Genomic DNA, 56221 nt, shown 5'->3' on the forward strand with positions numbered 1-56221 from the left:
CCGCGGCCCGCCCAGCGCAGCATGCTGACGTCGTTGGGCATGTCGCCGAAGGCCACCACGTCGGCGGCGACCACCCCGAGCCCGGCGGCCACCACGGCCAGCCCGCTCGCCTTGTCCACCCCGGGCGGGCCGATCTCGACGTAGGGGCCCGACGCGCTGGCGGTGACGGTGACCTGGGCGCCGACCAGCTCCTGCACCGCCACCCGCAGCGCGTCCGGCCCACCACCGGCGGAGTGCACGACCACCTTGAGCACCCCGCCCCCGACGATCTCGGGCAACGGTCGCGGTGAGCCCGGCCACGGGCGGCTGGGTCGGTAGCCGGGCTCGTGCGCGAGGGTGCCGTCCGGCCGCTCCACGGCCGCGGTCAGCCCGGGCAGCCGCCGGCGCAGCCGCTCGACGACCTCGACGGCGGTGCCCGCGTCCAGCCGGTGCTGCGCGAGCACCCGTCCGGCGATCCGGTCCCAGGTGATCGCCCCGTTGGCGCACACCACGACCCGGCCGGCCGCGGTGCCCTCCAGCGGGCCCAGCGAGCGCGGTGCGCGCCCGGTGACGGCCACGAACGGCACCCCCGCCGCGGCCAGCGCGGCGAGCGCGGCCCGGCTGCGGGGCGAGACCTCGTGGTCCGGGCCCAGCAGGGTGCCGTCGAGGTCGCTGGCCACGAGCCGGGGGCGTCGTCGCGGCTGCTCGGGGCCGGTCATGGTGGTTCCCTCCGTGGCGGTGCGGCACGATCACGGGAGTCCGGACCGTCCCACCCGATACGAGGAGCGTGCCGTGGCCCTGCGTCTGTGGTTCAACCAGGCCTACCGCGGCACCTTCCAGCTCATCGGGATGCTGCGCGGTGGTCTGGCGACCGACGGCGTCGAGATGCACGTCACGGGCAGCCACACCGCCCGCTCCACCCCGTTCCTGCAGGCCTGCGACGACGTGTTCGCCGAGCCCGAGGACGTGGTCGGCCGCGAGTGGGTGGAGCTGGCCCTGCGGATCTGCGCGGAGCGGCGCATCGACGTCTTCGTGCCCGGGCGGGAGCGGGCCGCGATCGACGACGCGGCCGGGGAGTTCGCGGCGGCCGGGGTGGCGCTGATGGTCAACCCGGCCGACGCGGTGCGGACCCTGGGGGACAAGGCGGCCGCCCACGCCAGCGCGCTGAGCCTGGGGGTGCCCGTGGCGCAGACGCACGTGGTGACCGACGCCGACGGTTTCCGCGCGGCCGTGGCGGCCCTGCGGGCCGAGGGGCTGCGGGCGTGCGTGAAGCCTGCGGTCGACCACGGCGCCAAGGGCTTCCGCGTGCTCGACGAGACCGTCGGCAGCTACGCGGACCTGCTGGCCCTGCCGGACGCCCGGGTGCACCCCGACGAGGTGGCCCGGCGCATCGAGGCCGTCGGCGAGGTGGCACCGCTGCTGGTGTGCGAGCTGCTCGAGGGCGACGAGCTCAGCGTGGACGTGCTCTCCCAGGACGGCACCGTGCTCGCCGCGGTGCCGCGGTCCAAGGCCGGGCCGCAGTGGACCCGGCAGATCGTGGAGGACCTCGAGGCGCTCAGCATCACCGAGGCGATCACCAAGGGCCACGGGCTGCGATACCTGTCCAACGTCCAGGTCCGGTACGGCCAGGGCCGGGCGCGGCTGCTCGAGGTGAACACCCGCGCGGCCTCGGGGCTGTTCCACTCCGCGGCGAGCGGGCTGAACCTGCCGCACCTGGCCCTGCGGCTGCTGCTCGACGGCGAGGTCCACGTGCCGGCACCCCGCTTCGGTGCCACCGTGCTCACGTGGACCGAGGCGCGCGAGGTCACCCTGCCGTTCTGAGCCTCATCGCGGCCGGGGCAGCATCTCGTCGGAGATGATCTTGCGCTGGATCTCGGAGGTGCCCTCGAAGATCGTGGTCAGCCGCGCGTCGCGCCAGTGCCGCTCGACGGCGCGCTCGGTGGTGTAGCCGTTGCCGCCGTGCAGCTGCATGGCCTGCGTGGTCACCGCCGCGGCCATCTCGCTCGCCCGGAGCTTGGCCATGGCGGCCTGCCGGGTGCAGCCCACGCCGCAGTCGATGAGGTGGGCCACCTGCCGGTACAGCGCCCGGGCGGCCTCGACCTCGCTGGCCATGTCGGCCAGGGCGAAGCGCAGCGCCTGGAAGTCGCCGATGGGGTGGCCGAACTGCTCGCGCTCCTGCAGGTAGGTGGTGCAGTCCTCCACCGCGGCCTGGGCCAGCCCGACCGCGCGCGCAGCGGTGTGCACCCGGGCCACGTCCAGCCAGGCGCCCACCCCGGAGAAGCCGCTCTCGTCGCCGTGGCCGGTGGTGACCACGTTGCCCGCCGGGACGCGCACGCCGTCGAGCGCCAGGTCCCAGGTGAGGAACCCGTGGTAGCCGATCTTGTCGATGGGCGTGCCGGTGAGCCCGTCGGGGAAGCTGCCCCGCTCCTTCTCGACGAGCAGGGTCTCCAGGCCGGCCGAGCGGGGCTCGCCGGGCTCGGCGTCCCGGGTGCGCACGAGGACCTGGATGAAGTCGGCGGCCTCGGCGTTGCCGCACCAGCGCTTGTGCCCGGTGATCACCCACTCGTCGGTGCCGCCCGAGCGGTCGCGGACGGCCCTGGTGCGCACCCCGGCGAGGTCGGACCCGGCGTCGGGCTCGCTGAGCGCGATGGCCCCGATCCAGTCGCCCCGGGCGGAGCGCTCGAGCAGCTCGGTGCGCCGGGAGTCGTCGGCCAGGCCGGTGCCCAGGCCCTGGGCGCGGGCGATGATGCTGGCCACGCTCATCCAGGCCCGGGCGAGCTCCTCCGCGACCATGCAGTACTCGAAGGCCCCCAGGCCCATCCCGCCGTGCTCGGTGCCCGTGGTGATGCCGAAGTACCCCAGCTCGGCGAGCCGTCCCAGCAGCGCCGGCGGTATGAGGCCCTTCCGGGGATCGAGCTCGTTCGCGACGGGCAGCACCTCCTCGCGCGCGAAGGTGCGCGCCTGCAGCTGCAGCGACTCGCGCTCCGGGGTGTGCCACGGGGGCGGCAGGTCGGGCAGCGCGGGTGGGCGCAGGTGATCGGTCACGAGCAGCGACGCTAACCGGACCTCCCGCGAGCCGCACGAGCGGACGCGACCCCGGCCGCGACGACGACCGGTGCCGCCGGGTCCGTCGGGAGCGGGGCCCGGTGCTCAGATCTCGCGGGTGACCTTCTCGGTCTGCACGCGCCGGGTGGTCCGCGCGTCGTCGGGGTTGGCCACCTGCACCAGCGACGCCCCGGCCGCCAGCACCGCCAGCAGCCCGTCGACCAGGCCGACCGTGGTGTCCCAGCCGGCCGAGGAGAGCACCCGGTCCTGGGCGGTGAGCCCCTGGCGCGATGCGGAGGCCCGGGCCGCCCCGAGCACCTCGTCCACGCTGCGCTCCTCCAGCGCCGGGTCGTCACCGCCGACGGGGGTGGGAGCGAAGGCGTCGCCGTGCACCCGTACCGCCGTGGCGTAGTCGGTGATCCCGATCGCGAGCCCGTCGATCCCGCGGCCGAAGGCGTCCAGGCTGAGCACCGCCACCTCGGGGGCCGCCTCGGCCTCGGGCAGCCGCTCGAGGGTGCACAGGGCCACCTCTGCACCGTCCGGGTCGGCCACGACCACGCCCCCGCACCACCAGACCCCCAGGTGCACGGCCACGCTCTGCCAGTGCGCCGGCAGGAGCACGGCCACCGGGTCGCCGGGGTTCACGCCCAGCTCGTCCCGGAGCAGGTTCGCCGTCTTGGCCGCCCAGTTCGCCAGCGTGGTGCCGGAGACCTCCACCCGCTCCCCGGTGGCGTCGTCGTAGTAGGTGACCAGCGGACGTGCGGCGTCGACGGCCAGGATCGGGCGCAGCAGCGCGTCCGCGAGGGTGGGGGCGGCAGCGGGGTACATGGCCCCAGGGTGTCAGTCCCGTCCCGGTCGCCGCTCGGCCAGGTCTCCCGGCCGCGTAGTCGTACGCATGTGCGCGGACCGACGATCGAGCAGGCTCGTGCCATGAGCACACCGCAGCCGCAGACCTCCTCCACCGCCGCCTTCTACCTGCAGGCCGTGATCGCCTTCGGGATCAGCCTCGCGGGGTGCGTCGTGGGCATCGCCTACCTGCCCATCGACCCCTGGCAGCGCGCGTTCCTGGCCATGACGCTGCTGTTCGTCGTCACCAGCGCCTTCACCCTGGCGAAGGTGGTCCGCGACCGCCAGGAGATCTCGACCGTCCGTGTGCGGGTCGACGAGGCACGCCTGGAGAAGCTGCTCGTCGAGCACGACCCGTTCCGCGTCGCGGCGTGACCGGTGATCAGCTGACGCAGGTGGGTCCGCCCGTGGCGGCGACGGGTGCGGCGGGAGGCTCGACCGGAGCGGCCTGCACCGCCGGTGCGGCCGTGGCCGTGGAGCCGGCGGACCCCGGCCCGGAGTAGTCGCTGCCGAGCACGACCCGCGCCGTGCCCCGCTGCACGCCGTCGTCCTGCCGGACGGGGAGCCCGCCGAGCTGGGCGGCCACGGCGGCGGCGCCGGCGTCGTCCGGGCTCGGGGCCAGCACCGATGACGTGCTCGACGAGCTCGCGTTGCCGACGCTCCCGGACCCGAAGCCGGCGGCGGACAGGGTCTCGGCGACCCGGGCGGCCAGGCCCGAGGTGCCGCTGGCGTTGGACACGTCCACGGTGGTGGTCGAGGGGTCGGTTCCGGCCGGCGCCGCTGCAGGGTTGCCCCCGGGGCCAGCCAGGAGCCCGGAGGTGAAGGCGCGCACCGCGTCCGGGTCCACCTCGACGATGCTGGACCCGTCGGGGCTGGTCGCGTCCGGGTTCGCCACGGGGATGGTCTGGAAGGTCACCGCACCGCCGGCCAGGCCGGCGAGCTGCGTCGCGAACCCCACCACGTCCCAGCCGGAGTCGATCACGACCGACCGCTGCACCGCCGCGCTGAGCTGGCCGAGGGCGCCGGGGCTGGTGAGGGTGCCCGCGGAGAGCACCTTCTTCGCCAGCGAGGCCATGAAGACCTGCTGACGGGTGATCCGGTCGAGGTCACCGCGGGGGAGGTTCTTGCGCTGGCGCACGAAGCTCAGCGCGTCGGCGCCGCTCAGCGTCTGCACCCCCGCGGGGAAGTCGGCCCCGGAGAAGGGGTCCGACGTCGCGGCGGCCAGGCACACCGGCACACCGTCGACCGCGTCGGTGAGCAGGACGAACCCCAGCAGGCCGATCTCCGCGTAGTGGTCGACGGTGACGCCGGTGAGCTCCTGGACGGTGGCGACGAGAGCCGTCCGGCCCGCCTCGGTGGACGGCGCCTCGGCGTCCACCTGGTTCGTGCCCTGCCGGACCAGCTCGTCGGCGCGCTGGGCCTTCGCGGTGCCGTAGGCGCCGTTGATCTTCTTCCTGCCCTGACCGGGCACGTCGACGAAGGAGTCGCGCGGGATGGACACCGCGGTGGCCGAGCTCCCGTCGTTGGGCACCCGCACCAGGATGATCGTGTCGGTGTTGGTGGTGGCCACGTCGCCGGCCCGCAGCAGGGCGAGCTCGTCGGGCGAGAGCGGGTTGCCCTGGGCGTCGGCGCGGCTGTCGGTCCCCACCAGGAGGATGTCTGTCGCGCCGTCGGCGGGGGCTCCGCCGTCCCCGGACATGGAGGGTCCCAGGTCCAGCGCGCTCGTCGTGGCGAGCTGGGAGGTCAGGGTGTCGATGGTGCGCCAGGCCGTGCCGGTGACGGCCAGCACCAGGACCGAGGCGAGCGCGACGAGGCTGCGTCCGAGCACGCGGGCACGGGCCGCAGGGGCTGCCGGACCGGGGGGGCGCACGACGGGCCGGGCCGGAGCGGGGGGGTGGGAGGCCGGCGCGCGGCGTGGCGCCAGGGGCGGCAGGGGCGGCCGGTGTCCCGCACCGGACGCCCCGGCGAGCTCCCGGCGGTCGCGCCCGCGCAGACGACCGTCGGACGGCAGGGGTGGAAGCGGTGGAAGCGGTGGAAGGGGACGGGCGGGCGGCGGCGAGCCGGCCCGCAGCGGAGGCAGGGGCGACGGGTTGCGGGGCTGGCGGGGAGCTCCCGACGCGCCCGGTCCGTAGCGGCGGGGAGCGCTGCGGCGGGGCTCGTCCGCCTCGCCCCGTGTCGGGCCGTTCTGCAACTCTGTCTCCCACGCTCGGTGACCGCCAGGGGGTCGGGTCCGCGTCGGTCACCCAGGCTAGCGGTGTCGAGCGGTGCAGATCGTGACCCCGGCCCGGCGTGCCAGACTGCACTTCTCTGTCGTCTGGTGCTCCCGGAGGGGTCCTCGTGAGGTTGTTGGTCACCGGCGGTGCCGGATTCATCGGGGCGAACTTCGTCCACCAGACGGTGACGCACCGTCCCGACCACCAGGTCACGGTGCTCGACTCGTTGACCTACGCCGGCAACCGCGCGAGCCTGGAGCCGGTCGCGTCCTCGGTCGAGCTCGTGGAGGGCTCCATCGCCGACGGTCCGCTGGTGGACCGCCTCGTCGCCGAGCACGACATCGTGGTCAACTTCGCCGCCGAGAGCCACAACGACAACTCGCTGCGCGACCCCGAGCCGTTCCTGCAGACGAACATCATCGGTACCTACCGCCTGCTGGAAGCCGTTCGTGCGCACGGCAAGCGGCTGCACCACGTCTCCACCGACGAGGTGTTCGGCGACCTCGAGCTCGACGACCCCAAGCGGTTCACCGAGGACACCCCCTACCGCCCGTCGAGCCCGTACTCCTCGACCAAGGCCGGGGCGGACCTGCTGGTCCGCGCCTGGGTGCGCAGCTTCGGCATCGAGGCCACCATCTCCAACTGCAGCAACAACTACGGGCCCTACCAGCACGTCGAGAAGTTCATCCCGCGCCAGGTCACGAACATCCTCTCCGGCGTGAAGCCGAAGGTCTACGGGGCCGGGGCCAACGTGCGCGACTGGATCCACGTCGACGACCACAACCGGGCCCTGCACGCCATCCTCGACGGCGGCCGCCTGGGGGAGACCTACCTCATCGGGGCTGACGGCGAGGCCGACAACCTCACGGTGGTCCGCACCCTGCTCCGGGTGCTGGGCAAGGCCGAGGACTGGTTCGACTTCGTGGGCGACCGCCCGGGCCACGACCTGCGCTACGCGATCGACGCCGGCAAGCTCCGCACCGAGCTCGGCTGGACCCCGCAGTACGCCGACCTCGAGACCGGGCTGGCCGCGACCGTCGCCTGGTACCGCGACAACGAGGCGTGGTGGGCACCCGCCAAGGCCGCCACCGAGGCCGGCTACTCGGCCCTGGGACGATGAGCCCGGCGCCGACGAGGCTGCTGGTCCCGGGCGGGCACGGCCAGCTGGGCACCGACGTGGCCGAGCAGGCCCGGTCCGCCGGTCACGAGGTCACCGCACCCGGCTCGCGGGAGCTCGACATCACCGACGCCGCTGCCGTCGACGCCGCCGTGGCCGGGGTGGACGTGGTGGTCAACTGTGCGGCGCACACCGCCGTGGACGCCGCCGAGTCCGAGCCCGACGCTGCCGCCGCCGTGAACGAGACCGGCCCGGGCCTGCTGGCGCGGGCGTGCGCCCGGCACGGGGTGCGCCTGGTGCACGTCTCCACCGACTACGTCTTCCCGGGCGACGCCGAGACCCCCTACGAGCCGGGCGACCCCACCGGACCCCGCTCGGTGTACGGCCGCACGAAGCTGGCGGGCGAGCAGGCCGTGCTGGCCGCACTGCCCGGCGCGCACGTGGTGCGCACCGCGTGGGTGTACGGAGCGGCGGGCGCGAACTTCGTGCGGACCATGGCGCGGCTCGAGGGGGAGCGGGAGACGCTCACCGTGGTCGACGACCAGCACGGCTCACCCACCTGGACGGGTGACCTGGCCGCGGGGCTGCTCGAGCTCGCGGCTCGGACCGACCTGCCCGGAGGCGTGCTGCACGCCACCAACGGGGGGTCGACCACGTGGTGCGGGTTCGCCCGTGCGGTGTTCGCCGAGATCGACGCCGACCCGGCGCGGGTGCAGCCCTGCACCACCGCCGACTTCCCCCGTCCCGCGCCGCGACCGGCGTACTCGGTGCTCAGCGGCACGGCGTGGGCCGCGGCCGGCCTGACCCCGCTGCGTCCGTGGCGCGACGCGCTGCACCGGGCGGTCTCGCTCGGCGGCCTGCTCCCCACCCCGTCGTGAGCATCACCACCTCCGAGCAGCTCGCCGTGGTGACGGTGACCTTCTCCCCGGGGGCACACCTGGAGTCCTTCCTGACCGGGGTGCGTGCGGCCACGGTGCTGCAGCCCCGGGTGGTGCTGGCCGACAACGGTTCCACCGACGGCGCCCCCGAGGCCGCGGTCGCTGCGCACCCCGGTGTCGAGCTGCTGCGCACGGGGGAGAACCTCGGCTACGGGGCGGCGGTGAACCGGGCCGTGGCTGACCTGCCCGCGGCGGTGGAGTGGGTGCTGGTCGCCAACCCGGACGTGCGCCTGCACCCGGGCAGCCTCGACGAGCTGCTGGCCGTGGCTGCCCGCTGGCCCCGAGCCGCGGCCCTCGGGCCCCTGGTGCGCGAGCCGGAGGGCGACGTGTACCCCTCGGCCCGGGCGGTGCCGGACCTCGTCTCCGGGACCGGGCACGCGGTGCTGGGCCGGGCGTGGCCGGGCAACCCGTTCAGCGCGGCCTACCGCCGCACCGGCGAGGAGCCCGTGGAGCGCACCGCCGGGTGGCTGTCCGGGTCGTGCCTGCTGCTGCGGCGCAGCGCCTTCCGCTCGGTCGGCGGGTTCGACCCGCGCTACTTCATGTACTTCGAGGACGTGGACCTCGGTGACCGGTTGAGCCGCGCTGGGTGGTGGAACGTCTACGCCCCCAGTGCGGAGGTCGTCCACGAGCAGGGTCACGCCGCCCGCCGGGCGCCCGGGGCGATGCTGGCGGCGCACCACGCGAGCGCGTACCGCTTCCAGGCCGACCGGCACCCGGGCGTGGTGGGTGCGCCGGTGCGGCTGGCGCTGCGGGTGGGTCTCGCGGTGCGCAGCCGGCTCGCCGTGCGCGCGGCCTGAGGGTTCGGTCAGGCCGAACGGTTGCGGACCCGGATGACCTGCGTGGAGTCCGGGTCGGCCTGGTGGGGATCGGCCGCGGTGACCACGTGGCGGGGGATGACCACGGTGGCGCAGGAGTCGGCGGGGGAGCCCGCGACGTCGAGGGTCACCACGGAGGCGTTGCGCTGCCGTGCGCGGCGCAGGGTGTCGTCCGCGCGGGACATGACGTCGGCCGGCGCCCGCTGGCCGGGGTCGTCGTCGCGCACCGGTCGTCGTCGCATGGGGTGGTGCACCGGCTCCGCCTCCCTGGCTGTAATAGAGAAAACAGTACTGTCACTGCCGCCGTGCGTGGCAGTGACGCGCCGGGACCGCCGCCGCCGCGGTGGGAACCCCACTGAGAGGACGTGCATGAGCCCGAAGGACATCGACGCCGTGATCCTGGTGGGCGGCAAGGGGACCCGGCTGCGGCCGCTCACCATGTCGGCCCCCAAGCCGATGCTCCCCACCGCGGGCGTGCCGTTCCTGCACCACCTCCTCTCGCGCATCAAGGCCGCCGGGATGCAGCACGTGGTGCTCGGCACGTCCTTCCGGGCGGAGGTCTTCTCCGAGCACTTCGGTGACGGGTCCGCCCTGGGGCTGGACATCGAGTACGTCACCGAGGCGGAGCCCCTGGGCACCGGCGGGGGCATCCGCAACGTCGCGGACCGGCTGCGCGGGGAGCACGCGATGGTCTTCAACGGTGACGTCCTCGGCGGGACCGACCTGCGGGCCGTGCTGTACACGCACACCACCACCGACGCGGACGTCACCCTGCACCTGGTGCGGGTGGGCGACCCCAGGGCCTTCGGCTGCGTGCCCACCGACGCCGAGGGCCGGGTCACGGACTTCCTCGAGAAGACCGAGGACCCGCCGACCGACCAGATCAACGCCGGCTGTTACGTCTTCAAGCGCTCCGTGCTCGAGTCGATCCCCACGGGGCGGGCGGTCTCGGTGGAGCGCGAGGTGTTCCCCGCGCTGCTCACCGCCGGGGCCAGGCTCCAGGGCCACGTGGACGCGGCGTACTGGCGCGACATGGGGACTCCCGAGGACTTCGTCCGGGGCTCGGCGGACCTGGTGCGCGGCATCGCCCCCTCCAGCGCGCTGCCGGGCCGCCCGGGGGAGTCGCTCGTGCTGCCCGGTGCCACCGTGGACCCCACCGCACTGCTGCTCGGCGGGACCGTGGTGGGCGCCGGCGCGACGGTGGGCGCGGGTGCGCGACTGGACGGTGCGGTGCTGTTCGACGGTTCCGCGGTCGGGGCCGGGGCCGTGGTGGAGCGCTCCATCCTCGGCTTCGACGCCCGCATCGGCGTGCGGGCGCTGGTCCGCGACGCCGTGATCGGCGACCGGGCCGTGGTGGGCGCCCGGTGCGAGCTGCTGCGCGGGGCGCGGGTGTGGCCCGACGTGCAGCTGCCCGACGGCGGGATCCGCTTCTCCACCGACGTGTGAGCGCGCCCTGAGCACCGACGCGCAACGGTCCTGGCGGCCGGACTTCGTCGTCGACCTGCGTTCCGTGCTGGCGCCGCTGTCCCGCGGCCGTGGGGACCCGACCGCGAGCACGGAGGGCGGGGTGGTCTGGCGCGCGTCCAACACCCCGGACGGGCCGGTCACCCTCGCGCTGTCGCGGACGCCGGACGGGGTGGTGCACGCCCGCGCCTGGGGTCCGGGGGCCGGTCGGACGCTGGACGGCGTGCCGGCCCTGCTCGGGGCCGACGACGACCCGGCGTCGTTCACCAGCCACCACGACCGCATCGCCGCGGCCGTGCGCGCGGCGCCGCACCTGCGCCTGGGGGCCACCGGTGCGGTGTGGGACGTGCTGCTCGGGGCGGTGCTGGAGCAGAAGGTGACCGGGACCGAGGCGCGGCGCTCGTGGCGCGAGCTCGCCTGGCGGTTCGGGACGCCGGCCCCCGGTCCGGTCCCCGAGGGGTTGCGCCTGCCGCCCGGTCCGGCCGAGGTGCTGGCGATCCCGGACTGGGAGTGGCACCGGGCTGGGGTGGACCTCTCGCGGCGGCGGGCGCTGCTCGGGGCGGCGAGCGTGGCCAACCGGCTCGAGCGGGCCGCCGAGCTGCGGGGTGAGCTGGGGCGCTCGCTGCTGCGCAAGGTCCGCGGCATCGGGGTGTGGACGGCCGCGGAGGTCGCCCAGCGCGCGTGGGGGGACCCGGACGCGGTGAGCTTCGGGGACTTCCACGTCCCGACCGTGGTCGGCTGGGCCCTGGTGGGGCGCCCGCTCGACGACGAGGGCATGGCGCAGGTGCTCGCCCCGTACGCACCGCAGCGGCAGCGCGCGGTGCGGCTGCTGGAGGCCACGGGCGCGCCGCGTCCACGCTTCGGGCCCCGGCTGAGCCCGTCCGACCACCGCCACATCTGAGCGGTGATCGCCGTTCGGGAACGCTCAGGTGGTCAGGGGCCACGTCAGGGTGCCGGAACGGCGATCACCCGGGGGCGATCACCCCCGGGACGTGTCCGGCCGGCTCAGGCCGTGCGGGCCACGCGCTCCAGGCCCAGGCGCACCAGCTCGCCGATGGTGTCCCGGGCGGCCGTCCCGGGCAGTGCGTCCACCGGCCACCACCGCAGGTCCACCGACTCCTCGCTGCGCACGATCTGCGCCCCGGGTGCCGCCCGCACCAGGAACCGGACGTCGAGGTGGCGCGTGGGCACCCCGCCCGAGCAGGTGATCGGGTGGGTGTCCAGGTGCAGCACCTCGGGGTCGATCACCAGCTCGTCGAGGCCGGACTCCTCGCACGCCTCGCGCAGCCCGGCGTCGACCAGCGACTCGTCGGAGGGCTCGCAGTGCCCACCCAGCTGGATCCACCGGCCCACCCGCGGGTGCAGGGTGAGCAGGACGTGCGTGGCGTCGGCGTCGAGCACCAGCGCCGAGGCGGTGACGTGGCCCGGGGTGCACGCCCGCAGACAGGCGTCGGACCGGGCGGCCAGGAACGCGAGCACCGTGTGCCGCAGCGCGTCCTGGTCGGTGGACGGCGCGCGGAACCCGTCCAGCGCCGCGACCGTGGAGGCGTACAGCGACGCGGCGCTCACAGCTCCACCAGCCCGGTGCGCGGGTCCTTCGGCTCCCGGACGTCCAGGGGTTCCGCCGGGTGGCCGATCGCCACCGCGCCCATCGGCACCCAGTCCGAGCGCAGCCCGAGCTCGCGGGCCACCAGCTCCGGGGTGAAGATCGTGGAGCCGACCCAGCACGACCCCAGGTCCTCGGCGGCCAACGCCACGAGCAGGCCCTGCACCGCCGCCCCCACCGCCACGGTGAACATCGTCCGCTCGGCCGCCCGCCGGGCGTCGTCGGGGTAGCGGTGCGCGCCGTCGGGCACGCAGAACGGCACCACGAGCTCGGGGGCCGTGCGGAGCAGGTCCCCGCGGCCCACCCGCGCGTCGACCGCCTCGGGGGAGAGCCCGTCCGCGGCGAGGTCCGCCCGCCACCGCTGCGCCATCAGGTCGAGCAGGTGGCGCCGCACGGCCGGGGTGCGCACCCACGCGAAGCGAACGGGGGCGGTGTGGTGCGGGGCGGGCGCGGTGAGCGCGAGACCGACCGCGCGCCGCACCGCCCCGGGGTCCACGGGGGCGTCGGTGAAGGTCCGCACCGAGCGCCGCCGCAGCAGCGCCTCGCGCCGCCCCTGGACACGTCCCTCCACCCGCCCCTGGGCAAGCGCCTCGGTGGTGCCGAGCCAGAACAGGTCGTCGGGGCCCGGCCGCACCAGCTCCCGGGCGGTGGAACCGTCGTCGACCGGGGTGAGCCCGCGGACCACGGCCACCGCGACCCCGCCGAGCTTGCCCTTGACCAGGTCGGCCGCGGCGGCGAGCTCGTCGGCCACGGCCACCTCGGTGACCACGAGGTCGTTGCCGTGGACGTCGGTGCCCCCGGCGTAGCGGTGCAGCACCGCGAGCCCGGCCGAGCCGATGGCGGTGTCGGTCTGGCCCACCCGCCACGCGCGGCCCATGGTGTCGGTGAGCACGACCGCGACGGTGACGCCGAGCAGGTGGTGCAGACGTGCACGCAGAGATGCGGCCGAGCCGTCGGGGTCCAGCGGGAGCAGGGCGAGCTCGCCGACGTCGACGTTGGAGGCGTCCACCCCCGAGGCGGCCTGGACGATGCCCAGGCGGCTCTCGGTGATGAGCGTGCGGCCCTTGGTCGCGAGCACCCGGACGGACTCGGCCAGCACGAGCTCGCGGCGCAGCGCGTCCCGGGCCTCCGGGTCGGCCGGGGCGCTCACCAGCCGACCCTCGACCTTGGAGACCACCTTGCTGGTGACCACCACGACGTCGTCGTCGGTGACCCACGGTGCGGCGGCCGCGATCGCTGCGGCCAGGTCGTCCCCGGGCCGGAACTCGGGCAGCCCGGGCACCGGCAGCACCCGCAGCTCGCCCGGTGCGGCGTGGTCCAGCACCGTCACAGGGACAGCCCGGCGAGCTCGAGCGCGGTGCGGGCCATGGCGGCCGTCGTCCCACGGTCGGTCATGAGCAGCGGGACCCGGGCGACCTCGACGCCCGGCACGTCCGCGGTGTCCTCGCTGTGCACCATCCAGGCGTCGAGCAGGCCGTTGGCCGAGCGCGCCCCGTACATCCGGCCGACGGCCTCGGCGGTGGTCTCCACCCCGATGGTGTCCAGGCACACGTCGGCCATGCCGCGCAGCGGGGACCCGCCGACGATGGGGGACAGGCCGACGACCTTGCCGCGGGTGGTCCGCAGCGCCCCGCGGATCCCGGGCACCGCGAGGACCGCCCCCACGCTGACCACCGGGTTGGACGGTGCCAGGATCACCGCGTCGGCGTCCCCGATGGCCTCGAGCACCCCGGGTGCGGGCGCGGCCTGCTCGGCGCCGACCTGGACGAAGGAGTGCGTGGGCACCTGGGCGCGGTGACGGACCCACCACTCCTGGAAGTGGATCGCACGCTGCTCGCCGTCGGTCGGGTCGGTGACGACCACGTGGGTCTCGCACCGGTCGTCGGTGACGGGCAGCAGCCGCACCGACGGGCCCCAGCGGGTGCACAGCGCCTCGGTCACCGCGGAGAGCGGGTAGCCGGCTCGGAGCATCCGGGTGCGCACCAGGTGGGTGGCGATGTCCTTGTCGCCGAGGCCGAACCAGTCCGGGTCCGCCCCGTACTCGGCGAGGGAACCCTTGACCACCCAGGTCTCGCCCGACTGCCCCCAGCCCCGCTCGACGTCGATGCCGCCGCCCAGGGTGTACATGCAGGTGTCCAGGTCCGGGCAGATGCGCAGCCCGTGCATCCACACGTCGTCGCCGACGTTGACCACCGCCGTCACCTCGTGCGGGCAGTCCGGGTGCCCCAGCCCCAGGGCCGTCTCCAGCCCCTGCAGGAACCGCGCCCCGCCCACTCCACCGACCAGCACCGTCACCTTCACGGGAGTCGAGCCTAGGTGCCCGGCGGGAGACCGCTCACCGCCAGAACAGGAACAGTCCCTGACCCAGCCCGGCGAGGACGGTGGAGCCGCCGACCGCGGTGAACACCGCGTCCGCGACGTCGAACAGCACGCCGGAGACCCGGCTGGAGGAGATCAGCACCGCGAACAGCAGCAGCGGTGCGAACGGGCGCACCTGGGCGGCGGTGCGCCGGGTCGCGGCGGACAGGTGCGGGTCCAGCACGCCCCAGCCGTCGAGCCCGGGCACCGGCAGCAGGTTGAGCAGGAAGGCCAGCACCTGCACGAGCGCGAGCCAGGAGAGCACCCCGGCCAGCGGCAGCGGCATCGCCACCGTGCTCACCAGCAGGGCCAGGACGACGGCGAGCACCAGGTTCACCACGGGCCCCGCCACCGAGACCGCGGAGTCCACCCAGCGCGAGCGCAGCTGGTTGCGGTCGATCCACACAGCACCGCCCGGCAGCGGGACACCGCCGACCGCGAGCAGCAGCACGGGCAGGCCCAGGCTGAGCAGCGGGTCCGCGTACCTGCGCGGGTCCAGCGTGAGGTAGCCCTTCTCCCGGACCGAGGTGTCGCCGCCGCGCAGGGCGACCACCGCGTGGCTGAGCTCGTGCAGGCACAGCGAGACCGCCCAGCCCCCGAGCACCGTGAGCACGGCACCCGCGCGCAGCACGCTCAGCCCGCCACCGAGGGCGAGCAGGGTGGCGCCGGCGGCGGTGACCACCAGCAGCGCCAGGAAGACGGGGCTGGGCAGGTGGCTCGTGGGGGCGCGGGGGCCGCGTCGGGTGCGCACCGACCCGAGTGTGCCCGCTGGGTGGTGGCGGGTGGCCGAGCAGCGCGGACCACGTGTCCTCGGACCACGTGTCACTGTGGGGTTCTGTCGGTGCCCGGTGGTATGCGCGGATCCCGCCTCGCTTGACCGGCCGCCGTGCGCCCCTGTCTAATCACAGCCATGTCATTCCTGGGAGCCGGCGTGCACGCTGACACACCGCGACCCGGCCAGGACGTGACCAAGGACACATCTCTAGCGGGGTGGGGCGGGACCGAGGTGGAGGAGCGCGACGTGTCGGAGCCGATGGTGGAGCCGGACGGGGGTCGGTCGCACCTGTCCCTCGTCGGTGGAGCATCGCTGCTGGGGCTGCAGCCCGGCGACGAGCAGTGGCAGGAGCTGGCCCTGTGCGCCCAGACCGACCCCGAGTCGTTCTTCCCCGAGAAGGGCGGCTCCACCCGTGAGGCCAAGCGCATCTGCACCGGGTGCGAGGTCCGCGACGCCTGCCTCGAGTACGCGCTCGCCAACGACGAGCGCTTCGGCATCTGGGGCGGGCTCTCCGAGCGCGAGCGGCGGCGGCTCAAGCGCGAGTCCTGGGAGGCCGACGCCGTCTAGGGCCGCGCCGGTTCCCCGGTCGCGCGCCGTCTAGGGTCCGGGGTCCAGCGTCACGCTCGGGTGGTGCTCGGCCGCAGCGGGGAGGTCGTGTGCACGAGGGTGGGGTCGCTCCGGCACGCGCCGCCGCCGGGACCACGGGCGCCGAGGTCGCGGCGGTCCTGGTCTGCCACGACGGCGACCGCTGGCTGCCCGAGGTCCTCGACTCCCTCGGCGCGCAGACCGCGGCACCCACCGTGCTCGTCGCCGTCGACACCGGGTCCACCGACACGACGGCCGCACTGCTCGCCGCCGCGCTCGACGCGGGACGTCTGTCCGCCGTCGTCACCCTCGCCCGGGGGGCCGGCTTCGGGGCGGCGGTGCGCGCGGGTCTCGGCCGTGCGGGCACCGAGCTCGGGGGGCGGCCCCGCTGGCTCTGGGTGCTGCACGACGACTCCGCGCCCGAGCCGCACTGCCTGGAGTCGCTGCTCGCGGCCGTGGACGTGTCACCGTCCGTGGGCGTGGTGGGCCCGCTGTGCCTGGACTGGGACGACCCCCGGGTGGTGGTGGAGGCGGGCTTGTCGACGGACGCGTCCGGCCAGCTGCAGACGGGCATCGGCACCGACGAGCTCGACGACGGGCAGTTCTTCCAGACCAGCGAGGTGCTCGCCGTCTCCTCGGCCGGGGCTCTGGTCGACGTGGGGACCTTCGACGCGCTGGACGGCTACGACGCCGCGCTGCCCCTGTTCGGCGACGACCTCGACTTCGGGTGGCGGGCGCAGCGCTCCGGCAAGGTGGTGCTGTGCGTGCCCTCGGCCCGGGTGCGGCACGTGCGGGCGGCGCGCCGGGGCCTGCGGGGTCTCGAGGCGCTCGGGGACTCGCTGGGCCGGACGCTGCCACCCGGTCGCGCGGGAGCCCGCCTCGCCGAGCGCGCGCACGGGCTGCGGACCTTCCTCGTCAACACCTCCGGCCCCTCCTACCGGCTGGGACTGCTCCGGCTGACCGTCCTGGCCGTGCTGCGGTCGATCGGGTTCCTGCTGCTGCGCAACCCGCGGGCTGCCCGCATCGAGCGCCAGGCCCTGCGCTGGGCGCTCGGCCCGGTCGCCGCCGTCGGCACCGCCCGCGCCGTCCGGGCCGAGCTCTTCACCACTGGGGCGGGCACGGTGCGAGGGCTGCTGACCAGCCGCACCACGCGGGTGCGCAACCTCGTCCGTGGGGGCGTGGCCGGCCTCGCCCGCCGGCAGGTCCGGGCGGAGCTGGCGCTGGGTCGGCTGCCGGAGGGGGCCACCGCGCTGACCGCTGGCCCGACCCTCGTCCCGCTGGCGACCCCGACCCCGGTCCCGCCGGCGCTGCCCGTGGCGCCGACCCCGCCGGCGCTGCTCCCCGGTGACGACCCCGGCCCGGTGGTGGCGCCGGCCCGGCCGCGGCCCTCGCCCGGCCCCCGGGGCGGCGCGGCCCCGCCTCCGACGTCGACCGCGGCGGAGCCTGGTCCCGGACCGCAGGAGCCGCCCCCCGCCCTCGCTCCTGCCGTCGAACCGTCCCCCGTGGGTGGTGTCCCGGCCCGTCCGCGTCGGGCCGCGGTCGCGCCGCCGGCGGGTGCGGTGGCCCTCTCGCCCACCCGGAGGACCGCTGGGCTGCGCCGCCCGGTCCGTCAGGTCACCGTGGCGGCCGCGCCCGAGGTGGCGGCCCCCGCGCTCGAGGGTGCACGCACCGCGCCGGCGGCCCTGGTCACCCCGCCCGCCGCCCCGCTGACCGCTGCCCTGGCCGCCCCCGACGCCGCCGTGGGGTCGCCGGTCCGGGCGCTGCGCCCCTCGCCGGTCTCCCGCGACCCGCTGGTGGCCGCTGCGCAGGCCAGGGCGGCGGCCGCGAGGACCGCGGCCCTCGACGCGGACCCGGGGAGCGTGGGTGACCGTGCCCTGGTCGTGGTCCGGGTCGGCGCACCACGGGTGCTGCGCCAGCTCGTGCTCTCACCACTGGTCCTCCTCCTCGTCGGGCTGACCCTGCTCTCGCTGGTCGTGCACCACGCTCGGCTGGGCCTCTCGGTCTCCGGTGGCGGCCTGCTGCCCGCCCCGGGTGGGCTCACCCCCCTGCTGAGCAGCTACGTCGCCGAGTGGCACGCGGTCGCAGGGGGCACCGCCGCACCGGCACCCGTGCTGACGGGGGTGCTCGGGGTGCTCGGGGTGCTCGTGGGCGGGGCCGACCACGCCGTGGCCCTGCTCCTGCTGGCCGCGCTCCCGCTGGCGGGTGCCTCGGCGTACCTGGCCACGCGGTCGGTGGCCCTCCCGGCGGGGTGGCGGGCCGGGGTCGGTGCGGGGTGGGCGCTGCTGCCCGTCGGCGCGGCCGGTGTGGGCCAGGGGCGCCTGGACACCGTCCTCACCCAGGTCCTGCTGCCCCTGGTGCTCGCGGGAGTGTTCAGCGTCCTGCGCGGCGCTCCTGCCGGAGGGGCGGGCCGCGGCGGCTCGACGTGGCTGGCCACCGCGGCGTCGACGTCGCTCGCGCTGGCCGTGGTGGGCTCGGCCGCACCCGTGGTGCACCTGCTCGTGGTCGTCCTGGTGCTGGTGGGCTTCGTCGTGGTGCGACCAGCGCCGGGGCCGGGCACCGGGGTGCGGCGCGCCCTCGCCCTGTTCGCGGTGGTGCTGCTGCCGGTGGGCCTGCTCGTGCCGTGGCCCGCAGTGGTGCTCACCCACCCCTCGGTGCTGCTGCAGGGCGTCGGCTCTCCCGTGCCGGGTGCCGACGTGGGTCTGCTCGGCCTGGTGGGTCTCGGCGGCAGCGCGCCCGGGGTCGCGGGTGCGGCCGGGCTCCTCGTCGTGCTCGCGGCACTGCTGCTCGCTGTGCTGGCGCCGCAGCGCCGCATGGTCGGGGGCCTCGCGGTGGCGGTGCTCGGCGGCGCGACGGCCGTGGCCGTGGCCGGCCGCCGCAGCGTCCCGCTCGCGGGTGGTCCCGAGGTCCCGGGCTCGACCGGGCCGGCCCTGCTCCTCGCGGCGGCCGGCGTGCTGGTGGTGGTGGTGGTGGGCCTGCAGCAGCTGCACGTGCGGGGGCGGAGCGGGTCCGCACCCGCCCCCCTGCACCTCCCGCGGCGCGCGGGGGCCGCCCTCGCCGCCCTCGTGCTCGTGGTCCTGGCCGTGGGAACGGGGCTCACCGCGGCGGACGGTGTGGTCCGCGCGGGCCCGGCCGCGGCGCTGCCGGGCGGTCTGCGCGCGGAGCTGGAGGATGCGGGGGCGCTCGTGCTCAGCGTCGGTGGAGCGGAGGGGCCCGACCGGCTCGGCCCGGCGTCGCTGCCCGGCCTCGGCGACGACGATCTCGCCCCGGTGGCCGGGGTGCTGCGACGCACGGCGGGCTGGGCCGGCGACCTCACCGGCGGCGACACCGCTGCGGCATCGTCCGCGGTCGCCCAGGTAGCGGCGGCCGGGGTGGGCGCGGTCGTCCTGCCGCCCGGGGTGCCGGCGACCCAGCCCCTGCTGGACACGGGCCTGGTCAGCGACGCGGGCTCCACCACCGACGGCCGCGCCGTGCTGCGCGTGGAGCTCGCCACGGGCGGGGCGCAGCTGCTCGAGACCGCGCTCGCGACGGCCGCCCGCACCGGTGGCGACCCACCGACGGCCGCCGGCAGCGAGGGGATCACGGCGGTGCCCGGCGGCCCTCCCGACCTCGGTGTCCGGGTCTCCGGTGGTGCGGACGGGCGGCTGCTCGTGCTGGCCGCCGAGGACGAGCCCGGCTGGCAGGTGACGGTGGACGGGCAGGCGGTGGCCGTCGCGCGCGCCTACGGCCACCTGGTGGGAGTGGCGCTGCCCGGGCCGGCCAGCGAGGTGGTCGTCACCCGCTCGACGGTGCTGCGCAGCCTGCTGCTGCTGGGACAGGGCGCCGTGCTGCTGTTCACGCTGTTCGTCGCGGTCCCGCCCCGGCGCCGGGAGGACTGACGGCCCGGACCTCGGCCGGTCAGGAGCGCTCGGGGTCCTCGGGGGTCACCTCGGGCGGCCCGTCGTCGGGGTCCACCTCGTCCACGTCCACCCCCAGGAAGGTGGCCACCTGCTCCACCAGGACCTCGTGCAGCAGCACGCCCAGCTCCTCGGGCTCGCCGGCCCGCAGCTCCAGGGGCCTGCGGAACAGCACGATGCGGGCCCGGGTGGCGCCCCCCCTGGCGTCCACCCCGGCCGGGACCAGCCGGGACAGCTGCACCGCCCCCTCTGCGACCACCTCCGCCGGCCACACCACCGCGTCCGGATCGGCCAGGTCGCCCGCCCGCACCGGTGGCACGTCGTCGACGGCCACGTCGAGGGTGACCAGCCGGTCGTGCCAGCGCTGGTCGATGGGGGCCAGCGCGTCCAGCACCAGCCGGTCGAAGCGCTCGGCCCGGCTGCGCCAGGCCGGAACCGTGCGGGGGAGGACCTCGCCCCGCGGTCCCCGGCCGCGGAGCGCGGCCCGGCGGGCCGCTCGTCGGGCGGAGGGGCGGTCGGCGGCACGGTCGGGCACGGGATCCGACGGTACGGCGTGCGGGGCGGCACCCACCCGGCGGCGGTGCTGCGACGGCGCGTCGCGGTGGGTGGCCCGGCGTGTCGGGGCTAGTGTCTCGCCCGTGACGACCGAGTCGGGGGTGGTAGCGCGGTGGTGACGACCCAGCGACGCTGCTCGCGCGCGGCCTGCTCGAACCAGGCCGTCGCGACCCTGACCTACGTCTACTCGGACTCGACGGCCGTCGTCGGTCCGCTCGCCACCAGCGCCGAGCCGCACTCCTACGACCTGTGCGAGGTCCACGCCGTGCGCCTGACCGTGCCCCGGGGGTGGGAGGTCGTCCGCCACGAGGGCGGCTTCGGTCCCCTGGACACCAGCGACGACGACCTGACGGCCCTGGCCGAGGCGGTCCGCGAGGCCGGTCGGGGTGATCGCGCTCCGGAGCCGGAGCGTCCGGGGTCCACCGGTCGCCGGGGCCACCTGAGGGTGCTGCCGGACCCGCAGGACTGACCTGCCGCCCGGGTGCGCCGTGGTCCGGGCGTCGGCCCCGGCCCCGACTACGCTGCGCACGTGACTGCTGACGGAGCCCCCACGCCCACCCCGCGGGCCGAGCTCGTGCCCGCCGTCATCAAGGCCTACGACGTGCGCGGCCTGGTCGGGGTGCAGATCGACGAGGCCTTCGTGCGCGACGTCGGTGCGTCGTTCGCCCGGCTGGTCCGCCCGGACGCCACGCGCGTGGTGGTCGGCCACGACATGCGGGACTCCTCGCCGTCGCTGAGCGCGGCCTTCGCCGACGGCGTGGTCTCCCAGGGCGTGGACGTCGTGCTCGTCGGCCTCGCGTCCACCGACGAGCTGTACTTCGCCTCCGGCCGGCTGGACTGCCCCGGCGCCATGTTCACCGCCAGCCACAACCCGGCCTCCTACAACGGCATCAAGCTCTGCCGGGCCGGGGCCAAGCCCGTCGGGCAGGACTCCGGGCTGGCCACCATCAGCGCGGAGATGGTCGCCGGCATCCCCGACTTCATCGGCCCGGCCGGCACCGTGAGCGAGCTCGACGTGCTCGCCGACTACGCCTCGTTCCTCCGGGGCCTCGTCGACCTGTCCGGTCTGCGTCCGCTCACGGTGGCGGTCGACGCGGGCAACGGGATGGGCGGGCACACCGTGCCCGCGGTGCTCGGCCCGCTGCCGCTGACGGTGCGCCCGCTGTTCTTCGCCCTCGACGGCAGCTTCCCCAACCACGAGGCCAACCCGCTGGACCCCAAGAACCTGGTGGACCTGCAGGAGCTGATCCGCTCCGCGGACGGCGCCGTGGACATCGGGCTGGCCTTCGACGGGGACGCCGACCGCTGCTTCGTCGTCGACGAGCGGGGCGAGGCGGTCTCCCCGTCCGCCATCACGGCGCTGGTGGCCGCCCGGGAGCTGGGCAAGCACCCGGGTGCGCGGATCATCCACAACCTGATCACCTCCCACACCGTGCCCGAGCTCGTCACCGAGCTCGGCGGCACGCCGGTCCGCACCCGCGTCGGGCACTCCTTCATCAAGGCCGAGATGGCCACGACGGGGGCGGTGTTCGGGGGCGAGCACTCCGCGCACTACTACTTCCGGGACTTCTGGGGGGCCGACTCGGGAATGCTCGCGGCGCTGCACGTGCTGGCCGCGCTGGGCGAGCAGGACCGGCCGCTGTCCCAGCTGGTGGCGGAGTACTCCCGCTACGCCGCCTCGGGCGAGATCAACTCCACCGTGGCCGACGCGGCCGACCGCACCGCCGCCGTCCGCGCGGCCTTCGCGGAGCGGGCCACCTCGGTGGACACCATGGACGGGCTCACCGTGGAGCTGGGCGCAGGCGCGTGGTTCAACCTGCGCTCCTCCAACACCGAGCCCCTCCTGCGGCTGAACGTGGAGGCCGTCGACGCCGCCGCGGTCGCCGCCCTGGTCGACGAGGTCCTGGCCGTCGTCCGCGGCTGACCCCAGCCCGATCCCCGGCCGGGCCCGCCCGCCACCCCCACCACCACCACCCGGAAGGAACCACCGTGGCCGTCGTCCTCGACCCCCAGCTCCTGGAGATCCTCGCGTGCCCGTGCGACGAGCACGCCCCGCTGCGCCTCGGGACCCCGTCCGACCCCACGGCCGACGCGCTGACGTGCACCAGCTGCGGGCGCAGCTTCCCCGTGGTCGACGGCATCCCGGTGCTGCTGCTGGACGACGCCTTCCGCGAGCCCACCGCACCGGCACCCGAGGGCTCCGGGGCACCGTGAGCACACGCACCACCGGCACCATCAAGCTCGAGGACGGCGCGGCGCTGCTCGCCGCGGACGCCCACGGGCTGCTCCGTGGTGCCGCGCAGGCGGGTGCTCTCGTGCGGGCCGCCGCGTCCGAGCAGGCCGAGGGCGTGCTGTCCCCGCTGAGGGGGATGAGCCCGCGCAGCGTCGTCCTCGTCGCCGGCCACGGACCTGCGCGGCACGCGGCGGCGCTGCTCGCGCAGCTCGGCACGGCCGGGGCGGGCGTGCCGGTGGTGCGCGCCGGGCTGGTGCCGCGCTGGGTCGGTCCGCTCGACGTCGTGGTCGTGCTCGCCGACGACCCCGGGGACCTGGAGCTCGCCGCGACCGTGGCGCGGGCGGGTGGACGTGGCAGCGAGGTGGTCCTGGTCGCGCCCGCCGAGGGTCCGCTGGCCGTGGCCGGAGGGGGGCGCGCGCTGCGGATGCCGCCCCGGGTGCAGGGCCCGGACGCCACCGCGCTGCTGCGGTTCGTGGCCTCGGGGCTCGCCGTGCTCGACGAGCTGGACGTGCTGGGCGCGCCGGTGGACCTGGCGTCCCTGGCCGACGTGCTCGACGCCGAGGCGGCCCGCGACCACCCCGACCGGGAGCTGTTCGCCAGTCCCGCGAAGGCGCTAGCGGCCCGGTGGAGCGGGCGGGAGGTGGTGCTGGCGGGGGCCGGGCCGGCCACCACGCTGCTCGCCGAGCACGCCGGCGCCTGCCTGCTGCGGCACGCCGGGGTGTCGGCCGTGGCCGCCGAGCTGGCCGACGTGCTGGTCGCCGGGGGACGGCTGGACCGCTCCGCCGGCTCCGGCGTCGACCCCCTGTTCCACGACCCCGAGATCGACGGACCGCTGGAGCAGGACCCGGTCCGGGTGGTGGTGCTGGCCACCGAGGACGAGCGCGTGGCCGCCTCCCTGCGCCTGCGGGCGCTGCGCGAGACGGAGCTCCTGACGGCGGTGGAGCCGGGCACGCCGCCTCCGGGTGGCACCCTGGGCGAGCTGCTCGTGCTCGCCGCGCGGGTGGAGATCGCGGCGGTCTACCTGGGGCTGCGCCCGTGACAGGTGCCACCACCGCCAGGACGAGGGGAGCCTCGACGTGCAGCTGATGACGGGGGCGGTCCGCACCTACGCGTGGGGTTCGCGCACCGCGATCGCCGAGCTGTGCGGGCGACCGGTGCCCGCCCCGCACCCGGAGGCGGAGCTCTGGATGGGGGCGCACCCGGCCGATCCGGCGCTGGTGCACGGCCCGGACGGTGCTCGCTCGCTGCTGGAGGTGCTGCGGGCCGAGCCCGTGGCGGAGCTGGGTGAGCGCAGCCGGGCCGCGTTCGGCGACCGGCTGCCGTTCCTGCTCAAGGTGCTGGCCGCCGACGAGCCGCTCTCGCTGCAGGCCCACCCCTCGGCCCTGCAGGCGGAGCAGGGCTTCGCCGACGAGCAGCGCCGCGGGATCCCCCTGGACTCCCCGGTACGCAACTACCGCGACGCCAGCCACAAGCCGGAGCTCCTCTGCGCCCTCACCCGCTTCGACGCCCTGGCCGGGTTCCGCGAGGTGTCCCGCACCGTTGAGCTGCTCGCAGCCCTGGACGGCCCGGAGCTCGCGCCCTACACGGCGCTGCTCTCCGGCCAGCCCGACGCCGGGGGCCTGCGGGCGCTGTTCACCACGTGGATCACGCTGCCGCGCCCCTCGTTGGACGTGCTCCTGCCGGCCGTGCTCGATGCGTGCGTCGACCACGTGCGCGGGCTCGGACCCTTTGCGGCGGAGGCGCGGACCATCCTGGAGCTGGGGGAGTCCTACCCGGGGGACGCGGGCGTGCTGGCCGCGCTGCTGCTGAACCGGATGACGTTGCAGCCCGGCGAGGCGATCTACCTGCCCGCCGGGAACCTGCACACCTACCTCGACGGCGTGGGGGTGGAGATCATGGCGAACTCCGACAACGTGCTGCGGGGTGGGCTCACCCCCAAGCACGTGGACGTGGCCGAGCTGCTGCGGGTGCTCGACTTCGCCGCGGGGGACGTGCCCGTCTCGAGCGGCACCACCGACGGGGGCCCCGAGCACACCTACCCGGCGCCGGCGGCCGAGTTCCGCCTCTCGCGGGTCGACCTGGTGGCCGGCGCGGCGGCCGTGCTCTCCCACGACGGGCCGCAGGTGCTGCTGTGCACGGCCGGGGGGGCCGAGCTCGCCGCCGACGGGGCGGTGCTGGCGCTGCCCCGGGGCTCGGCGGTGTGGGTGCCGGCGGCGGACGGGCCGGTGACCGTGCGCGCCGGTCGCGACGGGGCCCAGGTCTTCCGCGCCCGGGACGGCCTGGAGCGCTGAGCCGCCCGCCCCCGGCGCCGCGGCGCCCGTTCAGGCCGCGTCGAGGCGGGCGAGCTGGGCGGCGCTGAGCTCCAGGTCGGCCGCCGCCGCGGAGGCGCGGGCGCTCTTCGGCCGGGAGGACCCCGGGATGGGCACCACCACCGGGGACGTCGCGAGCATCCACGCCAGGCACACCTGCTGCGGGCTCGCCTCGTGCTCCGCGGCCACCTCCGCGAACGCCGCGTGCGTGCCGCCGAGCTCCCTGGCGCTGCTGATCCCGCCCAGCGGGGACCACGGCAGGAACGCCACCCCGAGCTCGGTGCACAGGTCCAGCTCCGGGCGCGAGGAGCGGAAGGACGGCGAGTACTGGTTCTGCACGCTCGCCAGCCGCCCGCCGAGCACGTCCTGGGCCAGCCGGATCTGGTCCGGGTCCAGGTTGGACACCCCGGCCAGCCTGATCGTCCCGGCGTCGAGGAGCCCCGCGATCGCGCCGAGGGAGTCGGCCAGCGGCACCTCCGGGTCCGGCCGGTGCAGCTGGTAGAGCCCGATCGCCTCCACCCCGAGCCGTCGCGCGGAGGCCTGCGCGGCGGCCCGCAGGTGCTCCGGTCGCCCGTCCAGCGCCCAGCCGCCCTCGGGGGTGCGCACGTGACCGCCCTTGGTCGCCACCAGCACGCTGTCGGTGTCCCCGCCCCAGGCGCGCAGCGCCTCGGCGACGAGCTCCTCGTTGTGGCCCACGTCGGAGTCGTCCAGGGAGTACGCGTCGGCGGTGTCGACGAGGGTCACCCCCGCGTCGAGGGAGGCCGCCACGGTGCGCAGGCACCGGGCCCGGTCGGGCCGCCCGGCGATGGACATCGGCATGCCGCCCAGGCCGATCGCGCTGACGGTGCGGTCGCCGATCACTCGTGTCTGCATGGACCCAGCCTGGTGCACGGGGGCGGTGGTGGGCCAGACGGGTCACCCAGCGCGCCCCGGCGCCAGGACCGATAACCTCTACCTGCACCGATTCGCCGAGGAGAAGGCCACACATGACTTCCGCAGCACCCGAGATGACCGTCGAGACCCGCAACGGGATCGACTTCAAGGTCGCAGACCTGGCCCTGGCCGAGTACGGCCGCAAGGAGATCCGGCTCGCCGAGCACGAGATGCCGGGCCTCATCGCCCTGCGTCGCGAGTACTCCGAGGTGCAGCCGCTCAAGGGTGCGCGCATCTCCGGCTCGCTGCACATGACCGTGCAGACCGCCGTGCTCATCGAGACCCTGGTGGATCTCGGTGCCGAGGTCCGCTGGGCCTCCTGCAACATCTTCTCCACCCAGGACGAGGCCGCGGCGGCAGTCGTCGTCGGTCGGCACGGCACCCCGGAGGAGCCCAAGGGCGTCCCCGTCTTCGCCTGGAAGAACGAGTCGCTGACCGAGTACTGGTGGGCCGCCGAGCAGATGCTCACCTGGCCCGGCGAGAGCGCCAACATGATCCTCGACGACGGTGGCGACGCCACCATGCTCGTCCTGCGCGGCAAGGAGTACGAGACCGCCGGTGTCGTCCCGCCCGACGACGAGAGCGACTCCGACGAGGTCGGCGTGTTCAAGGCGCTGCTGCGGGCCTCGCTGGCCGCCTCCGGCACCAAGTGGACCGAGATCGCCGGCGCCATCAAGGGCGTCACCGAGGAGACCACCACGGGCGTGCTGCGGCTGTACCAGTTCGCCGCCGCCGGTGAGCTGCCCTTCCCAGCGATCAACGTCAACGACTCCGTCACCAAGAGCAAGTTCGACAACAAGTACGGCACCCGCCACTCGCTCATCGACGGCATCAACCGCGGCACCGACGTCCTCATCGGCGGCAAGGCGGCCCTGGTGGCCGGCTACGGCGACGTGGGCAAGGGCTGCGCGGAGGCCCTGCGCGGCCAGGGCGCCCGGGTCACCGTGACCGAGGCCGACCCGATCAACGCGCTGCAGGCCCTCATGGACGGATTCCCGGTGCAGACCGTGGAGCAGGCCATCGGCACCAGCGACATCGTGATCACGTCCACCGGCAACAAGGACATCATCACCTTCGCCCACATGCAGCAGATGAAGCACCAGGCGATCCTCGGCAACATCGGCCACTTCGACAACGAGATCGACATGGCCGGCCTGCAGCGCAACCCCGACGTCCGCCACGTCAACATCAAGCCGCAGGTGGACGAGTACGTCTTCCCCGACGGGCACTCCATCATCGTGCTGAGCGAGGGCCGGCTGCTGAACCTGGGCAACGCGACCGGACACCCCAGCTTCGTCATGAGCAACAGCTTCTCCAACCAGGTCATCGCGCAGATCGAGGTCTGGACCAAGCCCGACGAGTACGACAACGAGGTGTACCGCCTCCCGAAGCACCTGGACGAGAAGGTGGCGCGCATCCACGTCGAGGCGCTCGGCGGCACCATCACCAAGCTCACCAAGGAGCAGGCAGAGTACCTCGGCGTCGACGTCGAGGGCCCCTACAAGGCGGACCACTACCGCTACTGACCTCCGCACCACCCGCAGGCCCGGCCCCCGTCGCGAGGACCGGGCCTGCGGTCCGTCCGGGACCCGGTCCCCGCGTCTGGCACGCTGGGCTCCCGTGGGTGCACTCGTGGTGGTGGAGGGCCTCGACGGCTCCGGCAAGCGGACGCTGACCGCGGCCCTCACCGCGGCGCTGGAGGCCAGGGGGGCCACCGTGGCGAGCCTGGCGTTCCCCCGCTACGGCGCGTCGGTCGAGGCCGACCTGCTCACCGAGGCGCTGCACGGACGGGCCGGTGACCTGGGCGCGAGCGTGCACGGCATGGCGGCCCTGTTCGCGCTGGACCGCGGCGGGGCCCGGGCCTGGCTCGGCGGGGCCCTGGGTGGGCACGACGTCGTCCTGCTGGACCGCTACGCCGCCTCCAACGCCGCCTTCGGGGCGGCCCGGCTGCACCAGCACGCGGACGGCGCGTTCGTGGAGTGGGTGCGCGAGCTGGAGTTCGGCCGGCTGGGGCTGCCCGTGCCGGCCCTCCAGCTCCTGCTGCGGGTGCCGGTGGCGCTCGCCCAGCAGCGGGCCGCCGGGCGGGAGGCCGAGGACACCGCCCGCGCCCGCGACGCCTTCGAGCGCGACGGTGGCCTGCAGGAGAGGACCGGCGCGGTCTACGACGAACTGGCCGCGGCGGCGTGGGTGTCGCCCTGGCGCGTGCTGGAGGGCACCGTCGACGTCGACACGGTGGCCGGTGCACTGCTCGGCTGAGCGCGGTCCTGCGCCGGTCGGCAGCCCGGAGGTGCCACGATGGACGGCATGAAGCCGAGGATCCTGGTGGTCGACGACGACGCCGCGCTCGCGGAGATGCTGACGATCGTGCTGCGGGGGGAGGGTTTCGACGCCTCGGTCGTGGGTGACGGCTCCCGGGCCCTGACGGCGGTGCGCGAGTACAAGCCCGACCTGGTCCTGCTGGACCTCATGCTCCCGGGGATGAACGGGATCGACGTCTGCCGAGCCGTGCGCGCCGAGTCGGGGGTGCCCATCGTCATGCTCACCGCCAAGACCGACACCGTCGACGTGGTGCTGGGCCTGGAGTCCGGGGCCGACGACTACGTGGTCAAGCCGTTCAAGCCGAAGGAGCTGGTGGCCCGGGTGCGCGCCCGGCTGCGTCGCACCGACGACGAGCCCGCGGAGGTGCTCACCATCGGGGACGTGCGCATCGACGTGCCCGCCCACCAGGCCAGCCGCTCGGGCACCCAGGTCAACCTCACCCCGCTGGAGTTCGACCTGCTCGTGGCGCTGGCCCGCAAGCCCCGCCAGGTGTTCACCCGGGAGGTGCTGCTCGAGCAGGTGTGGGGGTACCGGCACGCGGCGGACACCCGGCTGGTCAACGTCCACGTCCAGCGCCTACGGGCCAAGATCGAGGTCGATCCCGAGCACCCGGAGGTGGTGCTCACCGTGCGTGGCGTCGGCTACAAGGCCGGGCCACCGTGACGGCGGAGCCGTCCCCGAGGCGCACCGTGACGGCGGAGCCGTCCCCGAGGCGCACCGTGACGGCGGAGCCGTCCCCGAGGCGCACCGTGACGGCGGAGCCGTCTCCCGGTGCGGTCGCCCGGGCGTGGGGCCGCACGGCCGGCGCGCGGCGGTTCGCGGCGGCGGCGGGGGCGCAGCTGGCCACCCGGTGGCGGCGCTCGCTGCAGCTGCGGGTGGTCGTGTCGACGCTCGTGCTGTCCACGGTCGTCGTCCTGGTGCTGGGCCTGGTGCTGCTCAGCCAGATCACCGACCGGCTGCTGGAGTCCAAGATCACTGCCGCCACCGACGAGATCGAGCGGGCCCGTTCGACCGTGCAGTCCGAGCTCGCCGGCGCCGACGAGAGCTTCAACCTGCTGAGCCGGCTGAACCTCGCCCGCGCCAGGCTGAGCAACCCGACGGTCAGCGCCTCGGACTCCACGGGCGGGTCCGCGGGGGCGTTCGACTCGGTGCTCATCGTCCCCGGCGACGGCCTGCGGGCGGACCTGCCGAGCGGGCCCGTCCAGGACGTCCCGGCCGACCTGCGCGAGTACGTGCAGCGCGGCCAGCTGACCTACCAGTACACGACGGTCTCCCGGGCGGGTGCGGGGACGGTCCCCGCCCTGGTGGTCGGCACGACGGCCGCCTCGGACGTGCGCAACCTCGAGCTCTACCTCGTGTTCCCCCTCGGTGGTGAGCAGCAGACGGTGGGGCTGCTCCGCGGCATCCTGGGCCTGGGCGGGGCCGTGCTGCTGCTGCTGCTCGCCGCCATCGCCGGCATCGTCTCCCGCGCGGTGGTGCTGCCGGTGCGCGCCGCGGTCGTCGTCGCCGAGCGGTTCGCGGACGGCCACCTCGACGACCGGATGGCCGTGCGGGGGGAGGACGACGTGGCCCGCCTGGGCGAGGCGTTCAACGACATGGCGGAGAGCCTGGCCGAGCAGATCGCCCAGCTCGAGGAGTTCGGCACCCTGCAGCGCCGCTTCACCTCCGACGTCAGCCACGAGCTCCGCACGCCGCTGACGACGGTGCGGATGGCGGCGGACCTGCTGTACGCCGGTCGCGAGGACATGGACGCAGCCCGGAGCCGCTCGGCCGAGCTCCTGGTGGCCGAGCTGGACCGGTTCGAGTCCCTGCTGGCCGACCTGCTGGAGATCAGCCGTCACGACGCGGGCATGGCGGAGCTCGCCGACGAGCCCATCGACGTGAGCAGCTGCGTGCGCTCGGCCCTGGCCACCGTCGGCCACCTCGCCGAGGCCACGTCCACGGAGGTCGTGCTGGACCTGCCGGAGCAGCCGGTGGTGGCCGAGATCGACGCGCGCCGGGTGGAGCGGGTGCTGCGCAACCTGCTGGCCAACGCCATGGACCACGGGGAGCACCACCCGGTGCTGCTCCGGGTGCGGGCCTCCGACGACGCGGTGGCCGTGCTCGTTGTGGACTCGGGGGTGGGGCTCAAGCCGGGCGAGGCCGAGCTCGTCTTCCACCGGTTCTGGCGGGCCGACCCCTCACGCGTGCGCCGGTCCGGCGGCACCGGGCTCGGCCTGTCCATCAGCCTGGAGGACGCCCACCTGCACGGCGGGTGGCTGCAGGCGTGGGGCGAGCCCGGCCGGGGTGCCCGCTTCCTGCTCACCCTGCCCCTGGTGCAGGGCGCGGCGCTCACCCACAGCCCGCTCGCCCTGGTGCCCACCGGACGCGGTCAGGGTGCGGGGGACCTGCCCGCCGGGGCCGACGTCGCCCGCTCCGTCCTGGTGGTGCCCTCGTGAGGCGGGTCGTCGTCGCGCTGGGCGTCCTGCTGCTGCTGGCCGGGTGCGCGACCGTGCCCAGCGACTCGGCCCCGGTGGTGGTCGGCACCGCGGCGCCCGACGCGCCGGGGGTGGTGGTCAAGGCTCCCCTGAGCGGCCGCGAGCCCGACCTGCTGGTCTGCGACTTCATCTCCGCGGGGGCCTCGCCGACCGACCGGCACGCGGCCGCCCGGCAGTACCTGACCCAGGACGCCTCGGCCCGCTGGGAGGACGCGACCAGCACCACCGTCCTCGACAACGTGGCGTGCCTGCCCGACGACGGCAACGGATCCGCCCCCGACCGGTCTCGGATCCTGCTCCGCGGCGACGCCGTGGGGACCCTGAGCGCCACGGGGCAGTACACGGTGGACCCGACGCCCGACCCGTACGCGGTGGTCCTGGACCTGGAGCAGGTGGACGGCCAGTGGCGCATCGCCAACCCCCCGACGGGCGTGGTGCTGCGCACGAGCGAGTTCAAGGCCGCCTACCGGCGGCTGCCGGTGTACTTCCTCGATCCTGGCCTGGACACGGTGGTGCCCGACCCGCGGTGGGTGGTCGACGACCCGGACTCGCTCGCGGCCAGGCTGGTCGACCTGCTCGTCGCCGGCCCCAGCGCCGACCTCGCCCCGGCCGTGGTCAGCGAGCTCCCCCGGCGGGTGAGCCTGCGCAGCAACGTCTCGGGGATGGACGCCGGGGGCGGGCCGTCGACCGTGCGCGGCAACGGGGTCCGCATCGACTTCTCGGGGCTGGTCGCCCTCGACGGCAGCCAGCGCCGGCTGCTGGCCGCCCAGGTGGTGTGGACCCTGGACGCGGCCAGCGTCGGCGGGCCGTACGTCCTGCTCTCCGACGGGGCTCCGCTCGACGAGGCCCATCCCGGGAGCTGGACCACCTCCGACGTGGTCGCGACCGATCCGGCGGCCTCTCCCGGGGCGTCGGTGGCCCTGCACGCCGTCCTGGGTGGGGCCCTGGTGGAGGTGGGGGAGAACGCGGTGATCCCGGTGAAGGGGGCACTGGGTGGCTACACCTCGGTGCAGGCGGCGGCCCTCTCGCGCGACGGCACCCGCGTCGCGGCGGTGGCGGCTCGTGCTGGTGGTGGCAGCCAGCTCCTCGTGGGGCCGTCCGGTGGCGGGGTGGTCTCGGCCGCGGCCGGCGACACGATGACGCGCCCCACCTGGTCCGCCGACGGTTCGGCCGTCTGGGTGGTGCAGGACGGGTCCACGGTGCTGCGGGTGTCGCAGGACCCCACGACCCAGGCCGCCTCGACCCAGCAGGTCGACACCAGCACCCTCGCCGCGACGCCCGGCAGCATCAGCGCGCTCCGGCTCTCCCGCGACGGCGTGCGGGCTGCGCTGGTGGTCGGCGGGCAGGTGGTGGTGGCCGTGGTGACCCGGACCGAGCCCGGGACGCTCACCCTCAGCACCCCCAGGGTGGTGGCCCCGTCGCTGGGTGCCACCGCCACCACGTTGGACTGGACCACGGCCGACACCCTGCTGGTCGTGAGCGCGGACCCCGACCGGCCGGTGGTCTCGGTGACCGTGGACGGCTCCGAGCTCAAGACGCTGCCCACGGGGAACCTCTCGGTGCCGGTGCGCGCGGTGGCGTCCTCACCCACCCGGCAGCTGGTGGCCGACAGCCGGGGCGTGCTGGAGCTGACCTCGGGCGAGACGACGGTCGAGCGCGTGTGGCGACCGGTGGCCGGCCTCGGTGGGGAGGCGGGCCCCAGCACGCTGCCTGTGCTGCCCGGCTGACGGACCTGTGGATGGCCGCGGAGCTGTCCACAGGAGGGGCTCCGGTGGCCGCCGCGCCCGGGGTGGCGGGGGAGCGTGGACCGGGTGCGCACCCTCATCGACCTCGTCCTGCCCACCGAGTGCGGGGGGTGCCGGGCCCCGGGGTTCTCGTGGTGCCCGGAGTGCGCGCTCGCCCTCACCACGGCGGAGCCGGTGCAGCTGCACCCCCGGGTGGTCGGGGTGCCGCCGGCCTGGGCGGCCGGTCGCTACGCGGGACCGTGGCGCGGTGCGGTGATCGCGGTCAAGGAGCGCGGGCGACGGGACCTCGTGGGGCCGCTGGGTGCTGCCCTGGCCCGTGCGGTGCTGCACCTGCGCGACTGGGGCGAGCTCGACCCGCCCGAGCTGGCCCCGCTCGCGCTGGTGGTCGCCCCGAGCCGGGGTGCGGCCGCTCGTCGCCGCGGAGGGGACCCGGTGGCCGGGGTGGCCCGGGCCGCGGCGCAGGAGCTGGGGCCCGGCCGGGTGAGCGTGCTGCCCTGCCTGCGCACCGCCCGTTCCGCGCGCGACTCGGTGGGGCTGTCGGCGTGGGAGCGGACCGAGAACCTGCGCGGACGGGTCCGGGTCCGCGGGACGGTGCCGGCTCCGGGATCCAGCGTGGTGCTCGTGGACGACGTGCTCACCACCGGGGCCACCGCTGCCGCGGGCACGGCCGCGCTGGCCGCCCGGGGTGTCCGGGTGCACGCCGTGGTGGTCCTCGCCGGGGTGCAGTGACCGGGCTGGTGCTGACCGCTGCGCCGTGAAACGTCGGCCGGCAGGACGATTCCCCCCGCCCGGCGCCGCCAGGGGCTACGTTCGCGGGTACCACCGAGCAGGGGAGGAGGTCCTTCGATCCCTGAGTGCCGGGCGGTTCCCCGCCCGGTGCAGCACCTGAGCGAGCCGGCGTGAGCACCCCGTCGGCACCACGTGGAGGTACGAGTGAGCACTAGCACGGACGCCCGATCCGCCCAGACCACCGCGGCCACCGAGTTCGTCGTCGACGACACCGCGCCGCAGCGAGATCCCGCCGACCTGGTCGTCACCGGTCGCAACGTCGAGGTGCCCGAGCACTTCCGGGCCTACGTCGCCGAGAAGCTCACCCGGCTCGAGCGCTACGACCCCACGCTGCACCGCTTCGACGTGGAGCTGAACCACGAGCGCAACCGCCGCCAGGCCAAGAGCTGCCAGCGGGTGGAGATCACCGGCACGGCCAAGGGGCCGGTCGTGCGAGCCGAGGCGTGCGCCGACAGCTTCTACGCCGCGCTCGAGGCTGCCGTGGCCAAGCTGGAGAGCCGGCTGCGCCGGGCCGGGGACCGCCGCAAGGTGCACCACGGGCGGCACACCCCGGTCTCCGTGGCCGCGGCCACCGCTGGCCTCGAGGTGCCCGTTCCGAGCGAGCCGCCGTCGGCCGAGGCGCACGTCGAGGAGGAGCACGAGGGACCCGGCCAGATCGTGCGGGTCAAGGAGCACCCCGCGGTGCCCATGTCCGTCGACGACGCGCTCTACGAGATGGAGCTCGTCGGGCACGACTTCTTCCTCTTCCACGACGCCGCCACCGGTACGCCGAGCGTGGTCTACCGGCGGCACGCCTTCGACTACGGCGTCCTGCACCTGGTGTAGGCGGGCTGCGGGCGCGGGCCGCACACGCGGTCCCGCGCGCCGCCTACCATGGGGTCCGGCCACGGGGTTTCCCGCCGTGGCCGGACCCTGTCGTCGAGGAGTGAGGGACACCCACCCCGTGCTGTCGATCTCGAAGCTGCTCCGTTCTGGTGAGGGCCGCATGGTCAAGCGGCTGCGGGCCATCGCCGACCACGTCGAGACGATGTCCGACGAGATGGAGGCGCTGAGCGACGAGGAGCTGCAGGCCAAGACCGACGAGTTCCGCACCCGTCACGGCGACGGCGAGAGCCTCGACGACCTGCTGCCCGAGGCCTTCGCCGTGGCCCGCGAGGCGGCCTGGCGCGTGCTGGACCAGAAGCCGTTCACCGTGCAGATGATGGGAGCGGCCGCCCTGCACCTGGGCAACATCGCGGAGATGAAGACCGGTGAGGGCAAGACTCTGACGTCGGTGCTGGCCGCATACCTCAACGCGATCCCCGGCACGGGCGTCCACGTCGTGACCACCAACGACTACCTCGCCAAGCGTGACTCCGAGTGGATGGGTCGGGTGCACCGCTTCCTCGGTCTCGAGGTCGGCGCCATCCTCTCCGGCATGACCCCGGAGCAGCGTCGGGTGTCCTACGCAGCGGACATCACCTACGGCACCAACAACGAGTTCGGCTTCGACTACCTGCGCGACAACATGGCGAACTCGCTGGCCGAGCTGGTGCAGCGCGGGCACACCTACGCGATCGTGGACGAGGTCGACTCCATCCTCATCGACGAGGCCCGCACCCCGCTGATCATCTCGGGTCCCGCCGACGCCTCCTCCCGCTGGTACGGGGAGTTCGCCCGCCTCGCCCCGCTGATGAAGCTCGACACCCACTACGAGGTGGACGTCAAGAAGCGCACCATCGGCGTGCACGAGCTCGGCGTCGAGCTCGTCGAGGACCAGCTCGGCATCGACAACCTCTACGAGGCCGCGAACTCGCCCCTGGTCAGCTACTTGAACAACTCCATCAAGGCCAAGGAGCTGTACGCCAAGGACAAGGACTACATCGTCCGCGACGGCGAGGTCGTCATCGTCGACGAGTTCACCGGTCGCGTGCTGAGCGGGCGCCGCTACAACGAGGGCATGCACCAGGCGATCGAGGCCAAGGAGGGGGTGGAGATCAAGGCGGAGAACCAGACCTTGGCCACCATCACCCTGCAGAACTACTTCCGCCTCTACGAGAAGCTCTCCGGGATGACCGGCACCGCCGAGACCGAGGCCGCCGAGCTGCACCAGATCTACAGCCTCGGCGTGATCGCCATCCCGACCAACCGCGACATGGTGCGGGTGGACAACGGCGACCTCATCTACAAGACGGAGGAGGCCAAGTTCAACGCCGTCGTGGAGGACGTGCTGGAGCGCCACGAGGCCGGGCAACCCGTGCTCATCGGCACCACGAGCGTGGAGCGCTCGGAGTACCTGTCCAAGCAGCTGGTCCGCAAGGGTGTGCCGCACAGCGTCCTCAACGCCAAGTTCCACGACAAGGAAGCGACAATCATCGCCCAGGCCGGGCGGCCCGGGGCCGTCACGGTCGCCACGAACATGGCCGGGCGCGGCACCGACGTGGTGCTCGGCGGGAACCCGGACATCATCGCCGACCTGCAGCTGCGCGAGCGGGGGCTTGATCCCGTGGGCACGCCGGAGGAGTACGAGCTGGAGTGGGACACCGTGCTGGCCGACGTCAAGGCCGAGGTGAAGGCCGAGGCGGCCAAGGTGCGCGACGCGGGCGGGCTCTACGTCCTGGGTACCGAGCGGCACGACTCCCGGCGCATCGACAACCAGCTGCGCGGCCGGTCGGGACGCCAGGGCGATCCCGGCGAGTCGCGCTTCTACCTGTCCCTGGGCGACGAGCTCATGCGGCGGTTCAACGGCCCGATGATCGAGACCATCATGAACCGGCTGAACCTTCCCGAGGACGTGCCGATCGAGGCCAAGATGGTCTCCAAGGCGATCCTCAGCGCGCAGACGCAGGTCGAGCAGCAGAACTTCGAGATCCGCAAGAACGTCCTCAAGTACGACGAGGTGATGAACCAGCAGCGCACCGTCGTCTACGACGAGCGTCGGCGCGTCCTCGCCGGCGAGGACGTCGAGGGCCAGGTCGAGCGGATGATCACCGACGTGACCAGCGCCTACGTCGACGGGGCCACCGCTCAGGGCTACGCCGAGGACTGGGACCTCGAGACGCTCTGGACGGCGCTGGGGACGCTGTACCCGGTGTCGCTGCGCTGGCAGGACCTCGCCGGCGCGACCGAGGTGGGCGACCAGGGCGACCTCACCCGTGAGGGACTCCTCGAGGCGGTGCTCGCGGACGTGCGGGAGGCCTACACCCGGCGCGAGGCGGAGATCGACGCGATCGCGGGCGAGGGCGGCATGCGGGACCTGGAGCGGCGGGTCCTGCTCAGCGTGCTGGACCGGAAGTGGCGCGAGCACCTCTACGAGATGGACTACCTCAAGGAGGGGATCGGCCTGCGGGCGATGGCCCAGCGCGACCCGCTCGTCGAGTACCAGCGCGAGGGCTTCGACATGTTCCGGGGCATGCTCGAGGGGCTCAAGGAGGAGTCCGTCGGCTTCCTGTTCAACGTCACCGTCGAGGCCGTCCCTGCCCCGGCACCCTCGGTCTCCGCGGCCAGCGAGGCCCAGATCGCGGCGGCCGCCCGCCAGCTGGCCGCGGCTGCGGCTGCGGCTCCCGCGACCGGACCCACCCCGCCCGTCCCGCTGGAGAAGGCGCCCCGGGCGCCGGGGGCCCTGCGGGCGAAGGGGCTCGACGAGCGTGCCGCCCCCGCGCTGACCTACTCCGGGCCGGACGAGGACGGTGGCACCGCGGTCTCCAGCGATCGGTCCGTGAACGGGGCGAGCGCCTCCGGGGAGGGTGCCGCCCCGCCGGCGGCGCGCCGTGACCGTCGCGCGGCGGCCCGCACCCAGACCAAGGGGCCCAAGGCGCCCAAGCAGAAGAAGTAGCCGCCGGGGCGGTGCCCGCTCAGCCCAGCCAGAGGGCGGTGCACCGCCACGTCCGGCCGACCAGCTCCATCCGTGCGGCCACCGCGTGGCTGTCTCGCTCCCGGAGCACGACCCCGTTGGCCTCGACGACGGTCGGGGTGACGGCCTGCACGTGCACCGGGCGAAGCCGGCCGGGCCGGTGGCCGCTGCCCACGGCCTGGCGGGCCCGGGTGGTGACCATCTGCACCAGGGGCGGGGTCAGCAGCGTGCGCAGCTGCTGCGGGCTGCGGCGGCCGTCGCGGACCTCGAGCGCCAGGGTCAGGATGCGGCTGACCAGGACGGTCGCGGCCGGGTCGACGGGCAGGGGGACGGGCCGGACGGGGGGTCGGCAAGACACCCGCGCGGGCTCGGGGCCGCGGGGCACCAGCCGCAGCGGGGCGTGGTGGTCCTCGGTCGGCGGCTCGAGCGAGGGGGCCCGCCGGACGAGGGGGACGGGTGTGGTGGACGGGCGGGCTTCGGGCACGGCTCTCTCCAGGGCGGTGGCGGGCAGCGCGGGGCGCGGCCGGGGTTCGACGGCAGCGCGGGGCGCGGCCGGGGTTCGACGGCAGCGCGGGGCGCGGCCGGGGCGAGCAGACCGGAGGAGAGGTCCGCCGCGGCGCACGGGGCCGCGGTCGGTCCGGATGCAGGTCTGACGTGGCCGGGGGGGCAACGGTTCCCGCCCCGCTGCGGAGGGCCGGGAGCGGCCCGTGCCAGGATCGGGGCATGACCGACCGGCTGAGCGCGGTGGACGCGTCCTTGTTCTACCTCGAGGACAGCACCGCTCCGCAGCACGTCGGCGGGGTGTCGGTCTTCGCTCGTCCCCGCTCCGGCTTCGACTACGAGGCGCTCGTGCGCCTGGTGGAGCAGCGCATCGCGCTCGTGCCCCGCTACCGGCAGAAGGTGCGCGAGGTCCCGGGACGCCTCGCGCGACCGGTGTGGGTCGATGACACGGACTTCGACATCACCTACCACGTGCGGCGCTCGGCCCTGCCGAAGCCGGGCTCGCGCGACCAGCTCAACGACCTGGTGGCCCGGCTGACCTCGCGCCCGCTGGACCGCAGCCGGCCGCTGTGGGAGATGTACCTGGTGGAGGGTCTGGCCCGCGGTCGGTTCGCGGTCATCACCAAGACCCACCAGGCGATGGTCGACGGGGTCGCGGCCCTGGAGATCGGCCAGGTGATCCTCGACGTCACCGCCCGGCCGCGGGACACCCGCGAGGCGCTGTGGATGCCGCGACCGGAGCCCGGGAGCGTGCAGCTGGTGGCCGACGCGGTGCGCGAGGCCGTGCAGCGTCCCGGTGAGGCCGTGGACACCGTGCGCTGGGCGGTGCGGGACGCCGCCGCCACCGTGGGCAAGGTGGCCGAGGCCGTGGGTGGGCTGACCCAGACCATCGGTGGTGTCCTGCGCACGGCGGCGAGCCCGGCCCCCACGAGCCCGCTCAACGTCGCCATCTCCCGTCAGCGCCGCTTCGCCGTCGCGACCACGCGGCTGGAGGACTACCGCAAGGTCCGGGCCGTGCACGGGGGCACCGTCAACGACGTGGTCCTCGCGGTGGTGGCCGGGGCCATGCGCAACTGGCTGCTCTCCCGCGGGGAGGCGGTGACGGCGTCGACGACGGTCAAGGCCATGGTGCCGATGTCGGTCACCGGTCAGTCCGACGGTGTCCCGGGGGCGGGCGGGGCGGGCTCGCCCGGCAGCCAGGTCTCCTCGTTCGTCGTCGACCTGCCCGCCGGGGAGCCGAACCCCGTGGTGCGGCTGTCCCAGGTGGCGCACGCCACCCGCGCGCACGCCGAGTCCGGCCGCTCGGTGGGAGCCGACACGCTGGTGCGGATGTCCGGCTTCGCCCCGCCGACCCTGCACGCGATGGGCGCGAGGGTGGCGGGTTCGCTGGCCCGCCGAACCTTCAACGTGCTCGTCACGAACGTGCCCGGACCGCAGCTCCCCCTGTACGCCACCGGCGCGAAGATGCTGGAGATGTACCCCGTGGTGCCGCTGTCGAGGAACCAGGCGCTCACCATCGGGCTGACCTCCTACGACGGCGGCGTCTACTACGGGCTCAACGCCGACCGGGACGCCATGGGCGACGTGGAGGTGCTGGCGGCGCTCATCACCGAGGCGCTCGAGGAGCTCGTCGGTACGGTCACCCCATGAGGTGCGCAGCGTGAGGGTCTTCGTGCCGGTGACGGTGGCGATGCTGGGCTCGCTGGTGGCCGAGGGGGAGCTGTGGGTGGCCGGCGGCACGGCGTTCGCGCTGACCCCGGCCCTGCGGGAGGCCTACGCGAGCGGCGACGAGGAGGAGCTCTCCTACGCCGCGATGTCCGAGGCCGCCCGTGCGTCGCTGCGGCTGCTCGCCGCCGAGCTCGACGGCGCCGAGCCGGGTGCGGTGGTCGTGCGCCGGGTGGTGCTCAGCGCGGACGTGGACGAGGTCACCCTGCGCCCGGACCTCGACGACGCCGTGGTGCGCCTGCGCGGCCCGCTGACCCTGGCCGAGGTCACCTCGGCCCACGTCGACCTGGCCGGGGCCGAGGACGCCGTGCGGGCCGCGGTGGGCGCGGTGGACGAGGCCGACATGGGCGACCTCGACGCGGAGTTCCTGCTGGGCGAGGTCGCCGACCACGAGCTCGCCTGGTACGACGCCCAGGAGCTGGGCTTCCTCGTCGAGCTGCTCTAGCCGGGCGGCGGGCGGGACCGGCGCCGGGCACCATGGCGGGGTGGCCCACCGCTCGCGCAGCTCCGCCCCCGTCGAGGACCGTGCGGACAAGGTGTGCGCCGTGTGCGGGCGCACCATCACCTGGCGGGCGAAGTGGGCACGGGACTGGCCGCAGGTGCGCCACTGCTCCGACGCGTGCCGGGCCCGGGCGCGCTCCGGTGCGGGGGAGCGCGAGGAGCTCGAGGCCGCGCTCCGCGAGCGGCTGGCCCGCTGCTCCGCCGGGACCACGGCGTGTCCCTCGGAGGTCGCACGGGCCGTGCACGCCGCGCGGGGAGGCAGCGGTGACGGGTGGCGCGACCTGATGGAGCCCGTGCGCCAGGCTGCGCGGCGCCTCGCGGCCGACGGTGAGCTCGAGATCACCCAGAACGGTGTGGTGGTCGACCCGTCGCGCGCGAAGGGCCCGGTGCGGCTGCGACCGGTGCGCTGAGGGGGGCCGCACCCGGGCGGGGTGGTGTGCGGGGTCAACCCCGGCCGACCGACCTCCGCCACGCGCTGAAGCTCTGCACCGGGCCCGCTCCCGGTCGGCGCAGCCACGGCCACGGGTGCAGCTCGGCGGGTTCCACCCGTCGCGCCAGGCGGCGGAACCCGGGCACGGGGGCCGTCGTCACCGCCACCGCGCGCCCGGCGAGCACCTGAGCGGGCCGACCCAGGTGCACCTCCAGCTCCCGGTCGGCCCCGAGCTCGGCCAGGCACTGCGCCAGGAACACCAGCCGTGCTCCGGCCAGCCGCAGCGACGTCAGCAGCGGCTCGTCCAGCACGAACACCACCGGCAGGTCCGGGTTCGCCGCCAGTGCCGGGTCGGAGGTCCCCAGGGACTCCGCGGTGAGCCACACGGCCTCGGGCTCGGCCGTGCGGACCACCTCCCGCGGTCCGGCGGTGGCGGACACGTCGGGGTCGGCGGCCAGCAGGTCCTCGCGCGGCAGCCACCGGGTGTCCTGGTCGGCCGGCCAGTCCTGGATGGGGCACGCCTGGTTCAGCGCGCACCCCTCGCACAGCCCGGGCGCGCGCTTGCGCACCTGCCACCGGCTGAAGCCGTAGGGCTTGCCGGAGCCCGCCCCCGTGGTCCACTGCCACCCGAGCCGGTTGGCCGCGCGCGAGCCGTCGAGCAGCTGGGCGAACATCTCGTCCTCGCCCGCCGCCCAGTCCCAGCCGGCCCGCACGGTCCACTGCGAGCTGAGCCACATCCGGGTCTGGTTGACCATCCAGCCGTCGGTCTCGAGCTCGGTGAGCGCGCTGTCCACGCAGGCCATGGCGCGGGGCCACGGCTGCTCCCAGGTGCGCTGCGGCCGGGGGGGTTCGGCCCGCAGGGCGGTGCGGGTCCGGGTCCCCGCCCTGGCGTAGAGGTGCCGGGCGTACTCCTGCCAGAGCAGCTCGTCGCGGAACTTGTCCCGGTCGCGGGTCGGGGCGTCGGCCGCGGCGGCCCAGACGTCGGGCAGCGGGAGCAGGCCGTGACGGATGTAGGGGGAGAGCCCGGTGGCGCCGCGTCGACCGACCGGGAGCACCTCGTTGCGGCGGCTGGCGTAGCCGGTCAGGTCGAGGGTGGCGAGGGCGGCGTCGGCCGCGCTCTGCCCACCCCGGAACCGCCGCGACGCCCGCACCCCGTCCCGGGTGAGGTGGCCGAGGTGCTCGGCCACCCAGGCCGGGGCGTCGTCGGTGGGGGGAGCTGGCAGCAGGGTCACGTGGCCAGGGTGCGGTCTGGGCCCAGCCGCCGCGAGTCGGGCGGACGGGTGCGCTTGACGGGAGGCAGTGCCATGTCACATGGTTGCACGCGTGACCTCCGCTCCCGCCCTGCGCACCCTGGTCGGGTCGCCGAGCCTTCGGGCGCAGGTGGGCCAGCAGCTGCGCGACGCGCTCGTCGCGGGCGAGCTGGTGCCCGGGGTCGTCTACTCCGCCCCCGTGCTCGGCACCCAGCTCGGCGTCTCGGCCACCCCCGTCCGGGAGGCCATGCTCGACCTCGTCCGCGACGGGCTGGTGGAGACCGTGCGCAACAAGGGGTTCCGGGTGGTGGAGCTCTCGCCGCAGCGGTTGGCCGACCTGCTCGCCGTGCGGGCCGACCTCGAGTCCGCCGGTCTCGCCCGGGTGGCGGCCGCACCGCGGGACGACCTGGAGGAGCTGGAGGTGCTGCTGGCCGACATGGCCGCGGCGGGGGCCCGTGGGGACGTCCGCGGCTACGTCGAGGCCGACCGGCGCTTCCACCTCGGCCTGCTCGCCCTGGACGGCAACGTGCTGCTGCTCGAGCTGGTGACGGACCTGCGCAGCCGGACCCAGCTGCACGGCCTCGCCCCGCTCGCCGGGGAGCCGCTGGCCCACACCGCCACCGAGCACCACGCGCTGCTCGACGCCGTCCGCCGCGGGGACCCCGCCACGGCGTCCGCCCTCATGCGCACCCACATCGCCCACGTCGCCGACCGGTGGACGGGCACGACCCCCTCGAGCACCCCCACCCCCGAGCACCAGGAGGCCCCCTGATGGACGCCGTCACCACCCCGCCCGCACCCCGCAACGAGCCGGTGCTCACCTATGCCCCGGGCACCCCGGAGCGGGCCGGGATCACCGCGCGGATCACCGAGCTCGCGGGCGAGCACCTCGAGCTCACCCAGACCATCGACGGGGTGCAGCGGATGGCCGGCGGTGAGCGTCTGGACGTCGTGCAGCCGCACGACCACCACCACGTGCTCGGCACCACGGCCAGCTCGACGCGCGAGGACGTGGCCGCCGCCGTCACCGCCGCCAAGGCCGCCGCCCCCGCCTGGCGGGCGCTGCCCTACGACGAGCGGGCCGCGGTGCTGCTGCGCGCGGCCGACCTCCTGGCCGGTCCGTGGCGCGACGTGCTCAACGCCGCCACGCTGCTCGGCCAGTCGAAGACGGTGCAGCAGGCGGAGATCGACGCCGCCTGCGAGCTCATCGACTTCTGGCGCTTCAACGTCCACTTCGGACGTCAGCTGCTGGGGGAGCAGCCGCAGAGCTCCCCGGGGGTGTGGAACCGCACCGACCACCGCCCGCTGGAGGGCTTCGTCACCGCGATCACCCCGTTCAACTTCACGGCCATCGCCGGCAACCTGCCCACCGCGCCCGCGCTGATGGGCAACACCGTCATCTGGAAGCCCAGCCCCACCCAGGGTCTGGCCGCGCACCTCACGATGCGGCTGCTGGAGGCCGCCGGGATGCCCCCGGGCGTCATCAACCTCGTCACCGGCGACGGCCGTGCGGTCAGCGAGGTGGCCCTGACCGACCCGGACCTGGCGGGCGTGCACTTCACCGGTTCCACCGCGACCTTCCAGGGACTGTGGCGCACGGTGGGGGAGAACCTGTCCGCCTACCGGACCTACCCGCGGCTGGTCGGCGAGACCGGCGGCAAGGACTTCGTGCTCGCCCACGCCTCGGCCGATCCGCGCGAGCTGGTGACGGCGCTGGTCCGTGGCGCTTTCGAGTACCAGGGCCAGAAGTGCTCGGCAGCCTCCCGCGCCTTCGTCCCGCGCTCGCTGTGGGAGGGCGGGGTGCGCGAGATGCTCGCCGACACCACCGGGGCGCTCAGCTTCGGCGACCCCCGGGACCTCTCGCACTTCGGGGGCGCCGTCATCGACGCCCGCGCCTTCGCCAAGCACGCCGACGTGCTGGAGCGGGCGGCCGCCGACCCCGCGCTCGAGGTGCTCGTGGGGGGGACCTGCGACGACACCGTGGGCTACTTCGTGGCGCCCACGGTGCTCGTGAGCAGCGACCCGACCCACGCCGTGCTCCGCGAGGAGTACTTCGGCCCGATCCTGGCCGTGCACGTCTACGAGGACGCGGAGTGGGACCAGGTGCTCACGCTGGTGGACTCCTCGACGCCGTACGCGCTGACCGGGGCGGTCCTGTCCACCGACCGCCACGTGATCAACCAGGCCTCGGAGCGGCTGCGGTTCGCGGCAGGCAACTTCTACGTCAACGACAAGCCGACCGGGGCCGTGGTCGGGCAGCAGCCGTTCGGTGGGGGACGGGCCAGCGGGACCAACGACAAGGCGGGCTCGGCGGCGAACCTGGCCCGCTGGACGAGCCCCCGGAGCATCAAGGAGACCTTCGTGCCGGCCACCACCGTCGGCTACCCCCACCAGCTCTGAGAGCGGTCCCCGCGCCCGCCACCACCCGGGCCGGGCGCGGGGACGGGGCTCAGGACCAGGGATCGCCGGAGCTCAGCGCGACCAACAGCCGCCGGACGGCCTCCGCGCGCCGCCACGCCGAGCCCGTGAGCCCGTCCAGCGCGCACTCGGGGTCGGCGGGCGGGCCCAGGTGCGTGCAGCCACGCGGGCACTCCGCCGCGACCTCGGCCAGGTCGGGGAAGGCCGCGACCACGTCCCCCGCGCTGACGTGGGCCAGCCCGAAGCTGCGGATGCCCGGGGTGTCCACCACCCACCCCGCGGCCGTGCCGTCCGCGCGCAGCGGCAGCGGCAGCGCCACCGACTGGGTGGACGTGTGCCGCCCCTTGCCCACCCCGCTCACCACGCCCACGGCCCGGTGCGCCTGCGGCACCAGGCGGTTCACCAGGGTCGACTTGCCCACCCCGGAGTGGCCGATCATGCAGGTCGTCTGCCCGTCCAGCACGGCGCGCACCTGCTCGAGCGGGGTGTCGCGGTCCATCGCCACCACAGGCACCTCGAGGTCGGCGTAGGCCGCCGCGAACTCCGTGGGGTCGGCCAGGTCGGCCTTGGTCAGGCACAGCACGGGTCGCAGGCCGCCGACGTAGGCCGCGACGAGGCAGCGGTCCACCAGCCCGGTGCGCGGGGGCGGGTCGGCCAGCGCGACGACCACCAGCAGCTGGTCGGCGTTCGCGACCACCACGCGCTCGAAGGGGTCGGTGTCGTCGGCGGTGCGCCGGAGCACGGTCCGGCGCTCGTGCACCCGCACGATGCGGGCCAGGGTGTCCACCGCTCCGGTGAGGTCGCCCACCAGCGACACCCGGTCGCCCACCACCACCGGGGTGCGGCCCATCTCCCGGGCCCGCATGGCCACGATCGGCCGCGCGGGGTCCCCGTCGAGCACGCAGCCCCACCGCCCCCGGTCCACCGCCACCACCAGGGCGGTCTCGGCGTCCAGGTGCTCGGGCCGGGTCTTGGTCCGGGGGCGGGAGCCGCGACCGGGTCGGATCTTGGCGTCCGACTCGTCGTACACCCGCTTGCTCACGCGAGCATCCGTGCCCACATCGAGGTGAAGCCCGGCAGCGTCTTGGCCGTGGTGCCGACGTCGTCGACCTGCAGGCCGGGGACCACGAGCCCCAGCACGGCTCCGGCGGTGGCCATCCGGTGGTCGGCGTAGGAGCTCCACGCCCGCGCCGGGGCGGTGAGCGGAGCCGGGGTGACGACGAGCCCGTCGGCGGTCTCCCGCGCCCCGCAGCCCAGCGCGGTCAGCTCGATGACCAGCGCGGCGAGCCGGTCGGTCTCGTGCCCGCGCAGGTGGGCGATCCCCCGCAGCGTGGACGGCCCGTCGGCCACCGCGCACAGGGCTGCGATGGTGGGGGTCAGCTCGCCGACGTCGTGCAGGTCGAGCTCCACCCCCACCAGCCGGGTCGGGCCGGTCACGGTCAGCGCACCGCCGGCGAGCGACACGCTGCAGCCCATCCGGACCAGCACGTCCCGGATCGCGTGGCCGGGCTGGGTGGTGGTGCTCGGCCATCCCGGGATGGTCACGGTGCCGCCGGTGACGGCCGCGGCGGCGAGGAACGGGGTGGCGTTGGACAGGTCCGGCTCGACGTCCCACTCGTGCGCGCCCACGGGCCCGGGGCTCACCCGCCAGACGTCCGGGACCGTGTCGTCCACGTCCACCCCGACCGCGCGCAGCATGGCCACGGTCATGTCCAGGTGCGGCCGGGACGGGACGGGCGGGCCCACGTGGCGCACCACCAGCCCGCGGTCGTAGCGCGCACCGGAGAGCAGCAGGCCGGAGACGAACTGCGAGGAGGCTGACGCGTCCAGCTCCACCTCGCCCCCGCGCACCGAGCCGGTACCGCGGACGGTGAACGGCAGCGCGTCGCCGGACACGTCCACCCCGAGGGTCCGCAGGGCCCCGAGCACCGTGGACATCGGGCGGGTGCGCGCGTGCGCGTCGCCGTCCATCCGCACGTCACCGTCCGCGAGTGCGGCCAGGGCGGGCAGGAAGCGCATGACGGTGCCGGCGAGCCCGCAGTCCACGTCCACGTCGCCCCGCAGCGGACCCGGGGTGACCGCGGTCGAGAGGTCAACGCCGACGCCGAGCGATCGCAGCGCCGCCGCCATCAGCTCGGTGTCCCGGCTCACCAGCGCACCCCGCACGAGGGAGCCCCCGTCGGCCAGCGCGGCGAGCACCAGCACCCGGTTGGTGATCGACTTCGAGCCCGGCACGGTCACGGTGGCCCGGACGGGCGCGGTGGCGGCCGGTGCGGGCCAGGTGGTGGTCACCGCACGATCATCCCGCACCCGTGCCAGCATGACGCCCGTGGCCGAGCGCGGTGTCGTGAGCAGGGAGATCGAGACCCCGCACGGTCCCGCCCGGGTGCACGTCCACCTCGTCGCCGGGCCCGTCGGGGCGCTCGTGCTGGGCCACGGCGCCGGGGGAGGGGTGTCCGCGCCGGACCTCGTCGCCGTGGTGGACGCCGCCCTCGGCCTGCACGTCACCGTGGTCACCGTCGAGCAGCCCTACCGGGTGGCCGGCCGCCGGGCGCCTGCCCCCGCGCGGCAGCTCGATGCCGCCTGGGAGGCGGTGCTGGCCGACCTGGTCGGGGCCGAGCTGGCCGGGCTGCCGCTCGTGGTGGGCGGGCGGTCCTCCGGCGCGCGCGTGGCCTGCCGCACCTCGGCGTGCGTCGGGGCGGTGGCGGTGCTCTGCCTGGCCTTCCCGCTGGTCCCGCCCCGGGCCGCCACGCCCACCACCCGCGCCCCCGAGCTGGACGCCGTGGCGGTCCGGGTGCTGGTGGTCCAGGGCGCCCGCGACCGGTTCGGCCGACCCGAGCCGGCCCCCGGGCGCGAGGTGGTGCTGGTCCCGGGTGACCACAGCCTGCACACCGATCCCGCCGCGGTGGTCGCCGCCGTCGCGGCCTGGCTGCCGGCGGTGCTCAGCCGCGGGTGATCGCCGCCGCCACCGCCCCGGTCAGCCGCACCAGCTCGGCGGGGTCCAGCTCCACCTCGAGCCCGCGCTGCCCGGCGCTGCACAGGACGGTGTCGTGCAGCAGCACCTCGTCGTGCACCACGGTGGGCAGGGTGCTCCGCTGGCCCAGCGGCGACACCCCACCGAGGACGTAGCCGGTCGAGCGCTCGGCGGCCCGCCGGTTGGCCAGCTGCCCACGGCGGCCCCCCAGCGCGGCGGCGGCGGCCTTGAGGTCGAGCTGGTGCGGGACCGGGAGCACGGCCACCGCGAGCGCGCCGTCGACCTCGATGACGAGGGTCTTGAGCACCCGCTCGCCGTCCACGCCGAGGGCGTCGACCGCCTCGCTGCCGTAGTCGGTGGAGCGGGCGTCGTGGGCGTAGGCGTGCACCTGGTGCGCCACCCCGGCCGCCGCGAGGGCCGCCGTCGCCCTGCTCGCGCGTGCCACCGCCGGACCGTAGCCGGGGAACAGCCCACCGCGGCACCGTGTTGACGCTCCTAGGACCGCAGGACCTCACCCGAGCCCCACCCGGGAGGGGTCCGTGACCACGAGCGAGGAGTCTTCATGTCAGTGCAGTGCCCGGTGCGCAGCCCCATCGCCGTGCTCGAGGTGCTCCGAGCCGCGCCCGCCCGCCCGGCCCCGGTAGCCTCGGCAGGTGCCCGGGTGCGCACGGCAGTGCTGACCGGCCCGGGTGCGCACGGCGGAAGGAGCACGGTGGTCACCACGTCAGGACCGGCCCAGGTCGGGTCCCAGGACCTCGAGGCCAGGGCCGACGCGGAGCGCGCGGCAGAGCTGGACACGGCGGCGCGCGCCCAGGCGGCGATCGACCAGCAGACGGAGACGGCGGACCAGCGGACCGCCCGGTTCGAGCGTGACGCCATGCCGTTGATCGACCAGCTCTACGGCGCTGCGCTGCGCATGACGCGCAACCCCGCGGACGCCGAGGACCTGGTGCAGGAGGCCTTCCTCAAGGCGTACGCGGCGTTCGGGTCGTTCACCGCGGGCACCAACCTCAAGGCGTGGATGTACCGCATCCTCACCAACACCTACATCAACGGGTACCGGAAGAAGCAGCGCCAGCCGCAGCAGTACCCCACCGACGAGATCACTGACTGGCAGCTGGCGGACGCCGCCGAGCACACCAGCCGCGGTCTGCGCTCGGCGGAGGTGGAGGCGCTGGACCTGCTGCCGGACTCCGAGATCAAGAACGCGCTGCAGGAGCTCCCCGAGGACTTCCGGATGGCGGTGTACTACGCCGATGTCGAAGGGTTCGCCTACAAGGAGATCGCCGAGATCATGGGCACCCCCATCGGGACGGTGATGTCCAGGCTCCACCGCGGCCGCAAGCAGCTGCGCGGGCTCCTCGGCGACGTGGCGCGCGAGCGCGGCTTCGTCAAGGCCGAGACCGTGGCGGCGGCGAAGTGAGCGCCGGCACCGGCAGCCCGGCGCACAGCGACACGGGCACCGGCAGCCCGGCGCACAGCGACCCCTCCGAGAGCGTGCTCGACTGCTCCGCGGTGATCGCCGACGTCTGGGTGTTCCTCGACCACGAGTGCGACCCCGCCAGCCGGGCCCGCCTGCAGCAGCACCTCGACGACTGCGGTCCGTGCCTCACGCAGTTCGGGATCGAGGAGCAGGTCAAGAGCCTGCTCGGGCGCAAGTGCGGTGGCGAGCAGGCCCCGACCGGGTTGCGCAGCCGCCTCAGCGAGCGCATCCGCGCCACGGTCTGCGAGCAGGTCGACGGTGCGGCCCCGGGCGAGGAGATCCAGGTCGACGGCGGTCGAGTCCAGATCTGACCCGCGCAAGACCACGACGACCCCGGACCAGCTGGTCCGGGGTCGTCGTGGTCTTGGCGAGCGTCAGGCGTTCGGACGCTTGCCGTGGTTCGCCTTGTTCTTCTTGCGGGCGCGCTTCTTGTTGCCGTTCTTGGCCATGGTGTCTCCTCGGGTGGGTCGCTGGGAGGGCGATCTCCGTGCAAGTGTCCCACGCGCGCCGTCGGCCCCTGCACGCCACCGTCGGCGGTAGGTTGGAGCCTCGACGAGAGCGAGGTGGTCAGCGATGGCGGAGGACGTGCGGGCAGAGCTGCCGGCCAAGGTGTGGCGGGTGTCCGTGGCGGTTGGTGACGCGGTCGCGGAGGGCGACACGGTGGTCATCCTCGAGTCGATGAAGATGGAGATCCCGGTGCTGGCCGAGTCGGCCGGCACCGTGGACTCGGTGGCGGTGGCCGAGGGCGACGACGTCCAGCCCGGTGCGCTCCTCGTGGTCCTGTCCTGACCCCGGGAGCCGTGCAGCGGGGCGTGTCGTGTCCACGCTGAGCGAGCTGCTCGCCGAGCACACGCGCCTGTCCGGGGACTCGGCGGACCACCTGCAGCGCGTCGTCAGCGAGTGGCAGCTCCTCGCGGACCTCTCCTTCGCCGACTTCCTGCTCTGGGTGCCGGTGCAGGACGACGACGGTGGCCCCGCCCTGCTGTGCGTCGCCCAGGCCCGCCCCACCACGGCCAACACCGCGCACACCGAGGACGCCGTCGGCACGGTGGCGGCCGAGGAGGAGCACCCGCAGCTGGTCCGGTCGATGGTCACCGGTCGGATCTGCCGGGAGGTGGACCCGCTGTGGCACGCAGGCACCCCCCTGCGTCGCGAGGCCGTGCCCGTGCGCTGCGGGGGCGAGGTCGTCGCGGTGCTCGGGCGCGACACGAACATCGCCCAGCTCCGGGTGCCGAGCGCTCTGGAGACGGCCTACCTGGGCTGCGCGGGTGACCTGTGCCAGATGATCGCCGACGGGTCGTTCCCCCCGGCGGAGAGCACCTCCGACATCCACACCAGCCCCCGGGCCGGTGACGGCTTCATCCGCCTCGAGCCGGGCGGCTCGGTGCTCTACGCCAGCCCGAACGCGATCTCGGCCTACCACCGGATGGGGCTGCCGACCGACCTGGTGGGCACCGACCTCGCCCACGTCACGCGGAAGCTCGTCACGGACCCCTTCGACGCCTCCGAGGTGGTCCAGCGCATCCGTTCCGCGCTCGACGGGCAGCCGAGCCTGCGGTTCGAGGCCGACGCGCGGGGCGCCACCGTGCTCGTCCGGGCCCTGCCGCTGACCCCGAAGGGCGTGCCCGACGGGGCGTTGGTGCTGGTCCGCGACGTGACGGAGGTCAAGCGCCGGGACCGGGCCCTGCTCAGCAAGGACGCCACCATCCGGGAGATCCACCACCGGGTGAAGAACAACCTGCAGACAGTGGCGGCGCTGCTCCGGCTGCAGGCCAGGCGCACCACCAACGAGGAGGCCCGCTCGGCGCTGGCGGAGTCGGTGCGCCGGGTGTCGTCCATCGCGCTCGTGCACGACACGCTCTCGATGTCGGTGGACGAGAAGGTGGACCTCGACGACGTGGTGGACCGGCTCGTGCCGATGATGACCGACGTCGCCACGCTGAACAGCCAGGTGACGGTCCGCCGGGAGGGTCGGCTCGGGGTCATGGCGGCCGAGCTGGCCACGCCGCTGGTCATGGTGCTCACCGAGCTCGTCCAGAACGCCTTGGAGCACGGGTTCGCCCCCGGCGGCACCGGCTCGGTGGTGATCCGGGCCCAGCGGTCGGCCCGGGCGCTCGACGTGGTGGTGCACGACGACGGGCGTGGGTTGCCTGCGGACTTCACCCTGGACCGGGTGGACCGCCTCGGCCTGCAGATCGTGCGGACTCTGGTGGACGCGGAGCTGCGTGGGACCCTGGAGATGCGGGCGGCCGAGGGCGGAGGCACCGATGCGGTGCTCGGGCTGCCGCTGGGGCGCCGCTCGCGCTGACCGCGCCGCTCGCCACGCACAGGAGGGCCCGTCACCTCGCGGTGACGGGCCCTCCTGCGGGGTGCGTGTGGTTCAGGCTCCGGCGCGGGCCCGGGTCCGCGCGTTGCGGCGCTTCAGCGCGCGCCGCTCGTCCTCGCTCATGCCGCCCCACACACCGGCGTCCTGTCCGGACTCCAGTGCCCAGCCCAGGCAGTCGGTCATGACGGGGCAGCGGCGGCAGACGACCTTGGCGTCCGCGATCTGGGCGATCGCGGGCCCGCTGTTCCCCACGGGGAAGAACAGCTCGGGGTCCTCGTCGCGGCAGATCGCCTCGTGGCGCCAGTCCATCGTCTGCTCCTCAGCTTGGTGCGGTGCTCGCACCGTGTAGTCCGTGCACCGTGTCGCCGGGTGCACGTGATCGGGGGTTGGGTGCTGGTGGTGTTCCAACGTTGTTCGCGCGCATGTTTCCGCGCTGTTGCTTGTGAATGCTTTCACGATCCAGGGCGATGTCAAGAGATCGCGCCCGGGTGGGTGGCCCATCTCACCCGGGCGGTGGACGACCGTGGCGCCGGTACCGGTTCAGCGCCGGTTCAGCGCGGGCGGGACGAGCACGCCGAGGGCGAGCGGCACGCGGTAGAAGTGCACCTCCGAGCGCAGCCCCAGGTACTCCCCGTCCAGCTGCAGGCCGGTCGGCTCGGCGCAGTGCACCCGCACCTCGGCGACGTCGTCCATCCGCAGCAGCCTGCGGGCCCGCGGGGGGGAGTCCCGGCCGAGCATCTGCGGCACCACCCGGCCGATGGTGAGCGGTCCCAGGCTCGTGACGCCGAACAGGCCGAGGCCGGCGTCCGGCGTGGTCGTCGGGTTGGTGTGCACCTCACGGTCGCCGAAGTACGTCCACGGGTCGGAGCCGCTGAGGAAGGCCATGTGCACCCCTGTCACCGGGGCGTGGCCAGGCACCTCCACGGTGAGGCGGGCGGGGTGGCGGGCCGAGCGGAGGAAGTGCCGGACGGCCGCTCGGAAGTACCGGCCCGGGGTGGCCTCCTTCCCCTTCGACCGGCGCTGCTCCACGGCGTGCACCACGTCGGCGTCCCAGCCCAGGCCGGCGTTGAACAGGAACCACCGCTCGTCGGCGCCGCCGAGGCCCACCTTCCGCACGCTGTGCGCGGCGATCGCCTCGAGCAGCTGCTGGGTCGCCTCCAGCGGGTCGGGCGAGAGGCCGAGCGACCGGGCGAAGACGTTGGCCGACCCCCCGGGCACCACGGCGATCGCGGGGGTGTCCTCGGCAGGCACGGTGCCGGGAGCAGCCTCCCCGAGCAGACCGTTGACCACCTCGTTGACGGTGCCGTCGCCCCCGTGCACGACGACGAGCGCGACCCCGTCGCCCGCAGCGGACCGCGCGAGCTCAGCGGCGTGCCCGCGGTGGTCGGTGTGCACCACCCGCAGGTCCAGCTGGTTTCCCAGCGCCGCCGCGATGACGTCGCGCGCGGCCCCGGTGGTCGAGGTCGCGTTGGGGTTGACGACCAGCAGTGCGCGCACGGGTGCACACGCTACGGGTGACCTACCCTCGGTCCGTGCCCGACGCCCCGCCCGCCCCGCTCCCCGGACCGCTGCCCACCCCGCCGACCAGCATCCGCGCCGGCGGTGCCCTCACCGCGCTCGAGGGTCTGGTGTCGCTGGTCCTGGCCGTCGTGCTGGTCGCCAGGGAGCTCTCGGGCAGCGGCGACGGACTGGTCAGCGGCTACGGCATCGCGGTCTGGTTCGCCGCGATCGGAGCCGGGGTGCTCGCCGCCGGGGTGGCGCTGGTCCGGGGGCGCCGTGGCGGACGGGCTCCGGCCACGATCGTGCAGGTGGTGCTGCTGCCCGTGGTGTGGTCGCTGCTGACCGACTCGGGCCAGCCGCTGCTCGGCGGCGTGCTCGGGGTGGTCGTGGTGGCCGTGCTCGTGCTGCTGTTCGTGCCGAGCTCGCTCGCGTGGACCAGCGACCGGTTCGCCGAGGAGCACCCGCCGGTGCCGGACGCGCCCACGCCGCCGGTCAGCCCTCGCGAACCGCGCCCCGGGCGAGCTGACCGAGGGCCGCGCCGCTGAGCCGCATGGTCGTCCACTCGTCCATCGGCTCCGCGCCCAGCGAGCGGTAGAAGCCGATGGACGGCGTGTTCCAGTTCAGCACCCACCACTGCAGCCGGGTGTAGCCGCGCTCGTCGCACACGCCGGCCAGCGCCGCCAGCAGCGCCCGCCCGTGGCCGCCGCCGCGGTGCTCGGGGCGCACGTAGAGGTCCTCCAGGTACACACCGTGCACGCCGTCCCAGGTGGAGTAGTTGAGGAACCACAGCGCGAGGCCGACCACGGTGCCGTCCTCGGCCTGCGCGACGTGCCCGAACAGGGCCGGGTGCTCGTCGAACAGCGCGGCGTGCAGCTGGTCGCCGGTGAGGTGGCACTGGTCGGCAGCCTTCTCGTACTCCGCGAGGTCGTGGACCATCCCGACCACCGCCTCGACGTCGGCGGGGGTGACGCGGCGGATCACGGCGTCTCCCGAGCACCGACGACGTCCACGGCCGTGACGTTCATGCTGGCGATCTGCCGGCGGCCGTGCTCGTGGCCCAGCACCGAGAGCCCGGCCGGGGACATGTTGAAGTGGATCCCGGCGGTCACCGGCAGCCCCACCCAGCGGGCGAGCAGCGCACGGGAGAAGTGGCCGTGGCCCACGAGCACCACGTCCCGGCCCGCCCCGGTGGCGCGGGCCAGCACCTCGTCGGCGCGCTGCTGCACCGAGGCCGCGCCCTCCCCACCCGGGCAGGGGTGCGTCCACACCGTCCAGCCCGGCACGGTCCGGCGGATCTCCTCGGTGGTCAGGCCCTCGTACTCGCCGTAGTCCCACTCGACGAGCAGCCCCGTGGTCTCCGGTGCCCCCAGCCCGGCCAGGCGCGCCGTGTCCTGCGCGCGGACACGCGGGCTCGCCAGCACCAGGGGCTCCACCAGGCCGACGCGCTCGAGCACCGCACCGACGTCGTGCGCCTGCTCCCGGCCGGTCTCGGTCAGCGGCACGTCGGTGGCGCCGGTGTGCTGCCCCGACAACGACCACGCCGTCTCCCCGTGGCGCAGCAGCACCACTCGGTGCTCGTCGGGCGGGGCGTGCTCACCACTCATGGGCGACATCCTGCCGCACGGCCGGCCGAGCCGGGACTGGACGCACGACGGCCGCCCCGCGCAGTGCGGGACGGCCGTCGGGGTGGAGCAGCGGGTCAGCTCACGCAGCCTGCTTGGTCTCCCAGAAGATGCGGTCGATCTCCGCGATCTGGTCGAGCAGGGCCTGGCCGGTGGCCGGGTCGTTGGAGGACTTGGTGCCGCCCGCACCGCCGCCGGCTGCCTTGGTCGCCTTGTTGAACAGCTCGTGCAGCTCCGGGTACTTCTCGAAGTGCGGGGGCTTGAAGTAGTCGGTCCACAGCACCCACAGGTGGTGCTTGACCAGCTCGGAGCGCTGCTCCTTGATCTCGATCGCCCGGGACCGGAAGTCCGGGTCCTCGTTGCCCTGGTACTTCTCCTGGATGGCCTTGACGGACTCGGCCTCGATGCGGGCCTGGGCGGGGTCGTACACGCCGCAGGGCAGGTCGCAGTGGGCGGTGGCCTCGAGCGACGGGCGCACGAGACGGGACAGGAACGACATCAGTCCTCCTAGACGGTGGGACAGTGGGAATCACTGAGGTGATCACTCCGACCACCCCGACCCTACTCGGGGCCCCACCCCGGAGCAGAAGGAGATCGACGCCGTGCGCGCACCGCTGCTGAGGGTGCTGGTGCGGGGTCCGTCGATGGCCCCGACCCTGTCCGACGGCGACGTCGTGCTCGCCCGTCCCGGCCGGGCGGCCACCCCGGGGGACGTCGTGCTCGTGCGGTGGGACGCCCGTCCCGACCAGCTCTCCGTCAAGCGGGTGCACCGGGTGCGTGCGGACCTCGCCCACGTGCTCGGCGACTTCCCGGACGGCTCCACCGACTCCCGGACGCTGGGCCCCGCACGCGTGCATGCCGTGGTCCTGTGCCGGCTGTGGCCACGTCCCGGTCGCCTGCCCGCGCGCCAGGACCGCCCGTGACCTGCGCCGCTGTCCCCGACGCGCGCGCGCCGGCTGTGCGAGACTGAGGGCACTACCGCAGGGCCGACCGCCCCGCGACGTGCACACGCAGGCAGCGCCGGGGCCGACCGCCCCGCCACCGGCCGGGCAGGCCCTCGCGCACCACTCGTGCGGCCGCTCCCGTGCAGCCCCCACCGCCACGCCCGGAAGGCACCCCAGCATGTCCGTCGACGTCGACGCCCCCCGAACCTCCCTGACCCCCACGGCCGACGAGGTGTTCACCGCGCACCTCGGTGGCAAGCTGTCGGTGGTGGGAACCGTCCCGCTGGCGACCGCGCACGACCTGGCCGTGGCCTACACCCCCGGCGTGGCCCGGGTGAGCAGCGCGATCGCCGAGGACCCGTCGCTCGCCCGGACCCACACCTGGGCCTCGCGGCTGGTGGTCGTGGTCAGCGACGGCACGGCCGTGCTCGGCCTCGGAGACATCGGCCCGCGCGCGGCGCTGCCGGTCATGGAGGGCAAGTCGGCGCTGTTCAAGGCCTTCGCCGGGCTCGACTCCATCCCGCTGGTGCTCGACACCACCGACGTCGACGAGATCGTCGAGACCCTCGTGCGGCTGCGGCCGAGCTACGGGGCCGTGAACCTGGAGGACATCTCGGCCCCGCGGTGCTTCGAGCTCGAGGCGAAGCTGGTCGAGGCGCTGGACTGTCCCGTGATGCACGACGACCAGCACGGCACGGCGATCGTGGTGCTGGCGGCACTCCGGGGGGCCGTGACGGCGCTGCGCCGGGAGCTGGCCACCTTGCGCGTGGTGGTCTCCGGAGCCGGGGCGGCCGGGGTGGCGTGCACGGAGATCCTGCTGGCCGCCGGGATCACCGACGTCACCGTGCTCGACTCGCGGGGCATCGTGCACGCCGCCCGCGGCGACCTCAACCCCGTCAAGACCGGGCTGGCCGCGCGGACGAACCCCGCGGGTCGCACCGGGGGCCTCGACGAGGCCCTCGCCGGGGCGGACGTGTTCCTGGGGCTGTCCTCGGGCGAGGTCAGCGAGACCCAGGTCGCCTCCATGGCCGCGGGCTCCATCGTGTTCGCCCTCTCCAACCCCACCCCGGAGGTGCACCCCGACACGGCGGGGCGGCACGCCGCCGTGGTGGCCACCGGGCGCAGCGACTTCCCCAACCAGATCAACAACGTCCTCGCCTTCCCCGGCGTGTTCCGCGGCGCGCTCGACTGCGGGGCCCGGCGGATCACGGAGGGGATGAAGCTGGCCGCGGCCGGCGCCATCGCCGCCGTGGCTGCCGCGGAGCTCTCGACCACCCGCATCGTGCCGAGCGCGACCGACCCGCGGGTGGCCCCTGCTGTTGCCGCCGCGGTCGCGGCGGCGGCCCGCGCGGAGGGGATCGCGGCCCGCTGAGCCGGGCGGGGCAAGGTCACGGTCCGGTGAACGCTGCCGGGGTTCGCGTCGCCGTGCAGCCCACCGGCGGTTAGGGTTCCGGGACTCTCCCCACGGAGGCCGGCGAGGCGCCCCCGACGGCTGTTCCTCAGAGGAGGAAGCCCACGGTGATCGAGTACAAGGGCGTTACCAAGCAGTACCCGGACGGCACCACCGCCGTCGACACGCTCGACCTGACGGTGTCCGACCGCGGCATCACGGTGTTCGTCGGCCCCTCGGGGTGCGGCAAGACCACGTCGCTGCGGATGATCAACCGGATGGTCGAGCCGACGTCCGGAGCGGTGCTGCTCGACGGGCGGGACGTGATGGA

58 protein-coding genes (2 of these 58 only partly in view) are annotated in these 56221 nt (G+C 75.0%); 36 read left to right on the forward strand and 22 right to left on the reverse strand.

The genetic code is table 11. The features are described from left to right. On the reverse strand, positions 1–698 hold the 5' portion of the coding sequence (locus tag RHODO2019_RS03430) for an HAD family hydrolase (protein WP_265383637.1). The gene continues 133 nt to the left of window position 1, outside the view; the window shows 698 of its 831 coding nt (coding positions 1–698); it begins with the start codon at positions 696–698; its stop codon lies beyond the left edge, outside the window. Positions 699–771: 73 nt separating this feature from the next. On the opposite strand from RHODO2019_RS03430, the gene RHODO2019_RS03435 reads away from it, so the two are divergent. Beyond that, on the forward strand, positions 772–1800 hold the full coding sequence (locus RHODO2019_RS03435) for an ATP-grasp domain-containing protein (protein ID WP_265383638.1): 1029 nt from the start codon (positions 772–774) through the stop codon (positions 1798–1800). A gap of 3 nt (positions 1801–1803) precedes the next feature. On the opposite strand, the gene RHODO2019_RS03440 is transcribed toward RHODO2019_RS03435, so the two are convergent. Further along, on the reverse strand, positions 1804–3024 hold the full coding sequence (locus tag RHODO2019_RS03440; RefSeq protein ID WP_435532167.1) for an acyl-CoA dehydrogenase family protein: 1221 nt from the start codon (positions 3022–3024) through the stop codon (positions 1804–1806). Positions 3025–3129: 105 nt separating this feature from the next. Beyond that, positions 3130–3852 carry a TIGR03089 family protein gene (locus RHODO2019_RS03445; RefSeq protein ID WP_265383639.1) on the reverse strand — a complete coding sequence of 241 codons (723 nt, stop codon included), beginning with the start codon at positions 3850–3852 and terminating at the stop codon, positions 3130–3132. A gap of 102 nt (positions 3853–3954) precedes the next feature. Between RHODO2019_RS03445 and RHODO2019_RS03450 the strand changes: the two genes are divergently transcribed. Further along, the gene (locus RHODO2019_RS03450; RefSeq protein ID WP_265383640.1) at positions 3955–4245 is read left to right on the forward strand and encodes a YiaA/YiaB family inner membrane protein; all 291 of its coding nucleotides are present in this window, start codon (positions 3955–3957) and stop codon (positions 4243–4245) included. A gap of 7 nt (positions 4246–4252) precedes the next feature. On the opposite strand, the gene RHODO2019_RS03455 is transcribed toward RHODO2019_RS03450, so the two are convergent. Next, positions 4253–5698, reverse strand: a complete 1446-nt coding sequence (locus RHODO2019_RS03455) for an LCP family protein (protein ID WP_265383641.1) — start codon at positions 5696–5698, stop codon at positions 4253–4255. A gap of 509 nt (positions 5699–6207) precedes the next feature. Between RHODO2019_RS03455 and rfbB the strand changes: the two genes are divergently transcribed. The 3 genes from rfbB to RHODO2019_RS03470 are packed head-to-tail and all read left to right on the forward strand — an operon-like array spanning position 6208 to position 8935. Beyond that, complete coding sequence (gene rfbB, locus RHODO2019_RS03460) at positions 6208–7203, forward strand: dTDP-glucose 4,6-dehydratase (RefSeq protein ID WP_265383642.1); 996 nt, start codon at positions 6208–6210, stop codon at positions 7201–7203. Then, complete coding sequence (rfbD, locus tag RHODO2019_RS03465) at positions 7200–8078, forward strand: dTDP-4-dehydrorhamnose reductase (RefSeq protein WP_265383643.1); 879 nt, start codon at positions 7200–7202, stop codon at positions 8076–8078. The genes rfbB and rfbD overlap by 4 nt, the downstream gene beginning before the upstream one ends. Beyond that, the gene (locus RHODO2019_RS03470) at positions 8075–8935 is read left to right on the forward strand and encodes a glycosyltransferase family 2 protein (RefSeq protein WP_290428890.1); all 861 of its coding nucleotides are present in this window, start codon (positions 8075–8077) and stop codon (positions 8933–8935) included. The genes rfbD and RHODO2019_RS03470 overlap by 4 nt, the downstream gene beginning before the upstream one ends. Before the next feature lie 8 nt (positions 8936–8943). On the opposite strand, the gene RHODO2019_RS03475 is transcribed toward RHODO2019_RS03470, so the two are convergent. Next, positions 8944–9195: a hypothetical protein gene (locus RHODO2019_RS03475; RefSeq protein ID WP_265383644.1), complete on the reverse strand. Its 252-nt coding sequence runs from the start codon at positions 9193–9195 to the stop codon at positions 8944–8946. A gap of 127 nt (positions 9196–9322) precedes the next feature. Between RHODO2019_RS03475 and manB the strand changes: the two genes are divergently transcribed. Further along, positions 9323–10399: a mannose-1-phosphate guanylyltransferase gene (manB, locus tag RHODO2019_RS03480; protein WP_265383645.1), complete on the forward strand. Its 1077-nt coding sequence runs from the start codon at positions 9323–9325 to the stop codon at positions 10397–10399. Between the two features lie 64 nt (positions 10400–10463). Further along, positions 10464–11318 carry a DNA-3-methyladenine glycosylase family protein gene (locus RHODO2019_RS03485; RefSeq protein WP_265383646.1) on the forward strand — a complete coding sequence of 285 codons (855 nt, stop codon included), beginning with the start codon at positions 10464–10466 and terminating at the stop codon, positions 11316–11318. Positions 11319–11422: 104 nt separating this feature from the next. Here RHODO2019_RS03485 and RHODO2019_RS03490 read toward each other — a convergent pair whose 3' ends face one another. The 4 genes from RHODO2019_RS03490 to RHODO2019_RS03505 are packed head-to-tail and all read right to left on the reverse strand — an operon-like array spanning position 11423 to position 15132. Next, a complete protein-coding gene (locus RHODO2019_RS03490; RefSeq protein WP_265383647.1) occupies positions 11423–11986 on the reverse strand; it encodes an NUDIX hydrolase in 564 nt (187 codons plus the stop codon). Beyond that, entirely contained in the window at positions 11983–13353 is a 1371-nt protein-coding gene (locus RHODO2019_RS03495; protein WP_265383648.1) for a coenzyme F420-0:L-glutamate ligase, read from the reverse strand. The genes RHODO2019_RS03490 and RHODO2019_RS03495 overlap by 4 nt, the downstream gene beginning before the upstream one ends. Beyond that, a complete protein-coding gene (gene cofD, locus RHODO2019_RS03500) occupies positions 13350–14324 on the reverse strand; it encodes a 2-phospho-L-lactate transferase (RefSeq protein WP_265383649.1) in 975 nt (324 codons plus the stop codon). Before cofD ends, RHODO2019_RS03495 begins: the two co-directional genes overlap by 4 nt. A gap of 34 nt (positions 14325–14358) precedes the next feature. After that, positions 14359–15132, reverse strand: a complete 774-nt coding sequence (locus tag RHODO2019_RS03505) for a site-2 protease family protein (protein WP_265383650.1) — start codon at positions 15130–15132, stop codon at positions 14359–14361. Positions 15133–15414: 282 nt separating this feature from the next. On the opposite strand from RHODO2019_RS03505, the gene RHODO2019_RS19290 reads away from it, so the two are divergent. Both RHODO2019_RS19290 and RHODO2019_RS03515 read left to right on the forward strand, forming a co-directional pair. Next, a complete protein-coding gene (locus RHODO2019_RS19290; protein ID WP_435532195.1) occupies positions 15415–15723 on the forward strand; it encodes a WhiB family transcriptional regulator in 309 nt (102 codons plus the stop codon). A gap of 89 nt (positions 15724–15812) precedes the next feature. Beyond that, positions 15813–19616 (forward strand): glycosyltransferase, encoded by a 3804-nt coding sequence (locus RHODO2019_RS03515; RefSeq protein WP_265383651.1) that lies wholly within the window; start codon positions 15813–15815, stop codon positions 19614–19616. Between the two features lie 19 nt (positions 19617–19635). Here the strand turns inward: RHODO2019_RS03515 and RHODO2019_RS03520 are convergent, their stop codons facing one another. Beyond that, on the reverse strand, positions 19636–20169 hold the full coding sequence (locus RHODO2019_RS03520; RefSeq protein ID WP_265383652.1) for a metallopeptidase family protein: 534 nt from the start codon (positions 20167–20169) through the stop codon (positions 19636–19638). 135 nt (positions 20170–20304) lie between these two features. Between RHODO2019_RS03520 and RHODO2019_RS03525 the strand changes: the two genes are divergently transcribed. From RHODO2019_RS03525 to manA, 5 genes are all read left to right on the forward strand, one after another. Further along, a complete protein-coding gene (locus RHODO2019_RS03525) occupies positions 20305–20658 on the forward strand; it encodes a DUF3499 domain-containing protein (protein ID WP_265383653.1) in 354 nt (117 codons plus the stop codon). A 60-nt stretch (positions 20659–20718) separates the two neighbouring features. Then, positions 20719–22113 (forward strand): phosphomannomutase/phosphoglucomutase, encoded by a 1395-nt coding sequence (locus RHODO2019_RS03530; RefSeq protein ID WP_265383654.1) that lies wholly within the window; start codon positions 20719–20721, stop codon positions 22111–22113. A gap of 65 nt (positions 22114–22178) precedes the next feature. Continuing rightward, positions 22179–22403 carry a Trm112 family protein gene (locus RHODO2019_RS03535; RefSeq protein ID WP_265383655.1) on the forward strand — a complete coding sequence of 75 codons (225 nt, stop codon included), beginning with the start codon at positions 22179–22181 and terminating at the stop codon, positions 22401–22403. Next, positions 22400–23461, forward strand: a complete 1062-nt coding sequence (locus RHODO2019_RS03540; RefSeq protein ID WP_265383656.1) for a TobH protein — start codon at positions 22400–22402, stop codon at positions 23459–23461. Before RHODO2019_RS03535 ends, RHODO2019_RS03540 begins: the two co-directional genes overlap by 4 nt. A 37-nt stretch (positions 23462–23498) precedes the next feature. Beyond that, positions 23499–24713 carry a mannose-6-phosphate isomerase, class I gene (gene manA, locus RHODO2019_RS03545; RefSeq protein WP_265383657.1) on the forward strand — a complete coding sequence of 405 codons (1215 nt, stop codon included), beginning with the start codon at positions 23499–23501 and terminating at the stop codon, positions 24711–24713. Between the two features lie 30 nt (positions 24714–24743). Here the strand turns inward: manA and RHODO2019_RS03550 are convergent, their stop codons facing one another. After that, positions 24744–25604, reverse strand: coding sequence for an aldo/keto reductase (locus tag RHODO2019_RS03550; protein ID WP_265383658.1), 861 nt, complete (start codon positions 25602–25604; stop codon positions 24744–24746). A 113-nt stretch (positions 25605–25717) separates the two neighbouring features. On the opposite strand from RHODO2019_RS03550, the gene ahcY reads away from it, so the two are divergent. The 8 genes from ahcY to secA all read left to right on the forward strand — a co-directional run bounded on the left by ahcY (position 25718) and on the right by secA (position 36808). Further along, positions 25718–27190 carry an adenosylhomocysteinase gene (ahcY, locus tag RHODO2019_RS03555; RefSeq protein WP_265383659.1) on the forward strand — a complete coding sequence of 491 codons (1473 nt, stop codon included), beginning with the start codon at positions 25718–25720 and terminating at the stop codon, positions 27188–27190. A 94-nt stretch (positions 27191–27284) separates the two neighbouring features. Continuing rightward, positions 27285–27920, forward strand: a complete 636-nt coding sequence (locus RHODO2019_RS03560; protein WP_265383660.1) for a dTMP kinase — start codon at positions 27285–27287, stop codon at positions 27918–27920. A 39-nt stretch (positions 27921–27959) separates the two neighbouring features. Then, positions 27960–28646 carry an MtrAB system response regulator MtrA gene (mtrA, locus tag RHODO2019_RS03565; RefSeq protein ID WP_265383661.1) on the forward strand — a complete coding sequence of 229 codons (687 nt, stop codon included), beginning with the start codon at positions 27960–27962 and terminating at the stop codon, positions 28644–28646. A gap of 86 nt (positions 28647–28732) precedes the next feature. Continuing rightward, entirely contained in the window at positions 28733–30421 is a 1689-nt protein-coding gene (gene mtrB / locus RHODO2019_RS03570; protein WP_435532168.1) for an MtrAB system histidine kinase MtrB, read from the forward strand. Then, positions 30418–32187, forward strand: a complete 1770-nt coding sequence (gene lpqB / locus RHODO2019_RS03575) for an MtrAB system accessory lipoprotein LpqB (RefSeq protein WP_265383662.1) — start codon at positions 30418–30420, stop codon at positions 32185–32187. The genes mtrB and lpqB overlap by 4 nt, the downstream gene beginning before the upstream one ends. An 84-nt stretch (positions 32188–32271) precedes the next feature. Then, positions 32272–32934 carry a ComF family protein gene (locus RHODO2019_RS03580; protein ID WP_265383663.1) on the forward strand — a complete coding sequence of 221 codons (663 nt, stop codon included), beginning with the start codon at positions 32272–32274 and terminating at the stop codon, positions 32932–32934. A 297-nt stretch (positions 32935–33231) separates the two neighbouring features. After that, the gene (gene hpf, locus RHODO2019_RS03585) at positions 33232–33819 is read left to right on the forward strand and encodes a ribosome hibernation-promoting factor, HPF/YfiA family (RefSeq protein WP_265384602.1); all 588 of its coding nucleotides are present in this window, start codon (positions 33232–33234) and stop codon (positions 33817–33819) included. A 160-nt stretch (positions 33820–33979) separates the two neighbouring features. Then, positions 33980–36808 (forward strand): preprotein translocase subunit SecA, encoded by a 2829-nt coding sequence (gene secA / locus RHODO2019_RS03590; protein WP_265384603.1) that lies wholly within the window; start codon positions 33980–33982, stop codon positions 36806–36808. A 19-nt stretch (positions 36809–36827) separates the two neighbouring features. Here the strand turns inward: secA and RHODO2019_RS03595 are convergent, their stop codons facing one another. Beyond that, complete coding sequence (locus tag RHODO2019_RS03595; RefSeq protein ID WP_265383664.1) at positions 36828–37184, reverse strand: Rv3235 family protein; 357 nt, start codon at positions 37182–37184, stop codon at positions 36828–36830. A gap of 365 nt (positions 37185–37549) precedes the next feature. Between RHODO2019_RS03595 and RHODO2019_RS03600 the strand changes: the two genes are divergently transcribed. The 3 genes from RHODO2019_RS03600 to RHODO2019_RS19295 are packed head-to-tail and all read left to right on the forward strand — an operon-like array spanning position 37550 to position 39963. Further along, positions 37550–38977, forward strand: coding sequence for a WS/DGAT/MGAT family O-acyltransferase (locus RHODO2019_RS03600; protein ID WP_265383665.1), 1428 nt, complete (start codon positions 37550–37552; stop codon positions 38975–38977). 40 nt (positions 38978–39017) lie between these two features. Then, the gene (locus tag RHODO2019_RS03605) at positions 39018–39497 is read left to right on the forward strand and encodes a DUF6912 family protein (protein WP_435532196.1); all 480 of its coding nucleotides are present in this window, start codon (positions 39018–39020) and stop codon (positions 39495–39497) included. 40 nt (positions 39498–39537) lie between these two features. Further along, positions 39538–39963: a DUF3253 domain-containing protein gene (locus RHODO2019_RS19295; protein WP_354005572.1), complete on the forward strand. Its 426-nt coding sequence runs from the start codon at positions 39538–39540 to the stop codon at positions 39961–39963. A gap of 34 nt (positions 39964–39997) precedes the next feature. On the opposite strand, the gene RHODO2019_RS03615 is transcribed toward RHODO2019_RS19295, so the two are convergent. Next, positions 39998–41215: an FAD-binding domain-containing protein gene (locus RHODO2019_RS03615; protein ID WP_265383667.1), complete on the reverse strand. Its 1218-nt coding sequence runs from the start codon at positions 41213–41215 to the stop codon at positions 39998–40000. Positions 41216–41306: 91 nt separating this feature from the next. Between RHODO2019_RS03615 and RHODO2019_RS03620 the strand changes: the two genes are divergently transcribed. Both RHODO2019_RS03620 and pruA read left to right on the forward strand, forming a co-directional pair. Next, positions 41307–42005: a GntR family transcriptional regulator gene (locus RHODO2019_RS03620; protein WP_265383668.1), complete on the forward strand. Its 699-nt coding sequence runs from the start codon at positions 41307–41309 to the stop codon at positions 42003–42005. Further along, a complete protein-coding gene (pruA, locus tag RHODO2019_RS03625; protein ID WP_265383669.1) occupies positions 42005–43633 on the forward strand; it encodes an L-glutamate gamma-semialdehyde dehydrogenase in 1629 nt (542 codons plus the stop codon). Before RHODO2019_RS03620 ends, pruA begins: the two co-directional genes overlap by 1 nt. 49 nt (positions 43634–43682) lie before the next feature. Here pruA and rsgA read toward each other — a convergent pair whose 3' ends face one another. Next, positions 43683–44693 carry a ribosome small subunit-dependent GTPase A gene (gene rsgA / locus RHODO2019_RS03630; RefSeq protein WP_265383670.1) on the reverse strand — a complete coding sequence of 337 codons (1011 nt, stop codon included), beginning with the start codon at positions 44691–44693 and terminating at the stop codon, positions 43683–43685. After that, the gene (gene aroA, locus RHODO2019_RS03635) at positions 44690–45973 is read right to left on the reverse strand and encodes a 3-phosphoshikimate 1-carboxyvinyltransferase (protein ID WP_435532169.1); all 1284 of its coding nucleotides are present in this window, start codon (positions 45971–45973) and stop codon (positions 44690–44692) included. The genes rsgA and aroA overlap by 4 nt, the downstream gene beginning before the upstream one ends. 7 nt (positions 45974–45980) lie before the next feature. Here aroA and RHODO2019_RS03640 point away from each other — a divergent pair, with 7 nt between their 5' ends. Further along, positions 45981–46607, forward strand: a complete 627-nt coding sequence (locus tag RHODO2019_RS03640; RefSeq protein WP_265383672.1) for an alpha/beta hydrolase family protein — start codon at positions 45981–45983, stop codon at positions 46605–46607. On the opposite strand, the gene RHODO2019_RS03645 is transcribed toward RHODO2019_RS03640, so the two are convergent. Continuing rightward, complete coding sequence (locus RHODO2019_RS03645; protein ID WP_265383673.1) at positions 46594–47070, reverse strand: aminoacyl-tRNA deacylase; 477 nt, start codon at positions 47068–47070, stop codon at positions 46594–46596. The two genes, RHODO2019_RS03640 and RHODO2019_RS03645, sit on opposite strands and share 14 nt — an antisense overlap. Before the next feature lie 375 nt (positions 47071–47445). Here RHODO2019_RS03645 and RHODO2019_RS03650 point away from each other — a divergent pair, with 375 nt between their 5' ends. Together RHODO2019_RS03650 and rsrA are read left to right on the forward strand one after the other, a co-directional pair. Beyond that, positions 47446–48048: a sigma-70 family RNA polymerase sigma factor gene (locus tag RHODO2019_RS03650; RefSeq protein WP_435532197.1), complete on the forward strand. Its 603-nt coding sequence runs from the start codon at positions 47446–47448 to the stop codon at positions 48046–48048. 74 nt (positions 48049–48122) lie between these two features. Beyond that, a complete protein-coding gene (rsrA, locus tag RHODO2019_RS03655) occupies positions 48123–48419 on the forward strand; it encodes a mycothiol system anti-sigma-R factor (RefSeq protein ID WP_265384606.1) in 297 nt (98 codons plus the stop codon). 63 nt (positions 48420–48482) lie between these two features. Here the strand turns inward: rsrA and RHODO2019_RS19420 are convergent, their stop codons facing one another. Further along, entirely contained in the window at positions 48483–48557 is a 75-nt protein-coding gene (locus tag RHODO2019_RS19420; RefSeq protein ID WP_435532198.1) for a 50S ribosomal protein bL37, read from the reverse strand. A 124-nt stretch (positions 48558–48681) separates the two neighbouring features. On the opposite strand from RHODO2019_RS19420, the gene RHODO2019_RS03660 reads away from it, so the two are divergent. Both RHODO2019_RS03660 and RHODO2019_RS03665 read left to right on the forward strand, forming a co-directional pair. After that, complete coding sequence (locus RHODO2019_RS03660) at positions 48682–48897, forward strand: biotin/lipoyl-binding carrier protein (protein WP_265383674.1); 216 nt, start codon at positions 48682–48684, stop codon at positions 48895–48897. Between the two features lie 28 nt (positions 48898–48925). Beyond that, complete coding sequence (locus RHODO2019_RS03665) at positions 48926–50416, forward strand: sensor histidine kinase (RefSeq protein ID WP_265383675.1); 1491 nt, start codon at positions 48926–48928, stop codon at positions 50414–50416. A gap of 72 nt (positions 50417–50488) precedes the next feature. Here RHODO2019_RS03665 and RHODO2019_RS03670 read toward each other — a convergent pair whose 3' ends face one another. After that, positions 50489–50743, reverse strand: a complete 255-nt coding sequence (locus RHODO2019_RS03670; protein ID WP_265383676.1) for a WhiB family transcriptional regulator — start codon at positions 50741–50743, stop codon at positions 50489–50491. 231 nt (positions 50744–50974) lie between these two features. Further along, a complete protein-coding gene (locus RHODO2019_RS03675; protein ID WP_265383677.1) occupies positions 50975–51931 on the reverse strand; it encodes a diacylglycerol/lipid kinase family protein in 957 nt (318 codons plus the stop codon). Positions 51932–51966: 35 nt separating this feature from the next. Here RHODO2019_RS03675 and RHODO2019_RS03680 point away from each other — a divergent pair, with 35 nt between their 5' ends. Further along, a complete protein-coding gene (locus tag RHODO2019_RS03680) occupies positions 51967–52479 on the forward strand; it encodes a hypothetical protein (protein WP_265383678.1) in 513 nt (170 codons plus the stop codon). Here the strand turns inward: RHODO2019_RS03680 and RHODO2019_RS03685 are convergent. The 3 genes from RHODO2019_RS03685 to sodN form a co-directional block, all read right to left on the reverse strand. Continuing rightward, the gene (locus tag RHODO2019_RS03685; protein ID WP_265384607.1) at positions 52427–52870 is read right to left on the reverse strand and encodes a GNAT family N-acetyltransferase; all 444 of its coding nucleotides are present in this window, start codon (positions 52868–52870) and stop codon (positions 52427–52429) included. The genes RHODO2019_RS03680 and RHODO2019_RS03685 overlap by 53 nt on opposite strands. Positions 52871–52911: 41 nt before the next feature. Continuing rightward, entirely contained in the window at positions 52912–53538 is a 627-nt protein-coding gene (locus tag RHODO2019_RS03690) for an acid phosphatase (protein ID WP_265383679.1), read from the reverse strand. Between the two features lie 100 nt (positions 53539–53638). Next, positions 53639–54055, reverse strand: a complete 417-nt coding sequence (gene sodN / locus RHODO2019_RS03695; RefSeq protein WP_265383680.1) for a superoxide dismutase, Ni — start codon at positions 54053–54055, stop codon at positions 53639–53641. A 103-nt stretch (positions 54056–54158) separates the two neighbouring features. On the opposite strand from sodN, the gene RHODO2019_RS03700 reads away from it, so the two are divergent. The 3 genes from RHODO2019_RS03700 to RHODO2019_RS03710 form a co-directional block, all read left to right on the forward strand. Beyond that, complete coding sequence (locus RHODO2019_RS03700; protein WP_265383681.1) at positions 54159–54479, forward strand: S26 family signal peptidase; 321 nt, start codon at positions 54159–54161, stop codon at positions 54477–54479. Positions 54480–54678: 199 nt separating this feature from the next. Further along, positions 54679–55872 (forward strand): NAD(P)-dependent malic enzyme, encoded by a 1194-nt coding sequence (locus tag RHODO2019_RS03705; RefSeq protein WP_265383682.1) that lies wholly within the window; start codon positions 54679–54681, stop codon positions 55870–55872. A 146-nt stretch (positions 55873–56018) separates the two neighbouring features. Then, positions 56019–56221: the start of an ABC transporter ATP-binding protein gene (locus tag RHODO2019_RS03710; protein WP_265383683.1), read on the forward strand. The gene runs 892 nt beyond the window's last position; only the first 203 of its 1095 coding nucleotides appear in the window; it begins with the start codon at positions 56019–56021; its stop codon lies beyond the right edge, outside the window.

The sequence above is a fragment of the Rhodococcus antarcticus genome, from assembly GCF_026153295.1.
Lineage (GTDB): Bacteria > Actinomycetota > Actinomycetes > Mycobacteriales > Mycobacteriaceae > Rhodococcus_D > Rhodococcus_D antarcticus.

Coding starts and splice junctions, on each gene's coding strand:
- RHODO2019_RS03445 (WP_265383639.1), bottom strand. CDS start 3,852: ATGTACCCCGCTGCCGCCCCCACCCTCGCGGACGCGCTGCTGCGCCCG.
- RHODO2019_RS03450 (WP_265383640.1), top strand. CDS start 3,955: ATGAGCACACCGCAGCCGCAGACCTCCTCCACCGCCGCCTTCTACCTG.
- rfbD (WP_265383643.1), top strand. CDS start 7,200: ATGAGCCCGGCGCCGACGAGGCTGCTGGTCCCGGGCGGGCACGGCCAG.
- RHODO2019_RS03475 (WP_265383644.1), bottom strand. CDS start 9,195: ATGCGACGACGACCGGTGCGCGACGACGACCCCGGCCAGCGGGCGCCG.
- manB (WP_265383645.1), top strand. CDS start 9,323: ATGAGCCCGAAGGACATCGACGCCGTGATCCTGGTGGGCGGCAAGGGG.
- RHODO2019_RS19290 (WP_435532195.1), top strand. CDS start 15,415: ATGGTGGAGCCGGACGGGGGTCGGTCGCACCTGTCCCTCGTCGGTGGA.
- RHODO2019_RS03550 (WP_265383658.1), bottom strand. CDS start 25,604: ATGCAGACACGAGTGATCGGCGACCGCACCGTCAGCGCGATCGGCCTG.
- ahcY (WP_265383659.1), top strand. CDS start 25,718: ATGACTTCCGCAGCACCCGAGATGACCGTCGAGACCCGCAACGGGATC.
- mtrA (WP_265383661.1), top strand. CDS start 27,960: ATGGACGGCATGAAGCCGAGGATCCTGGTGGTCGACGACGACGCCGCG.
- secA (WP_265384603.1), top strand. CDS start 33,980: ATGGTCAAGCGGCTGCGGGCCATCGCCGACCACGTCGAGACGATGTCC.
- RHODO2019_RS03600 (WP_265383665.1), top strand. CDS start 37,550: ATGACCGACCGGCTGAGCGCGGTGGACGCGTCCTTGTTCTACCTCGAG.
- RHODO2019_RS03605 (WP_435532196.1), top strand. CDS start 39,018: ATGCTGGGCTCGCTGGTGGCCGAGGGGGAGCTGTGGGTGGCCGGCGGC.
- pruA (WP_265383669.1), top strand. CDS start 42,005: ATGGACGCCGTCACCACCCCGCCCGCACCCCGCAACGAGCCGGTGCTC.
- aroA (WP_435532169.1), bottom strand. CDS start 45,973: ATGCTGGCACGGGTGCGGGATGATCGTGCGGTGACCACCACCTGGCCC.
- RHODO2019_RS03660 (WP_265383674.1), top strand. CDS start 48,682: ATGGCGGAGGACGTGCGGGCAGAGCTGCCGGCCAAGGTGTGGCGGGTG.
- RHODO2019_RS03670 (WP_265383676.1), bottom strand. CDS start 50,743: ATGGACTGGCGCCACGAGGCGATCTGCCGCGACGAGGACCCCGAGCTG.
- RHODO2019_RS03685 (WP_265384607.1), bottom strand. CDS start 52,870: ATGGTCCACGACCTCGCGGAGTACGAGAAGGCTGCCGACCAGTGCCAC.
- RHODO2019_RS03690 (WP_265383679.1), bottom strand. CDS start 53,538: ATGAGTGGTGAGCACGCCCCGCCCGACGAGCACCGAGTGGTGCTGCTG.
- sodN (WP_265383680.1), bottom strand. CDS start 54,055: ATGTCGTTCCTGTCCCGTCTCGTGCGCCCGTCGCTCGAGGCCACCGCC.
- RHODO2019_RS03705 (WP_265383682.1), top strand. CDS start 54,679: ATGTCCGTCGACGTCGACGCCCCCCGAACCTCCCTGACCCCCACGGCC.